This window comes from Peribacillus butanolivorans, from assembly GCF_001273755.1.
GTDB classification, from domain to species: domain Bacteria; phylum Bacillota; class Bacilli; order Bacillales; family DSM-1321; genus Peribacillus; species Peribacillus butanolivorans.
On sequence record NZ_LGYA01000001.1, the window covers coordinates 3236848 to 3294518 of the forward strand.

The 57671-nt window shown below is 37.4% G+C and carries 59 protein-coding genes and 1 riboswitch (2 of these 60 only partly in view); of the genes, 5 read left to right on the forward strand and 54 right to left on the reverse strand.

Annotated features, from left to right (window positions below; all coding sequences use genetic code 11):
- The 11 genes from folE to AKG34_RS14890 all read right to left on the reverse strand — a co-directional run.
- A protein-coding gene (folE, locus tag AKG34_RS14840; protein ID WP_053346783.1) for a GTP cyclohydrolase I FolE crosses the window boundary here: on the reverse strand, window positions 1–520 show its 5' portion. Its footprint begins 47 nt before the window's first position; the window shows 520 of its 567 coding nt (coding positions 1–520); the start codon lies at window positions 518–520; its stop codon lies beyond the left edge, outside the window.
- A 324-nt stretch (window positions 521–844) separates the two neighbouring features.
- A complete protein-coding gene (locus tag AKG34_RS14845) occupies window positions 845–1117 on the reverse strand; it encodes a non-specific DNA-binding protein Hbs (RefSeq protein WP_034308023.1) in 273 nt (90 codons plus the stop codon).
- 594 nt (window positions 1118–1711) lie between these two features.
- On the reverse strand, window positions 1712–3190 hold the full coding sequence (spoIVA, locus tag AKG34_RS14850) for a stage IV sporulation protein A (protein ID WP_053346784.1): 1479 nt from the start codon (window positions 3188–3190) through the stop codon (window positions 1712–1714).
- A gap of 230 nt (window positions 3191–3420) precedes the next feature.
- Window positions 3421–4143, reverse strand: coding sequence for a YphF family lipoprotein (locus AKG34_RS14855; protein ID WP_053348123.1), 723 nt, complete (start codon window positions 4141–4143; stop codon window positions 3421–3423).
- Between the two features lie 16 nt (window positions 4144–4159).
- On the reverse strand, window positions 4160–4357 hold the full coding sequence (locus AKG34_RS14860; RefSeq protein ID WP_053346785.1) for a DUF2768 domain-containing protein: 198 nt from the start codon (window positions 4355–4357) through the stop codon (window positions 4160–4162).
- Between the two features lie 274 nt (window positions 4358–4631).
- Complete coding sequence (locus AKG34_RS14865; protein ID WP_053346786.1) at window positions 4632–6005, reverse strand: putrescine aminotransferase; 1374 nt, start codon at window positions 6003–6005, stop codon at window positions 4632–4634.
- A 293-nt stretch (window positions 6006–6298) separates the two neighbouring features.
- Entirely contained in the window at window positions 6299–8407 is a 2109-nt protein-coding gene (locus tag AKG34_RS14870) for a sigma 54-interacting transcriptional regulator (RefSeq protein ID WP_053346787.1), read from the reverse strand.
- 399 nt (window positions 8408–8806) lie between these two features.
- On the reverse strand, window positions 8807–10150 hold the full coding sequence (locus AKG34_RS14875; RefSeq protein WP_053346788.1) for an APC family permease: 1344 nt from the start codon (window positions 10148–10150) through the stop codon (window positions 8807–8809).
- Between the two features lie 468 nt (window positions 10151–10618).
- Complete coding sequence (locus AKG34_RS14880; protein WP_053346789.1) at window positions 10619–11671, reverse strand: NAD(P)H-dependent glycerol-3-phosphate dehydrogenase; 1053 nt, start codon at window positions 11669–11671, stop codon at window positions 10619–10621.
- 17 nt (window positions 11672–11688) lie between these two features.
- Window positions 11689–12999 (reverse strand): ribosome biogenesis GTPase Der, encoded by a 1311-nt coding sequence (gene der / locus AKG34_RS14885; protein WP_053346790.1) that lies wholly within the window; start codon window positions 12997–12999, stop codon window positions 11689–11691.
- A 538-nt stretch (window positions 13000–13537) separates the two neighbouring features.
- The gene (locus tag AKG34_RS14890) at window positions 13538–14158 is read right to left on the reverse strand and encodes a YphA family membrane protein (RefSeq protein WP_053346791.1); all 621 of its coding nucleotides are present in this window, start codon (window positions 14156–14158) and stop codon (window positions 13538–13540) included.
- Window positions 14159–14293: 135 nt separating this feature from the next.
- On the opposite strand from AKG34_RS14890, the gene AKG34_RS27075 reads away from it, so the two are divergent.
- Window positions 14294–14425, forward strand: a complete 132-nt coding sequence (locus AKG34_RS27075) for a YpzI family protein (protein ID WP_083450807.1) — start codon at window positions 14294–14296, stop codon at window positions 14423–14425.
- Between the two features lie 52 nt (window positions 14426–14477).
- Here the strand turns inward: AKG34_RS27075 and fni are convergent, their stop codons facing one another.
- The 20 genes from fni to AKG34_RS14990 form a co-directional block, all read right to left on the reverse strand.
- Window positions 14478–15524, reverse strand: a complete 1047-nt coding sequence (gene fni / locus AKG34_RS14895) for a type 2 isopentenyl-diphosphate Delta-isomerase (RefSeq protein WP_053348124.1) — start codon at window positions 15522–15524, stop codon at window positions 14478–14480.
- Between the two features lie 19 nt (window positions 15525–15543).
- Window positions 15544–16680 carry a 30S ribosomal protein S1 gene (rpsA, locus tag AKG34_RS14900; RefSeq protein ID WP_053346792.1) on the reverse strand — a complete coding sequence of 379 codons (1137 nt, stop codon included), beginning with the start codon at window positions 16678–16680 and terminating at the stop codon, window positions 15544–15546.
- A 216-nt stretch (window positions 16681–16896) separates the two neighbouring features.
- Complete coding sequence (locus tag AKG34_RS14905; RefSeq protein WP_053348125.1) at window positions 16897–17478, reverse strand: lysophospholipid acyltransferase family protein; 582 nt, start codon at window positions 17476–17478, stop codon at window positions 16897–16899.
- A gap of 2 nt (window positions 17479–17480) precedes the next feature.
- Window positions 17481–18155, reverse strand: a complete 675-nt coding sequence (cmk, locus tag AKG34_RS14910; protein WP_053346793.1) for a (d)CMP kinase — start codon at window positions 18153–18155, stop codon at window positions 17481–17483.
- 192 nt (window positions 18156–18347) lie between these two features.
- On the reverse strand, window positions 18348–18533 hold the full coding sequence (locus AKG34_RS14915; protein WP_053346794.1) for a YpfB family protein: 186 nt from the start codon (window positions 18531–18533) through the stop codon (window positions 18348–18350).
- Window positions 18534–18591: 58 nt separating this feature from the next.
- Complete coding sequence (locus AKG34_RS14920; protein ID WP_053346795.1) at window positions 18592–19305, reverse strand: flagellar brake protein; 714 nt, start codon at window positions 19303–19305, stop codon at window positions 18592–18594.
- Between the two features lie 130 nt (window positions 19306–19435).
- Window positions 19436–20791 (reverse strand): germination protein YpeB, encoded by a 1356-nt coding sequence (gene ypeB, locus AKG34_RS14925; protein ID WP_053346796.1) that lies wholly within the window; start codon window positions 20789–20791, stop codon window positions 19436–19438.
- Between the two features lie 14 nt (window positions 20792–20805).
- Complete coding sequence (gene sleB / locus AKG34_RS14930) at window positions 20806–21657, reverse strand: spore cortex-lytic enzyme (RefSeq protein WP_053346797.1); 852 nt, start codon at window positions 21655–21657, stop codon at window positions 20806–20808.
- A gap of 125 nt (window positions 21658–21782) precedes the next feature.
- Window positions 21783–22469: a glutamic-type intramembrane protease PrsW gene (gene prsW / locus AKG34_RS14935; protein ID WP_053346798.1), complete on the reverse strand. Its 687-nt coding sequence runs from the start codon at window positions 22467–22469 to the stop codon at window positions 21783–21785.
- A 97-nt stretch (window positions 22470–22566) separates the two neighbouring features.
- Window positions 22567–23532: an asparaginase gene (locus tag AKG34_RS14940; RefSeq protein WP_053346799.1), complete on the reverse strand. Its 966-nt coding sequence runs from the start codon at window positions 23530–23532 to the stop codon at window positions 22567–22569.
- Window positions 23533–23555: 23 nt separating this feature from the next.
- On the reverse strand, window positions 23556–24524 hold the full coding sequence (locus AKG34_RS14945) for a YpdA family putative bacillithiol disulfide reductase (RefSeq protein ID WP_053346800.1): 969 nt from the start codon (window positions 24522–24524) through the stop codon (window positions 23556–23558).
- Between the two features lie 150 nt (window positions 24525–24674).
- The gene (locus tag AKG34_RS14950) at window positions 24675–25952 is read right to left on the reverse strand and encodes a Glu/Leu/Phe/Val family dehydrogenase (RefSeq protein WP_053346801.1); all 1278 of its coding nucleotides are present in this window, start codon (window positions 25950–25952) and stop codon (window positions 24675–24677) included.
- Window positions 25953–26225: 273 nt separating this feature from the next.
- A complete protein-coding gene (locus tag AKG34_RS14955; protein ID WP_053346802.1) occupies window positions 26226–26801 on the reverse strand; it encodes a genetic competence negative regulator in 576 nt (191 codons plus the stop codon).
- A gap of 88 nt (window positions 26802–26889) precedes the next feature.
- Window positions 26890–27780 (reverse strand): MerR family transcriptional regulator, encoded by an 891-nt coding sequence (locus AKG34_RS14960; protein WP_053346803.1) that lies wholly within the window; start codon window positions 27778–27780, stop codon window positions 26890–26892.
- Between the two features lie 100 nt (window positions 27781–27880).
- Window positions 27881–28696 (reverse strand): metallophosphoesterase, encoded by an 816-nt coding sequence (locus tag AKG34_RS14965; RefSeq protein ID WP_152952294.1) that lies wholly within the window; start codon window positions 28694–28696, stop codon window positions 27881–27883.
- A 97-nt stretch (window positions 28697–28793) separates the two neighbouring features.
- The gene (locus AKG34_RS14970) at window positions 28794–29252 is read right to left on the reverse strand and encodes a YpbF family protein (RefSeq protein WP_053346804.1); all 459 of its coding nucleotides are present in this window, start codon (window positions 29250–29252) and stop codon (window positions 28794–28796) included.
- Window positions 29253–29411: 159 nt separating this feature from the next.
- Window positions 29412–30191, reverse strand: a complete 780-nt coding sequence (locus AKG34_RS14975) for a LysM peptidoglycan-binding domain-containing protein (RefSeq protein WP_053346805.1) — start codon at window positions 30189–30191, stop codon at window positions 29412–29414.
- Between the two features lie 5 nt (window positions 30192–30196).
- Entirely contained in the window at window positions 30197–30796 is a 600-nt protein-coding gene (locus AKG34_RS14980) for a CPBP family intramembrane glutamic endopeptidase (protein WP_053346806.1), read from the reverse strand.
- Window positions 30786–32297, reverse strand: a complete 1512-nt coding sequence (locus tag AKG34_RS14985; protein WP_053346807.1) for a RecQ family ATP-dependent DNA helicase — start codon at window positions 32295–32297, stop codon at window positions 30786–30788. The genes AKG34_RS14980 and AKG34_RS14985 overlap by 11 nt, the downstream gene beginning before the upstream one ends.
- Window positions 32297–33361, reverse strand: a complete 1065-nt coding sequence (locus AKG34_RS14990; protein WP_053346808.1) for a YpbB family protein — start codon at window positions 33359–33361, stop codon at window positions 32297–32299. The genes AKG34_RS14985 and AKG34_RS14990 overlap by 1 nt, the downstream gene beginning before the upstream one ends.
- A gap of 290 nt (window positions 33362–33651) precedes the next feature.
- Here AKG34_RS14990 and AKG34_RS14995 point away from each other — a divergent pair, with 290 nt between their 5' ends.
- Window positions 33652–33900 carry a ferredoxin gene (locus AKG34_RS14995; RefSeq protein WP_034308087.1) on the forward strand — a complete coding sequence of 83 codons (249 nt, stop codon included), beginning with the start codon at window positions 33652–33654 and terminating at the stop codon, window positions 33898–33900.
- A 129-nt stretch (window positions 33901–34029) separates the two neighbouring features.
- Here AKG34_RS14995 and AKG34_RS15000 read toward each other — a convergent pair whose 3' ends face one another.
- The 9 genes from AKG34_RS15000 to AKG34_RS15035 all read right to left on the reverse strand — a co-directional run bounded on the left by AKG34_RS15000 (window position 34030) and on the right by AKG34_RS15035 (window position 38897).
- Entirely contained in the window at window positions 34030–34611 is a 582-nt protein-coding gene (locus AKG34_RS15000) for an ECF transporter S component (RefSeq protein ID WP_053348127.1), read from the reverse strand.
- Window positions 34612–34778: 167 nt separating this feature from the next.
- A riboswitch (FMN riboswitch) is annotated at window positions 34779–34914 on the reverse strand.
- Window positions 34915–35132: 218 nt separating this feature from the next.
- Window positions 35133–35330 carry a helix-turn-helix domain-containing protein gene (locus AKG34_RS15005; protein WP_236694958.1) on the reverse strand — a complete coding sequence of 66 codons (198 nt, stop codon included), beginning with the start codon at window positions 35328–35330 and terminating at the stop codon, window positions 35133–35135.
- Between the two features lie 2 nt (window positions 35331–35332).
- Window positions 35333–35785 (reverse strand): ArpU family phage packaging/lysis transcriptional regulator, encoded by a 453-nt coding sequence (locus AKG34_RS15010; RefSeq protein WP_053346810.1) that lies wholly within the window; start codon window positions 35783–35785, stop codon window positions 35333–35335.
- Between the two features lie 56 nt (window positions 35786–35841).
- On the reverse strand, window positions 35842–36465 hold the full coding sequence (locus AKG34_RS15015) for an N-acetylmuramoyl-L-alanine amidase (protein ID WP_053346811.1): 624 nt from the start codon (window positions 36463–36465) through the stop codon (window positions 35842–35844).
- Window positions 36466–36515: 50 nt separating this feature from the next.
- A complete protein-coding gene (locus AKG34_RS15020) occupies window positions 36516–36734 on the reverse strand; it encodes a phage holin (protein ID WP_053346812.1) in 219 nt (72 codons plus the stop codon).
- A gap of 139 nt (window positions 36735–36873) precedes the next feature.
- Complete coding sequence (locus AKG34_RS15025) at window positions 36874–37203, reverse strand: HNH endonuclease (RefSeq protein ID WP_053346813.1); 330 nt, start codon at window positions 37201–37203, stop codon at window positions 36874–36876.
- A gap of 188 nt (window positions 37204–37391) precedes the next feature.
- Complete coding sequence (locus AKG34_RS28030) at window positions 37392–37562, reverse strand: hypothetical protein (RefSeq protein WP_161804942.1); 171 nt, start codon at window positions 37560–37562, stop codon at window positions 37392–37394.
- Window positions 37563–37641: 79 nt separating this feature from the next.
- The gene (locus AKG34_RS15030) at window positions 37642–38487 is read right to left on the reverse strand and encodes a hypothetical protein (protein WP_053346814.1); all 846 of its coding nucleotides are present in this window, start codon (window positions 38485–38487) and stop codon (window positions 37642–37644) included.
- 182 nt (window positions 38488–38669) lie between these two features.
- Window positions 38670–38897 (reverse strand): hypothetical protein, encoded by a 228-nt coding sequence (locus tag AKG34_RS15035; protein ID WP_053346815.1) that lies wholly within the window; start codon window positions 38895–38897, stop codon window positions 38670–38672.
- A gap of 15 nt (window positions 38898–38912) precedes the next feature.
- On the opposite strand from AKG34_RS15035, the gene AKG34_RS29325 reads away from it, so the two are divergent.
- The 3 genes from AKG34_RS29325 to serA all read left to right on the forward strand — a co-directional run bounded on the left by AKG34_RS29325 (window position 38913) and on the right by serA (window position 42252).
- A complete protein-coding gene (locus AKG34_RS29325; RefSeq protein ID WP_269083766.1) occupies window positions 38913–39032 on the forward strand; it encodes a helix-turn-helix domain-containing protein in 120 nt (39 codons plus the stop codon).
- A 5-nt stretch (window positions 39033–39037) separates the two neighbouring features.
- Window positions 39038–40144, forward strand: coding sequence for a site-specific integrase (locus AKG34_RS15040; protein WP_053346816.1), 1107 nt, complete (start codon window positions 39038–39040; stop codon window positions 40142–40144).
- Between the two features lie 533 nt (window positions 40145–40677).
- Entirely contained in the window at window positions 40678–42252 is a 1575-nt protein-coding gene (gene serA, locus AKG34_RS15045) for a phosphoglycerate dehydrogenase (protein ID WP_053346817.1), read from the forward strand.
- 123 nt (window positions 42253–42375) lie between these two features.
- Here serA and AKG34_RS15050 read toward each other — a convergent pair whose 3' ends face one another.
- The 14 genes from AKG34_RS15050 to AKG34_RS15115 form a co-directional block, all read right to left on the reverse strand.
- Window positions 42376–43602, reverse strand: coding sequence for an RsiX family anti-sigma factor (locus tag AKG34_RS15050; protein WP_053346818.1), 1227 nt, complete (start codon window positions 43600–43602; stop codon window positions 42376–42378).
- Window positions 43568–44128, reverse strand: a complete 561-nt coding sequence (gene sigX / locus AKG34_RS15055; RefSeq protein WP_053346819.1) for an RNA polymerase sigma factor SigX — start codon at window positions 44126–44128, stop codon at window positions 43568–43570. Before sigX ends, AKG34_RS15050 begins: the two co-directional genes overlap by 35 nt.
- 237 nt (window positions 44129–44365) lie before the next feature.
- A complete protein-coding gene (locus AKG34_RS15060; RefSeq protein ID WP_053346820.1) occupies window positions 44366–46156 on the reverse strand; it encodes an ATP-binding protein in 1791 nt (596 codons plus the stop codon).
- Window positions 46153–46869, reverse strand: coding sequence for a response regulator (locus tag AKG34_RS15065; protein ID WP_053346821.1), 717 nt, complete (start codon window positions 46867–46869; stop codon window positions 46153–46155). Before AKG34_RS15065 ends, AKG34_RS15060 begins: the two co-directional genes overlap by 4 nt.
- A 296-nt stretch (window positions 46870–47165) precedes the next feature.
- The gene (ccsB, locus tag AKG34_RS15070; RefSeq protein WP_053346822.1) at window positions 47166–48344 is read right to left on the reverse strand and encodes a c-type cytochrome biogenesis protein CcsB; all 1179 of its coding nucleotides are present in this window, start codon (window positions 48342–48344) and stop codon (window positions 47166–47168) included.
- Complete coding sequence (resB, locus tag AKG34_RS15075; protein WP_053346823.1) at window positions 48337–49986, reverse strand: cytochrome c biogenesis protein ResB; 1650 nt, start codon at window positions 49984–49986, stop codon at window positions 48337–48339. The genes ccsB and resB overlap by 8 nt, the downstream gene beginning before the upstream one ends.
- Window positions 49987–50004: 18 nt before the next feature.
- Entirely contained in the window at window positions 50005–50535 is a 531-nt protein-coding gene (gene resA, locus AKG34_RS15080; protein WP_053346824.1) for a thiol-disulfide oxidoreductase ResA, read from the reverse strand.
- 210 nt (window positions 50536–50745) lie between these two features.
- Window positions 50746–51486 (reverse strand): 23S rRNA pseudouridine(2605) synthase RluB, encoded by a 741-nt coding sequence (gene rluB / locus AKG34_RS15085; RefSeq protein ID WP_053346825.1) that lies wholly within the window; start codon window positions 51484–51486, stop codon window positions 50746–50748.
- Window positions 51487–51805: 319 nt separating this feature from the next.
- Entirely contained in the window at window positions 51806–52333 is a 528-nt protein-coding gene (locus AKG34_RS15090) for a spore maturation protein (RefSeq protein WP_376108406.1), read from the reverse strand.
- Between the two features lie 13 nt (window positions 52334–52346).
- The gene (locus AKG34_RS15095; RefSeq protein ID WP_053346827.1) at window positions 52347–52940 is read right to left on the reverse strand and encodes a nucleoside recognition domain-containing protein; all 594 of its coding nucleotides are present in this window, start codon (window positions 52938–52940) and stop codon (window positions 52347–52349) included.
- Window positions 52933–54093 (reverse strand): D-alanyl-D-alanine carboxypeptidase family protein, encoded by a 1161-nt coding sequence (locus AKG34_RS15100; RefSeq protein WP_053346828.1) that lies wholly within the window; start codon window positions 54091–54093, stop codon window positions 52933–52935. Before AKG34_RS15100 ends, AKG34_RS15095 begins: the two co-directional genes overlap by 8 nt.
- A 302-nt stretch (window positions 54094–54395) precedes the next feature.
- Window positions 54396–56042 carry an FAD-dependent oxidoreductase gene (locus AKG34_RS15105; RefSeq protein WP_053346829.1) on the reverse strand — a complete coding sequence of 549 codons (1647 nt, stop codon included), beginning with the start codon at window positions 56040–56042 and terminating at the stop codon, window positions 54396–54398.
- Between the two features lie 173 nt (window positions 56043–56215).
- Window positions 56216–56779, reverse strand: a complete 564-nt coding sequence (ahpC, locus tag AKG34_RS15110; protein WP_053346830.1) for an alkyl hydroperoxide reductase subunit C — start codon at window positions 56777–56779, stop codon at window positions 56216–56218.
- A gap of 463 nt (window positions 56780–57242) precedes the next feature.
- Window positions 57243–57671 carry the 3' portion of a superoxide dismutase gene (locus AKG34_RS15115; RefSeq protein ID WP_053346831.1) on the reverse strand. The gene runs 459 nt beyond the window's last position, so only the last 429 of its 888 coding nucleotides appear in the window; its start codon lies off the right edge, out of view; the stop codon is at window positions 57243–57245.

Here is a 57671-nt window from a genome sequence, read left to right on the forward strand (position 1 = left end):
TAGCAAAAGTTCCTCTCACAGCTGAAGTCACTGTTTTAGACCCGGGTTTTTTGACACCTCTCATTGTCATACACATATGTTCAGCCTCTACTACCACCATGACACCATGAGGTTCAAGCTTTTCCATTATGGAGTCCGCTACTGTTGAGGTGATGCGCTCTTGAAGTTGTGGACGCTTTGAAACCGCCTCTACAGCTCGGGCTAACTTACTTAAGCCGGTAACTTTCCCGTTTTTCGGGATATATGCTACATGAGCTTTTCCATAAAAAGGCACTAAATGATGTTCACAGACTGAGTAAAATGGGATATCTTTTACAAGGACAAGTTCCTCATGGTCTTCTCCAAAAACAGTATCAAAATATTCTTTTGGATCCTGAGTAAGTCCTGAAAAAATTTCTTCATACATTCTTGCTACACGGCCAGGGGTATCAAGCAGTCCTTCTCTAGTAGGGTCTTCCCCAACAGCCTCAAGAAGCATTTTCACCGCTTCTTCAATTTTGGCATGGTCAACATTAGCCATTTAAACTTACCTCCTAAAAATAAATAAAATAGTATGTATTCAGAAAAAAATGCATGGCGTTTCACCCTGACATTCATATTTCCTATTTTTAAAGCAACCTAAGCTTAACTGAAATGTATTAGCTTAAAGCGACCTCTAAACTTAGTTTTGTCGTGATTGATTTTTTCATAATGGTATATCCTTTTGAATAAATTTATCAAAATCAACTTTTCTAAAATATTCACTGTCTTTTATATTATCACAGATAGAAATTAAGAAGCAAAAAAAGGGCCGCGTTTGCACGCGGCCCTTTTTCCGGTTAAGCACCCGTATGTAATGGTAGAGTTACTTCACTGCATCTTTAAGTGCTTTACCAGGTTTGAAAGCTGGCACTTTGCTAGCTGCAATTTCAATTTCGTCACCAGTTTGTGGGTTACGACCTTTACGAGCCGCACGTTCACGAACTTCAAAGTTACCGAAACCAATTAATTGGACTTTATCACCGTTTTTTAGAGCTTCTAAGATTGTATCAAAAACAGCATCAACAGCTTTTGTAGCGTCTTTCTTAGAAATTTCAGTTGCTGTAACAACTTCATTAATCAATTCTGTTTTGTTCATGCCATTCACCTCCTCCCAAAAGGATCTTTATAAAAAATCATTATTACAACACAATAATAGTGATTTGATATTAGTTTCGGTCAAAAATTTTCATTCCCTGATAATCAGGGTTTACCCAGCTGAAATAATTTCCCAAAAAATGCACCTAGAAATTTTAAAATAGGTTGAAATCGCTGATATAACGCGTTTTCTGTATGTAGATTATCACAAATCCTATTAGCTTAGCAAGGGAATTCAAAAAATAATGGGAATCTTTTCATAAATAATTGTATATATTATAAATTTTGTCTTTCGCTATTCATCATTTCCCTTTTTTATAGAAATTAAACTTGTTATATTACTGAAAATCGCATAACCATAGGCTTTTAGCAATTATACTGAAAAAACAACCAGGTTTTCAATAAAGAAACTCCCTTCAAGAGATATTTTTCTTAGAATATAATTGTTTCCCCTCTTACTTTGGCAACAAAGAAGCCGGTATGCCCTAATGTAAAGCCAAAAACGTATCATCCATTTTTTTATTTTTAGTAAATTCTAGACTCACATGTAAAAAGACCAATCCGATGAAGGAGTTGGTCCAGCTTTTAACCTTTTTTATAATATGATAGCAATCAATCCCCCACTGCCCTCATTAATAATCCTTTCCAGAGTCTCCTTCAATTTGTAACGTGCATTATCCGGCATCATCGCTAATTTCACCTGAATGCCTTCTCTTACGTAAGAACTTAGGCTTCGGCCAAAAATATCAGAATTCCAAATGGATAGTGGATTGTCTTCGAAATCTTGCATTAAATATCGAACCAATTCTTCACTTTGCTTTTCCGTTCCAATGATTGGTGAAAACTCCGATTCAACATCGACCTTAATCATATGGATTGAAGGAGCCACAGCTTTGAGCCTGACCCCGAACCTGGCTCCTTGACGGATAATTTCCGGCTCATCTAGACTCATATCATTAAGAGAAGGGGCTGCAACGCCATAACCCGTTTGTTTAACCATTTTTAATGCATCCGCAACCTGGTCATATTCTGCCTTGGCATATGCAAAGTCTTGCATCAGAGATAAAAGATGATCCTTCCCCCGTATCTCCACACCGACAATTTCTTTTAAAATATCATCATAGAGTTCATCCGGTGCGTAAAGGTCGATTTCAGCCACGCCCTGACCCATCTCAATACCTGCAAGAGCGGCACGGTCGATAAACTCGAATTCATTGAAATGACCGACTACACGGTCTACATCTCTTAGGCGTTTAATGTCCTTTACGGTCTCTTTTACAGCTTCCTGATAGCTTTCTCTTAACCAATGATCCTCCCTCAGAACCATTACCCAGCTCGGAAGATTCACATTGACTTCAAGTACTGGAAATTCATATAGGGCCTCACGCAGGACGCTGTATACATCTGATTCCCGCATTCCTTCAACGCTCATGGCCAATACAGGTATATCATACTTTTCCTGTAAAGATTCCTTTAGTGCGACTGTATTTGGGTGATGGGGCTGAACGGAATTGACAATCATTATAAATGGCTTGCCAACCTCCTTCAATTCTTCAACAACCCTCTCCTCCGCTTCTAAATAATCACTGCGTGGAATTTCTCCGATTGATCCATCCGTAGTAACAACTACGCCTAAAGTGGAATGATCCTGGATTACTTTTCGTGTGCCGATTTCAGCTGCTTCATTGAACGGAATCGGCTCCTCGTACCATGGAGTATGAATCATACGTGGACCATTCTCGTCTTCATACCCTTTAGCCCCAGGTATTGTATAACCCACACAATCGACTAAACGAATGTTCACTTCAAGCCCTTCCGCAACCTGAATCGACGCTGCCTGATTCGGTACGAATTTAGGTTCTGTCGTCATGATCGTTTTTCCAGCAGCACTCTGAGGTAATTCATCCTGTGCCCTGGCACGGTCAGCTTCTGACGGTATATTCGGAATAACAACAAGCTCCATGAATTTCTTAATAAATGTGGATTTCCCTGTTCTGACGGCACCGACTACACCTAAATAAATGTCGCCACCGGTACGCTCAGCTATATCTTTGAAAATATCTACCTTTTCCAAGGTATCCCCTCCCGAATTAGAGTTTTGGGATTTCGTTTTTCCATTTACTTTATTTAGGACACTATATATCTATGATGTTGTCCTAAAAATTTATTCCAATTATTCCCCTGGTTTAATCCCTTCCTCCACCAGAAATTTTATATAAGGGTTGTTATTTTAAAAGTAAGATGAAATAAAAATAAAGAAATAACCCTTCCCCTACAATATATTTTGTAGAAGAAGGGTTATGACTATTTTGAAAGAAATTTTGGATTATTTGTTTTTTTATCAATTGTATATGGTAGTGAATAGGCCGGAACAAACTCTGAATTTTGTACAAGGAGTTCACGAATATCATCACCAGGATTAATATCTCCGTCATGCCCCTGCAATACGTCATATAAATCAGGAGTATAGTCAACAAAAATATTGCCGCCACCGTCAACCACGAAATATAAGTCTTTTTGTGAAAATGGACTCGTGACCGTAGGGGCTTCCTTTAGACCCATCTTTTCATAATCAAGAGTAAAGACATTATCCGCTAACCTTTCCTTAAATGGGGGGTATCCGTTGCTTTGCTGATAAGCTTTCAATCTCAAGGAAATATCCTGAATTTTCTGAGCCATCCGGACATCCAACAGTTTTACAGTCGGATCATCTTCAACATTAACAAGGACATATTGAAAAACTCCACCTGATTCATAGGCATTGTCAGGCGGTTCTGCCATATACTTGGGTGAAATCTTAGAAAACTTAATCACGTATTTTTGGTAAATTGGTGTTTCAGCCTCTTTTGTAACAATTGGCAAAATGCCGCCTTCATCTTTCTGAAATTGATCAACTGCGCTTTGGACAGATTGTATTTGCTCTTTATAAGGCAGTTGATTTTGCATTTTTTGCTTCTGAGGATACAAACACCCAGTCAGTAATCCCGAGATGCATAATAAACATAATATTTTGAAAAAATTTTTCATCATTTCTCCTCACCTATCAAGTGGTTGGCCCGCTAAGAACAACGATAAGGATGATCAAGCCGGCTAGAATCATAAGTATGTATGCAATAATTGCTGTTAAGCCTTTAAAAAAACCTTTTAATTTATAGCGGCTTAAGTAAATAAGAAATATAGAGATAACCATAAAGCCCATAGCTATAAAGGATATCCACATTTTTTGCAGAGCAGGTGTCATATCATTATCACTCCTTTTTCCAGAAATTATTATAACATACCAAATTACGTTAAAGGAATTAAATCATTGTCCAAACTGTGTAAAAAATTGCTTATCACAATCATTTGATAAATAATAATTTTCAATTTCACTACCCCCTAGCCTTACATATAGTCCGATAAAAGACTTCCACTTCTTGCAAATTACCCGATAAATAAATGTATAACGCTCCCATTCTCTTCCTTTTATTCAACCAAAAAAGCAGCCCCTCGGCTGCTTTTTTGGTGAATTATAATTAAGATTTAAGTGTTGGCAACACATCTTTAAACGCTTTGATTACTGTATCAACTTCATCCAAATGAATTGTCAATGACGGCTCAATCCGGATTGTTTTAGAGTTTATAAGCGTACCCGCTACCAAAATACCTTTATCGAAGAGAGCTTTTGAGAATTCATAACCTACTTCGTCTTTATGGAACTCAATGCCAATCATTAAACCTTGTCCACGAATCTCCAAAACCTTATCTTTATGCTCGTTAGCTACTTCTCTTAATCCATTTAGGAAGTATTCACCTACTTCTGCGGCACGCTCCGGTAATTTTTCTTCCAAAAGCACATCGATTGTAGCAATGGCTGCAGCACAGGCAAGTGGGTTTCCTCCAAACGTGGTTGTGTGCATGAACGGATTTTCGAACCAGCTTTTAAACACTTTCTCATTGGCTACAACTGCCCCAGCTGGCATCACTCCACCACCAAATGCTTTAGCTAAACAAATAATGTCTGGAACAACATCATAAAGCTCAGAAGCAAACATTTTGCCTGTGCGCCCCATTCCCGTTTGCACTTCATCTAAGATTAATAACGCATCATACTCATCACATAATTCTCGAACTTGCTTCAAATAACCTTGTGGAGGCAGAATGACTCCTCCCTCTCCTTGGATAGGTTCCAACAATACAGCAGCAACTTCTTCACCGACTAGGGCACTACTTTCGAACGTTTTCCTCATCATATCGATATCACCGAAAGGTACATGACGTACGCCTGGAATCAGTGGTAGGAACGGTTTACGGAACATGCCCTTTGCAGTAGCCGAAAGGGAACCAAGACTTTTTCCGTGAAATGATTTTGTCGTCGAAATAATCGTGTATCGGTCGCTGTACATTTTAGCCAACTTCAACGCAGCTTCTACACTTTCAGTACCGCTGTTCGTAAAGAAGGAGTATTTTAAATCTCCCGGTGTAATATCAGCAAGAATCTTAGCAAGCATTGCCCGTAATGGATCTAGTAAGTCCTGGCTGTGAAGTGCTTGTCTTTGCAATTGATCAGTAACGGCTTTTACAACTTTGGGGTTACGGTGGCCAACATTATAGATACCAAAGCCGCCTAAACAATCAATATATTTTTTTCCATTAACATCCGTAAAACAGGAATCCTGGTCAGACCATTCTACTGCTGCGAATTGTGTATCTTTCGTTACCGTTTTCCGATATTCTAAAAAACCTGGGTTTACATGATTACGGAAATTTTCAACAGTTTCTTTCGTTACCCATTGGGCATCTTCTTTTGAAATTTCTTTTTGTTCGATTAATTGAAGCACTTTTTTAATATAATCCTGTGTTGCTGTTTGGCTCACTTGATTTGTTTTATTTTCTACATTAATTGACATATAAAAAACTCCTTTTTTAGTAATCTGTAGTGGATGGTTAATTATGATAGCTCTGATAAAACTTTACTGTTTACCTCCCTTTTAGCTTATACATATATACAAGCAAGAACCATGCCAACATGTTTCATTGAGGATATAGCTATTTTTCTTTTAAAAATCTATAAAAACTATGCAAATATGCATAGCTTATTTTCTGATGCATACCTCCCTTTTAGAAGTCCTTCGAGACGCTTTCCAATTACTACATAAAAAAAAGCCGTTGTACAAGTTAAACACTTGTCAACAGCTTTCATTCAAAAAAATACATTTTTTTCGCTTCTCTTATTTTGTTCTGCTAAGATTTTTTGATACTTTCTGCTCACTGACGATTGGCTGATCCCCAGCGCTTTAGCTGCTTTCGTCGTAGTTTTATATTGTTTCATTGCAAGCATGATCAATTGCTCTTCCACATAATCCTGTGCCTCTTGAAGAGGAAGAATTCTCGTTATAATTGGTTTTGCCTGTTTAAAATCGCTGCCAACTGTAAGGAACTTCTGGATAAAGTCGGCATCAATCATTTCTTCATCCGCGGAGACAACCAATCTTTCAATCATATTTTGCAATTCGCGAATGTTACCTGGCCATGAATAGACCTCCAGAATATTTAGAGCATCTGGCGAAAAATGGTAATTTCGATGATACCGCTCATTTAGCTTTTGTAGAAAATGAAAAGCTAGCGGCGGTATATCCTCCGGTCTTTCCCTTAAAGGCGGAACATGAATGGGAATGACGTTTAACCGATAGAACAAATCTTCTCTAAATGTCCCCATCTCGACCATTTTTTCCAGTCTCTTATTCGTAGCAGCAACAATTTGAACATCAATCGGTATAGGTGTAGTACTACCAATCGGAATCACTTCCTGTTCCTGTAAAACACGAAGCAATTTCACTTGCAGGTGTATAGGCATATCTCCAACTTCATCAAGGAATAAAACGCCATTATTCGCTTGTTGAAAGTATCCTACCTTTCCATTTTTATCTGCGCCGGTAAATGATCCCTTCGTATAACCAAACAATTCACTTTCGAGTAAATTTTCCGGTATCGCTCCGCAATTTATTTTCAAGAAAGGCTGTTTGGACCTTCTACCCATTTTATGGATTGACTCGGCAATCACTTCTTTACCTACACCAGACTCTCCATTGATTAACACGGTAGATGAAAAATGGGCAATTTTTTTCACTTGGCTAATAATCTGCTCCATTTTAGGACTGGCGAAAATCAACTCTTTGTAAAATTGATCTTGTTTTTTGAAGGAGTCAAGTTCTTTTCTCATTTCATTTAACTCTGATTTTAACTGAGTAGTTTCTGTAATATCCCTTGATGCAATGACAATTCGCTCAATGTCTCCTTTTTCATTGAACACAGGGGTTCCTACAGAAAGGACTTTCTTATTCATTTTCGTATCTTGAACAATCGATACTTTCTTCTTCTGCTCAAGAACTAACCGGGTGACCGAAGGGTTAAAAATCCCTTCATCTTCTATTTGCAAGAGGTTCTTCCCTATATAATCCTTTAAATCCATTCCCCAGAATCCAGAAATGATGCTGTCACTGTAGCGCAACAGTTCCCCTTTTTGATTAACGACCAGAATTTCATCATAGATATTCGCTAAAATGGCATTTAAATCCTTATTCGAACTCTTTATCAACTCTATTTCCATTGCCATTTCCTCAACCATTGGTAAGTCCTGAACGATGATAATAAGACCTTCCACTTCTTTTGTATGGTTTAGAATTGGGCTATAATCGACAAGCACACTCATTATATCGGTAATTTCCAGCTGATTGAGGATACTGCCTCCACTGGTAAACACACTATGTATATGCTGCTTATTGAAGATGGTCGCAGCAGGTTGATTAAGTACTTGTTCTGAAGGCTTTTTTATCATTTTCAAGCCTGATTCATTAAAGTTAACAATATTTCTTTCTTTATCAGCTACAAAGATCCCCATAGGAATGGATGTCAAAATAACCTTTAACAGATCTAAATTTTGTTTGCTGTCCTGCTTGAATAATTCAGCTAACACATCTTCCCTTTTAACATAGCCAGTAAGCATGCCTTCATCCGTTTTTATCAATACGATAGGTTCACCGATAATTTGATAAAGAAGCGGCAGAGAGATGTTCGGAGGCAACTTACAGACATTATCAATTGAAAAGGCATACTGCACAAGCTGTTCGGCTGTTAATGTTCTATCGTTTAACGGGAGGTCCTCCATGCGGATATAGGCAAACACTTGCTGTTCCTTCATCAGAAAAAAGAAAGGTTCCTGTATCTCATAAACTTTTTGAGCTGAAAATGTAGGTTGATCAATTGTGATAGTTATGAATGGTCTAATTTTATCATCCGGTATGGATAGCACAGTTTCACTCTCCTTTTGTCACTAGCCTTTATTTTAACATAATTCTAAATTGCGAGATAAAAAATAAACATTTACTCCTGAACTCATCTTCAATATAACTGAATCTGTAAACATAAAAAAGGGCCCTCTATTGGACCCTTGTTACATGTACCGCTAATGCATCCCCAAATTGTTTTAAACTGACTTGTGTAAAAGAACATTTTTCCTTTCTAATTTTCATTCTCTTTTTACATTTTTTCATTTGTATTGTTATGATCCGATTCACTATTGATAGGATTAATCCAGAGCATATGCGCTAACGCCTTAAATTAAAAACCAAATAGAACAACAGGTATGAGCGTTTACGACCTATTCATCCATCTATCAGACATATGACACCCTCCCTTGTTTCTGATTTTTTTAGATATTTTGAGCTTCTTCAAATTGGAATTGCGGAGGAGAATTGGTAAACAATTTCGTCCGATAAAGAAGATAACCAATACCGATTACCGCCCAAATAACACCTAGAATCAGTGAACTCATTTCAAGATTAAGCCAAAGGATGAACACTGATGCTGCTCCTATTACCGGGGACAAGATATTACTTAGAAATCCTTTAACTGAACGAAAGCTTTTATTCCTAATTGCATGGATGATTACACAAATATTTACGAAAGTGAAAGCAATTAAAGCTCCAAAATTAATGAGTGAAGCAGCTGTTACTAAATCAAGGAATAATGCCACCAGTGATATAGCCCCAACAAAGATGACATTGTAAAATGGCGTTTTATATGTAGGATGGATAAACCCAAAAAGTTTTTTCGGGATCATCTGGTCTCGACCCATAACATATAGAAGCCTTGAAACACTAGCATGTGATGCAAGACCTGAAGCAAGGGTACCAGATAATGTACCTGCAAGAAAGAACGCCTGAAAAAGTTTTCCTCCTACATATAGGGCAATTTCAGGTGATGCCGCTTCTGGGTCAGCAAAACGGGAAACATCAGGGAAAAATAGCTGTGTAAAAAAAGCAGCTGTCACAAATAAAACTCCGCCAATAAAAGCTGTTAAAAAAATGGCACGCGGAATTGTTTTGGTTGGATTTGGTGTTTCTTCTGATAACGTAGTGACCGCATCAAATCCCAAGAAAGAAAAACATAGAATCGTTGCTCCTGTTATGAGAGTGGACATTTCCATATGTGACCCAATGAATGGCTGAATCGAGAAGACCTCTCCTGTACCTTCACCACCCATAACCCCTTTAACAACCAGTGCCACAAATATGATAATGACTAGCATTTGAAAAAAAACAAGAAAGCTATTAAAATTGGCAGCAAAGTTCACATTGAATAAGTTAATGACCGTCATTAAAAGAACAAATGCAACCACCCATATCCATGGAGACACTTCAGGAAAAAGAGCAGTTAAATATATTTTTGTTAATACGGCATTCACCATTGGTAAAAATAAATAATCAAGCATCGATGACCAGCCGACAAGAAAGCCTAAATGCGGATTAATCGTTTTTTGGGTGTAAGTATAGGCCGAGCCTGCCTGCGGGTATACTTTTACCATTTTCCCGTAACTGGCTGCCGTAAACAACATCGCTATTAGAGCAATAACATAAGCGGTCGGTACATGCCCCCCTGTTTTTTCAGAAACAATCCCAAATGTATCAAAAACAACCATCGGGGTCATATATCCAACACCGAGTAATACAATATGCCATAAATTTAAAGACCTTTTCAGTTGACCTGTTTGCATGTATCATTCCCCTTCCTAATTATCTGTGTTCATTGATTAAAATTTTACCAACGTTTTCTAGTGCCTCCTTATTGCGAAATTTCTGAATATATTACACTTCGCAATTTTCATACCAAAAAAAACAGTCGATATTAAGCGAATAACAGGGAAATTAGTAGAAATTTCATGCAAACTTGAATAACCTATTCATTTATTCATAATTCGAGATGATCAAATTAAAAACAATAAATAAGTATTTAAGATGAATATAAATTTTGTCATAAACGAAAATGTAAGGTAATTGGGTGATTTTTATTCATAAAAAAAAGCAGAAGATATCAAGATATCTTCTGCCCATTTGACTAAATCCCCCGTGCCGAGGTCAAATTACTAGTTTACTTTCGTTGCATTGTATGCTGATACATTGCAACGCGCATCCTCGAATGCCCATTTTAATGAAATTCTTTTATTGAAACTACAGATTTGAGGTTAATCCTGCTGTCTGCTATCCAAAATGTTAAAGAGTTCTTCCATTTCATTCGTTTTCGATCGATTCATCAAGAGGTCAACTGCCTGTTTCACTTCTTCACCATTAAACAAGACATCGTACAAGGCTTCAGTAATCGGCATATTCACTTCGTACTTTTGAGCAAGTTGATAGGCAGCTTTAGTGGTTCTTACACCTTCAACAACCATACCCATGCTTTCTAAAACTTCCTCAAGCTTTTGTCCTTTTCCAAGCATATTTCCTGCTCTCCAGTTACGGGAGTGAACGCTTGTACAAGTTACAATTAAGTCACCAATACCAGCTAATCCTGAAAAGGTGAGTGGGTTAGCGCCCATGGCTACTCCTAAACGAGAGATTTCAGCCAATCCTCGTGTAATTAAGGCTGCCTTTGCATTATCCCCATAGCCTAATCCGTCCGTAATACCGGCTGCTAAAGCAATTATATTCTTTAAAGCTCCCCCGATTTCGACACCAATCAAATCAGGGTTTGTATACACACGGAAATTATGATTGATAAAGATGTCCTGAACCTTTTCGGCCGCTTTCATATTTTTTGAAGAAACGGCAACTGTTGTTGGATGACGTAAACTTACTTCTTCAGCATGACTTGGCCCAGAAAGGACCACAATATCTTTAAGCCAATCTGTTGAAGATACTTCTTCAATCATTTCTGAAATACGTAGTAGCGAATCAGGTTCAATGCCTTTACTCACATGAACAATTGTTAATGGCTTATCATGGGCTGCTTCAAGCTGACCAAGCACTTCACGATAGGCTTTCGTCGGCACAGCTAATATAATTATTTCAATCCCAACTAAAGCCTGCTCGATTGAAGAATACCCTTTAATTCCTATTGGAAGTTCAATTCCCGGCAAATATTTTTTATTAGTATGAGCTTGATTTATTTCATCAATTTGTTTCGAATTATGTCCCCATAACCTCACTTCATGCTGATTATCAGCTAATACCATCGCTAAAGCAGTTCCCCAGCTCCCTGCACCAATAACTGCGATACTTTCTTTTGCGTTCACCATTGTACATACCGCCCTTTCTATTTTCTTTGACGTCCAAAAATGCGTATCGGTGTTCCTTCAAACCCAAAGGCGTCCCGAATTCGATTTTCTAAAAATCTCTCATATGAGAAATGCATTAACTCTGGATCGTTAACAAATACAACAAAAGTTGGCGGCTTAATCGCTACCTGGGTCGTATAATAAATTTTCAAACGGTTCCCATTATGAGTTGGTGTCGGATTCATAGCCACTGCATCCATAACCACTTCATTCAATACATTTGTCTGAACACGGATAGCATGATTCTCACTAGCTTGATCAATGACTGGTATCAACGTATGTGTACGTTTTTTAGTTAGGGCAGAAAGATAAATGATCGGTGCATAATCTAAGAATAGGAAATGAGCACGAATTTTTTCTTCAAAGTCCTTCATGGTTTTTTCATCTTTCTCGATAGCATCCCATTTATTGACGACTATTATGACCGCTCTACCCGCTTCGTGGGCATATCCGGCAATTTTTTTATCCTGCTCACGGATACCTTCTTCCGCATTCAAAACGACAAGAACAACGTCTGAACGTTCAATTGCTCTCAATGCACGAAGTACACTATATTTTTCCGTACTTTCATACACTTTCCCTTTTTTTCTCATCCCTGCGGTATCAATAATGACATACTCTTTACCATTATATTTATACGGTGAGTCAATCGCGTCACGAGTCGTGCCTTCAATATCACTGACGATAACCCGATCTTCTCCAAGCAAGGCATTGACTAGTGATGATTTACCAACATTCGGTCTTCCAATTAAACTGAATTTAATAACATCATCAGCATAATCCTGACCACTGAATTTAGGGAAATGTTTTGCCGCTTCATCTAAAAGGTCTCCAAGACCAAGCCCGTGAGATCCAGAGATTGGGAATGGATCCCCAAAACCTAACGCGTAGAAATCATAGATTTGATCTCTCATTTCCGGATTATCGACTTTATTGACCGCTAGAACGACAGGTTTTCTCGATTTAAAGAGAATTTTCGCTACCTCTTCATCTGCAGATGTTACTCCTTCACGACCATTCGTCATAAAGATAATTACATCGGCTTCGTCTATAGCAATTTCAGCCTGCTGGCGAATTTGTTCGAGGAATGGCTCGTCACCGATATCGATCCCGCCTGTATCAATTATGTTAAAATCATGTGTCAACCATTCACCTGAACTATAAATTCTGTCTCTTGTTACTCCTGGAACGTCTTCAACTATTGAAACACGTTCTCCCACTATTCTATTAAAGATTGTCGATTTACCTACGTTCGGCCGACCGACTATCGCAATTACCGGTTTTGGCATTGCTATTCACCCTTTCTGCTACTATATCTCTGTCAAAGTCACGAAATTCATGAATGCATTTTTTTAATATTGCATCTGCATTGTTGATTTTCATTATTTCCTTTTCAAGGAAAAGGCTGCATCCACCATCATATAAAGGAAACTTCCATCAGTAAGAGAGTTCCCCACTGATAGTTAGTTAAACGTATCAAGTATTTACAGGCAGATTGTCCAATTCACATCCCCTGTTCCTCAGGTGACATGAAGCTGAACTCTCAGCATGGTAAAACGTGATTAAAAACAGCCCAAAAAAACGAAGATAGCCGAAAAAAGCTTTCGGCATTCAGCTTCCTTTTTATTTGATTAGAGCATATTACGATTTATCTACAGACCTCTAACTATCCTATAGTAACAAATTTCTCGCCAATCAACAATGTTTGTATGCATAAAAGCCTTCCGATTCCAATTAAATCCAAATAGAGCTTTGCTTATTGGATAAAACCAGCATTTATCCTCATACCGTATATTCTGGCTTCATTAATAGTTAGGTCAGAAACTTTCATTGATTAAAGTTCCCTTTTCTCTGCTTCGATAAAAACCTCGATTGAGATGATGAAAAAATGTATCTACTCATAAGTTCCAATAGTCTCCAGACTATGTTCGCACACAATATCAGTACTGCATTATCATGCCATGCGTATGTAAGTGCCTCATAGAACAATGAATGATAGACAAGCAATCCCGAATATACGAGGTCACCCATAATCAATCCAACTAATAGGACGAACAAGCGATGTTTCCAATTTTTAAAAAGTAATAGGATAAGATAATTCAGAAAAATACACAACAGGTAAGAAGGTTTCATAATGAGCCAAATGGGATCAAGCATAGAAAATAGTTGAAAACTAGCATAAGCTAAGGTGATTATAAGGCAACCGCTGATCAGCTCTATAATCTTGATGATAGATTGCTTCCTTATGTACACACAAAGTATAAAGATAAGATATATACCGCTCATATGTATAGAAAGCAAGAAAACCTCCAGATTATATCCTGCTAAAACCATGACAGCTAACAAATGAAAAAGAAAATCAAAACGAAAGGGAACCGTCTTTGGAATAAAATACATGACAATGACCCAAACTATCCATGACATCCAATAAAACAAAATTCCATCCATGTAGCGTCCCCCTTTTAGGAAACATTATGGCTTGTTTATTTAAAGAATAAACGTAAAGCTTAATTTTTAATGAGTACTTGTAATATCTATACCTAAAACTTTTCATTTAGTTATTTACAAAAAGGAGGTGTACTCATGGGTAAAGATCGTCAAGAAAAGAAATTGAAAGAAAGTAAACGGGTGGAATCTGATAGAGACCAATCACTGAATGATAAAGGGGCCACTATAATGGAAAGCCCGGAAGAGGCAAGAAAAAGAAACAGCTAAATAAAAAAAGAAGCATCCGATTGTCTTTGAACAATTAGAGATGCTTCTTTTTTTATTTAGCATATGTCGAGCAATCAATACCTCTTTGAGTTAACCAATGATAGGTATTACCAGCAATAACTATTTTTGTTTTCCTTAATTCAGAAATATTAGCAGCTCCAAGCGCCGTCATGATGATTTTTAAATCTTCATGTATGTAGTTTATTTCTTTAATTAACTGTGCCAATCCCAATTCTTTATACAGTTTTAGGAAATGGCCGGCTAAACCTACACCTTTTGCTCCTAAGGCCAGGCTTTTGGTAATTTCTAAAGGGCATTGAATTCCACCTGATCCTATAACTGAAAGCGCAGGTGAAACATTTACCGCTTCTACTATTGAGGCAGCTGTTGGAATACCCCATTCATTAAAATAGCTAAGTATTTTCGCTCGTCTTTCATTTTCTATCTTCGCAAAATTCGTTCCGCCGAACCCGCCCACATCAATGATCGAAACTCCTACGGAAAGTAATTGTTCAACCGTTTCCTTACTCATTCCAAACCCGACTTCTTTTACAATCATAGGAACTCCAAGACACCTGTTGATTTCTTCAATTCGTGATAATGTACCTGCAAAATTCCGATCTCCTTCAGGCATTGTAAGCTCTTGAATGACATTGAGATGAATCTGCAGAGCGTCAGCCTCAATCATATCGCTCGCTCGCTTTGCTTGCTCTACAGTTGCTTCACCTCCCAGATTACCAATCAGGACTCCTTTAGGGTTCTCCTGTCTCGCTACTTTAAAGGATGCCTGCTGACCGGAATCCTTTATGGCTGCCATTTGTGATCCAACTGCCATAGCAATTCCTGTTTCCCTTGCAGCAATCGCCAAATCCCTATTCAGCTTTTCCGTTTCAAGACCACCGCCTCCGGTCATTGCATTTATAAAAATTGGCGAACTTAAATTAAGTCCGCCAATTTCTACTGTGAGGTCCACATTATTCAAAGAAATTCCTGGTACGCTCTGGTGAATAAACGAAATATCTTCTAGTCCGGATTTACGCTGCTGACCTGTTTTTAATGCAAAGTCTATATGCTCTAACTTTCGTTTTGCTCTCTCCAAGGCTATCACCATTATTTTCTTATTTTAGTTTTTTCAATTGATCACCAATCATTTCACCCAGCTGAAAGCCCTTTGTTTCTTCAGGGAGTTCATAATCTGATGTGTAATTGGACTGAGGATCTTCAAGTTCTTTGATGCTCAATGATAAGCGGTGTTCTTTTTCATTGACATCAAGAACTTTCACTTCGACAGACTGACCTTCTTTTAACACTTCCTGCGGTGTTGCTATATGTTTGTGTGAAATCTGCGAAATATGAACAAGTCCTTCTACTCCCGGGAAAATCTCCACGAATGCTCCGAAAGAAACAAGGCGTTTCACGATGCCCTTTTGTGTAGATCCTTTCGCGGCTTTATCAGAAATATCTGTCCAAGGCCCCGGAAGAGTATCTTTTATGGATAGTGAAATCCTTTCATTATCGCGATCAATAGAAAGAACTTTCACCTGCACTTCATCGCCTTCGGTAACGACATCTGATGCCTTATCTACATGCTCATGAGAAAGCTGAGAAATATGGACAAGTCCGTCTACCCCTCCAATATCGACAAATGCACCAAAGTCGGTAATCCTTTGTACTGTTCCATGGAGTACTTGCCCGCTTTCAATTGTATCAAGAACATTTGCTTTTTGTTTTTCTTTTAGATCTTGTATGACTGCCCGATGGGAGAGAATTAAACGATTCTTATCCTTCTCAAGCTCAACAATCTTGAATGTTAAAGTTTTGTTTTTGTAATCAGAAAAGTCTTCAACGAAGTAGTCTTCTACTAAAGAAGCTGGAACAAAACCACGTACGCCTAGATCTACAACAAGACCGCCTTTGACAACATCTTTTACTTCTGCCTCAAATACGTCTCCGTTTTCAAATTTTTGTTCCAGGTCATCCCATGCTTTTAACGCATCAATTTTACGTTTTGATAGAATAAGAGCTTCTTCTTCTACTTTAATAACTTCAAGCTCCAATATATCACCCTCCGAAACGGCATCTGACGCCTTTTCGACATGAAGGCTCGACAGCTCACTGATAGGAATAATTCCATCTGACTTGCTGTTTTCTACATCTACAATAACCTGTTTTTCTTCTACCTTTGAAACGGTTGCTTTTACTTGATCCCCAACTTTGTAATTGTTCACTTCTACCTGATTCATATCTTCTGTCATTACTAACTCCTCCTTAACCCATGACTGATCAGCAAATTTCCTCTTCATCGGCCACATATTTTATTTAAAGTGGTTCAATAAAAACACTTTCCTAATAAAGATAAAAACAGCTTTTTTTTAGAGTAACAAGGTTTTTTTCCTTTTCATCCCTAAAACGGAACTATACCCCTATTTTATAAATTCTAACAAAATCATAAAATTGTCAAGTATGAAGGATTATTTATGCTCAGAAATCAATTTTCCGATTTGGTCCATAATAATCTTGGTTGCTTCATCGGCTGAAATCTTTTTTTCCCTATATTCAGTGAAATTTATTGGTGGACCATAAACCACTTTTAATGGTCGCAAAAACTTATAGGGACCAATAATTGCACAAGGTATAATTACCGCATCAGAACGCAATGCGAAAAACCCAGCTCCAGCCATACCTTCTCCCAATTCACCTGTCTTACTTCTAGTCCCTTCCGGAAACAGTCCAAGCACCTTACCTTCTTTTAAAAGCTTTAAACCTTTTCTAAGAGATTCCCGATCACTATTTCCCCGCTTTACGGGAAAGGCATTTACTCTTGGTAAAATACCCTTTAAAACTGGTGCTTGAAACAACTCTTCCTTCGCCATGAAGTGAATATCCCTTGGAGACGTTATGCCAACTATAGGAGGATCCAAATTATCAATGTGATTGGCACAAATCAATACCCCTCCATCTTTAGGGAAATGTTCCTTCCCAAGCGTTTTAACCCTATACGAAGGCATTAAAACGCTTTTAACGACGTTTTTGGCAAATGTGTAAAAATCCAATTTCATCTTTTCCTCTCTTCTATCAAAGACATGATACTTTCTGCCACTTCTTGAATTGATAATGAAGTCGTATCAATTTCTATAGCATCTGTTGCCTTTTTCAGGGGAGCTACTTCGCGTTCCGAGTCCAGCTTGTCCCTTGTTGCAATTTCTTCTCTTAACTTTTCAATATCGGATGGGAAACCTTTTAAAATATTTTCTTGATGTCTCCGCTGAGCTCGTTCATCTACAGAGGCAATTAGAAATACTTTTACTTCGGCATTAGGTAACACATGTGTCCCGATATCTCTACCATCCATGACAACTCCACCATTTTCACCAAAATTCTGCTGCCTACGCACCATTTCTTCTCGGATGCTCCGGTGCTTCGCCACTTCTGATACAGATCCAGTCACTTCATTGTTTCTTATTTGGGCTGTAACGTTTTCATTATCTAAGAACACCAACTGCCCATTTTCACTCGGTCTTAATTCAATTTCTGTATTAATAAGAATCTCAAATAGAGCTTGTTCATCATTCAGAGGAATCTGATGATTCAGAGCTTTATAGGTTAAGGCCCTGTACATTGCACCTGTATCCACATATATGTAATTGAACTTTTCTGCAACAATTTTAGCAACCGTACTTTTTCCAGCAGCAGCTGGTCCATCGATTGCAACTGATAATTTTTTTTCCATAAATCCTCCCAAGAATCCTACAATCATGCTGATTATTTTATACCCTTTCATTTTATCACAATTAACGGGAAAATCATTAATAAAAGGGCGTGTACATCCAAATTCGCTTTTGTATACTTTCGATTTCAAAGGCCATTAATAGTTTTCCTTCCAGAAAAAAACTTCATACAAAAAAAAGCGGATTGGCCGCTTTTATTTTGATATTCCATTGAAGGTTTCAATGATTTTCGTATAATTATTGCTATTGACACCTTCATACCTTGAGAGCTTAGTTAATTCGAAGATATGATCCTCCCTGCTCAAAAGGAACTGAAAAAAGAACAAACAGACCAGTTGGATAATAATCACTTTAATTAACAGCCTTTCAAATGTTTTCATAAGCTGCTCCTTCCACACTGATTATCTTATCAGTATGGAAAGAATCGCTGTTTTTCATTCAAACATACAACCTTTTTTTCTTTAAATCCACTTGCTTTTCAAAAATAAATTTCATTAATGTTTGTACATCATTTTTCGTTGGTTCAATGAATTGTATGTGCAGTAGCATATTACACTGGTCTTTCTCAGTTACTCGAATGACTCGACTTTTTAACCGCAAGTAGTTGATTTGCCCTGATTTTAGAGTAAGAGCCATCCACAGATATAATTGTGAATCCGATTTTATATTTGCACCTTTTATAAGCCTGATAGAAGCTCCGCCGGCACTTATGTCCTCAGTAAGTGCACGAAATGGAGTAAACTCAGAATGTTCGGGATGGATGGCTGTATCAAGCGTTACATCAAGACGAACGTAATGCCTTCTTTGAATCTTCACAAATGTTTCTACATCCGGCAATAGTAGTTGCATCATCGGTATCTGACCTTTCACTTTTCCTAAAACCTCCGACTCAAAAACATATACAGCCTGTTCCTTATTAGAAAATGTAACGTTCACTTGAGTTCCGTCTACAAGAAATGCATTTTTTCCAGTCGCTAAATTGATGGGAAAGTCTATATAAACACACCCAGCTTCCATTTCTACAACCATACATTTGAACTTTTCATTTTGAGAAGAATATATCTGTTCCAGTATTAATATATCGCCAATATTAATCATTGTGATTTCCACGTCCTCGCATTCTATGATAGCCACTAAAGAAGGAGATTGCATAAGAATTTCCCAATAATTTTTCCCACATAATCCATAAAATAGTTTATATTATTATGTCATGAAATAAGAAAAAGGGAAAGTGACTAGGCACATTTCCCTATGATAGTAAGTAAAGTAAATTTTTAGAGAATTACATTAAATTTTCGTATATTGGCTCGGAATTTTTTAGTTTTTCCACTTTTTCTTCTTGGCCGTTATCAGCATTAATGAAAATACGGTATGTATCTTCTTTAATCGTACCAAGAAATTCATAACAGAGTACTTCATCGCCAATATCATTAATGATTAACGCTTTCCCTTGATCCATTATTTTAACATTTAAGTTAATTTTTTTCTTTGCTTCTTCCTCAGAAATTTTTGGGTTTCCAATTTCCCTAACCTTATGTGATTTTAAAAACTCGTCTGCTGAAAATCCTATAACAGATCCATCATCCAATGCTATTTTAACCTTGACTGAATCCGGATAGATCTTGACTCCATCTATTGATGTCACGAAATTTAACAGAGCGATATTATCGTATTGTGCACTTTCAAACAATTCAAGTGAACTGAAATCATGTTCTTTTAAAAAATCTGCGGCTTTAGTATATGCCTGATTCAAATCAATATTTGTTTTGTTAACGTCCCTATTATTGATATACCAAATTGGATAACCGCCTTTTTTGGTCAAATCCATATTCACTTCGTTATTGGTATCCTTATCAAGAATGCTTACACTGTAAAATCCGTAATCGGAACCTTTGCCGTTTTCTTCAACATTCACCTTCAAATTTCCGTTTTTAATATGGGCATAGCCTTTTGCAACATCAACAGCTTCTTCTTTTGTATAGACTTTACCTTCTAAATTTTTGTAATTTTCCTCCTTCTGTTGTACAGAAGTAAAAGTCGGATTCATCTCATTTGTTTCCCCATACCCAGATACTTTTTTCTCTACCGTTTTTAATCCGTCGATGATCGTGTTATCCGAATTTTCTTTTCCTGATGCAAGAGCCATTTCGACATCCATCCAGCGTAAATTGTTTTTAAGGACTAGATATTGCACTTTTCTTAACTCGTCCTGGATGTCACCTGCCTGGGTGTACAAGGATTGTAAAGTCGAATATTCCTTATCATTCAATGGTTCTTTTTCAAGGTCACGTACAGCTGTTTTATAACTGAAGTCCGCAATTTTCGATAAAAATTCTTCCGTTTTATTGAATGGGAGCAGGGTCAACGGCAGCTGTCCAACATCACTTTGGGCTTCGGAAGTGATACGCCATACATCGGTTAAGGCCGGACTTAATGAATATCGAGAATTCATAGCCAATGTGCTGCCGACTTTATCATGCAATAAGTCTACTTGATAGCTTAAATCATGAAAGGCCCGCTGATACGTGTTTTCCGCATTGATTAATACAGCATTTTTTTCCTTATGTTCTTGATAGCCCCAGAATGCGGTTCCTGCAACGACTACAACAAGCAGGACAATCACTATATTCCTGATCATTTTCCTTCACCTCTTTACTTACAAAAGATATGTTTTCCGATTCTTTTAATTTGTTCTCTTGACCAGATCCACTTACTTGTTGCCGTATCGGGATTAAAGTAATATTCTGCATTACCGCTTGGATCCCAACCATTGATAGCATCCACGACGGCTTCTTTTGCCCTTTCGTTTGGTGTCAGCCAAATCTGTCCATCCGCAACAGCCGTAAAGGCCCCAGGTTCAAAAATCACTCCCGAAATGGTATTCGGGAAAGATACACTCTCTACCCTATTTAAAATTACGGCTGCAACAGCAACTTGACCGGTATATGGCTCCCCCCGCGCCTCGCCATATACGGCATTGGCCATCAGTTGTATATCATTCTGAGAGTATCCGCCCGGAAGATTCGCTGCTGTAGCAGTTTTGGAGGGTGTTTTTTCGGATGGAGCTTTGCCTCCACTTGGCTTAGATCCTGATGCATTCCCCTTCACTTTTACCTGCTTTTCAATATCGACTCCTCCATAATACGTAAACTCGTTACCTTTATTAATCTGTTCGTGAACAAATTTACTATTAAAATTAGAGGCATTTGCCAACTTCTGTTTTGTAGAGGACCCGGCAAAGCCATCGATTGGAAGTCCGAAATCTTGTTGAAAGTTTCGAAGTGCCCAATAAGTACCCCAGCCATAGACTCCATCAATCTTTCCATGATAGTATCCAATGTTTTGTAACCGTGCTTGAAGTTCAATTACATCATCACCAACCGCGCCTTTTTGAATAACTTGGCTCGAAAAGGCATTTGTTCTTGTTTCCGGGAAAATTCCGAAACAAATCGTTATACACGAAAACAGCAAAAGCCATTTCCATTTTGACGAAATTCCTTTCATCAAAAACACTCCTCTTTTTCTTGAATTAATGTAATTCTATTTTCTTCTTAACTGGCTTTTTTATTCCAAACCAATAAAAAACGGAGCGGGCAAAATATGCCAGCACTCCGTCATAGAAATATATATTACTTACTAAGAAAATGATTTTGAGAAAGTTTTTCTGCATGAAACTCAGACAATAAACGAGCTTTTTTTACTTTTTTCATACCTAACCACCATAAGTAAATCATAAATGGCAAGATAAAATACACCCAAAATTTTTGTGATATTAAAATATAGTCATAAACCCCATGTAGCAAGATTGGTATGACAAGTGCCAAGAATAAATAGGACCTATTATTCGAAGTAGAAAATTTCGCCTTGCCCAAATAGTACCCCATGATTACACCGAATAAAGCGTGACTTGATACAGGGAGAATAGCTCTGATAAAAGCATGTTCTACTCCATTGGCCAGCAAATACATTATATTTTCCATTGTGGCAAATCCAAGGGAGACTGCTGCACCATAGACGATTCCATCATATGGCTCATCAAAGGCTATATGTTGATATATTACATATATGAGTATGAACCACTTGAAAAATTCTTCAAGCAATGCAGCCCATAAAAAAGCATTAGCAAAATCGGTATTTAAAATATGTTCCGTTTCAAGCACATATTGGATAAACATAATCGGCAGAACAAGGAAGACACCGAAGAAAAAAGTTTTGATGACAACCGAAATGGGTTCGGTTTCATATTGATCTTTCAAATAGAAATAGCTGAGCAGCGCCAACCCTGGCGCAATAGCTGCTGACAACATGACCAGCATAAGCTGACCCTCTTTTCTTTTTCTTTTTCTTAATCGTACCACGGAATGCAGAAAAACTAAATCTAAGAATCAAAGTCTTTCTACATTTTTTAATTCCTCAGTACTTAAAGAATTTTTCATCTACGGTGTGTTCACTGGATAGAACGACAGCTAACTTAATTCTTGCTTTCTTGCTGTCATAGTCAGCACCTAATATTACTCCACGTTGTTTTAGATCAAATGCGCTACCTTCATAATCATAAGCTGGATATACTTTTCCTTCTTCCGCACTTGTAGTCATGACGATAGTAACACCATTATCGATTGCCTCTTGGATGGCAGGAACCATTTCCGGTGTAACCTGTCCCCTGCCAACACCTTCGAGCACGATACCCTTAGCGCCTTTTTTGACCGAAGCTTCTATAAAAAGGCCATCAGCGCCAGTATGGCACTTGATGATATCCACCCTAGGGATACGATGATGGATATCAAAGCACTCCCGATGTAGTGGTTTTTGATATATGCTAACGATATCGTTATCAATAATACCTAAATACCCATAGCCAAAAGATTCAAATCCTTGCAAATTGGAAGCATGTACTTTTTTTACATATTTTGCTGAATAGATTCTTTCATTAAAAACAACAACCACACCAACGTCATAAAGCAATTCACTCGCCGCGCATAATATTGAATTTCTTAAATTCGAATACACATCAGTTCCAACATCTTTAGGAGATCGCTGAGAACCAGTTAAAACAATTGGGCGTTGATCCTTAATCGTAACATCCAAGAAATAAGCCGTTTCTTCTAATGTATCCGTACCGTGAGTTACGACAATTCCAGTAACATCTGGATCCTCCAATTCTTTTTGAATTGCACATTTAAGTTTTTCCATTTTCCCAAAACCCATGGACATACTAGAAATCCGGAAAAGGTCTACAACTTTCATTTCAATATGGTTTGGTAGTTTGCAAAGTGATGCTAACTCTATCCCGCTTAACGCACCAGAAGCCAACATACCATTCGTGGTTTCTTTACTGGCGATTGTTCCACCTGTTGTTATTAATGATATTTTCTCCATACTTTCAGCTCCTGTAATAAAAATTACTTTTCCTTAACAGCCAAATGGTATGCAATCAAGCCTCCATGAAACCGACCATTTTCAATGAAGATTTCATTCGCATTATTTCCAGCTGCTAGAACTCCAGCAATATAGATACCTTCAATGTTCGTCTCCATCGTTTCCTCATTATAAGTAGGCCTTCCTGTCTCCTCGTCAATTTTGATGCCCATTGATGCTAAAAATGAATGATCAGGATGATATCCAGTCATTGCAAACACAAAATCATTTTTAATAACCTTTTCCTCGTTACCTACGTGATAAATGACACTCTCCTCTGTGATCTCATCAATAACCGCATTAAATTCCATCATAATTGTCCCATTACGGACTAATGATTCAAATTCAGGGAGAATCCATGGTTTAATTTTTGAAGAGAATTCTGAGCCTCTATACAGGACTGTAACTCTTGCCCCTGACTTGACCAACTCCAGCGCTGCATCTACACTTGAGTTTTTACCACCGATGACTGTAACATCACAGTTAAAGTACGGATGACCCTCCTTGAAATAATGAAACACTTTAGGAAGCTGCTCACCGGGAATACACATATAATTAGGATGATCATAATAACCGGTCGATACGATGACTCGCAAAGCTGTATAGTCGCCTTTTGATGTCCGGACTAAAAATTTACCATTATCCTGTTTTTCCACTTTTTCCACTTTTTCGAACTTATTCACACGCAGTTCTTTCCTTCTAGCTACCTCCCTATAATAGGCAAGTGCCTGATTACGGACAGGCTTACGGTTTTCCGTGATAAAAGCCGTGTCACCAATCTCCAATTTTTCACTTGAACTAAAAAAGGTTTGATGTGTTGGATACCGGTATATGGAATCCACCACATTGCCTTTTTCAATGATTAGAGACTGTATCCCCACTTCCTTCAGGGCAATTGCAGCAGCCAATCCACATGGACCTCCACCTATGATAATTACTTCTTCATAATTCATTTATACTCCACTGCCTTCCTACTCACTATGTAATTCTTTCTCTAAAAAAAATAAAAACTCCTATCAATACATGATAGGAGTTTTTACAAATCTTTTCAATGATAATGCAATGAACGCATTTATTCGTTTACAATCCAGGCTTTGAACCTATTAGATCCAGCCACGGAAACGTGAAGCTTCAGCCATTTTTCTTACACCAATCATATAAGCGGCAAGACGCATATCAACTCGTCTAGATTGTGCAAGTTCGTAAATATTATTAAAAGATTTCACAAGGATTTTTTCAAGCTTTTCGTCCACTTCTTCTTCAGACCAGTAATATCCTTGATTATTTTGCACCCATTCGAAGTAAGAAACGGTAACTCCGCCAGCAGAAGCCAGGACATCAGGTACAAGTAATATGCCACGATCCGTTAAGATTTGTGTCGCTTCAATTGTTGTTGGACCATTTGCTGCCTCGACAACGATAGAAGCTTTAATATCTGCAGCATTTTCTTCCGTAATTTGATTTTCAATAGCAGCCGGAACTAAAATATCGCAATCCAATTCAAGCAGCTCTTTATTTGAGATTGTGCTTTTAAACAATTTAGTCACGGTTCCGAAACTGTCTCTACGATCTAGAAGATAGTCGATATCCAAGCCTTCAGGATCATGCAGAGCACCATAGGCGTCTGAAATCCCAATCACCTTAGCACCTGCATCGTGCATGAATTTAGCTAAGAAACTACCAGCGTTACCAAATCCTTGAATAACAACTCGTGCCCCTTTAATATCAATTCCGCGCTTTTTCGCAGCTTCATTAATACAGATAGTTACACCTTTTGCAGTTGCAGACTCACGGCCATGAGAACCACCAAGTACAAGCGGTTTACCCGTAATGAATCCTGGTGAGTTGAATTCATCCATACGGCTATATTCATCCATCATCCACGCCATGATCTGGGAATTAGTAAATACATCAGGTGCCGGGATATCTTTTGTCGGACCTACGATTTGACTGATAGCACGGACATAGCCCCGGCTTAGTCTTTCCAGCTCACGGAAGGACATATTACGAGGATCACAAACGATTCCACCTTTACCTCCGCCATAAGGCAAATCAACGATGCCACATTTCAAACTCATCCAAATGGACAATGCCTTTACTTCTCGTTCTGTCACATTAGGGTGAAAACGGATGCCACCTTTTGTTGGTCCAACAGCATCATTATGCTGTGCCCTGTAACCCGTGAAAATTTTAACTGAACCATCATCCATACGTATTGGCATCTTCACGGTTAATAAACGTAAAGGTTCCTTTAAGAGCTCGTATACCTCTTCAGGATAACCCAGCTTGTCTAACGCTTTATGTATAACAGTCTGGGTAGACCTCAATACGTCGTGTTTTTCTTCCTCATTTACAGGGCCATTACCTTTTGCCGATTCCATCAATAGTACCTCCTAGAAAATCTCATCCATATATTTAGATTATAATTTACAAATAGTCCTCTTCAAGTGCTAGTATACACCTTCGTTATATTTATGCAAGAGTAAAAATGGGAATTTAAAAGTTGGAAATATTCAAAAAATGAAAACGTTATCATACCAAGGGTTTTCTTGCTTCTTTTCCTATACTTTTTCTTAAACAGGGAATTTGAGACGAATAAGGCAAACCGCATTGGAATGTTCAATATGTGTCTGCCCTGTCTCCCTCTTTTTCAACTAATTAAAATGTGAGATTAATACATGTATGGCTTCTTTCTCAATGATGCATGTTCCATATTCGTTGATGCGGTATAGCGTAAGTGTTGAAGCATGGCCATACTCAGCCGCTAAGGAGATGACCGTGTCATAAGTCGTATCTTTGACATTCTCAATCAGTAAATAGTATCTTCCCTCATAATGATAAAGAGTGCTATTAAGCAAGCCATGATATGACAATCTATGAGATAATTGAACAATATCTTCAAACTCATTGAAAACATACAGAATATGGGGGAAGTCATCAATTTTCACTTGCAAATCCAGGAACTCTTCTTCATCTGTTAATAACTCTTCTTCTTCCTTCGTTACAATGATAATCAACCCCTGAGCAGGCAGGGAAAAAATCTCGATTGCAATGGAACCACTCATTTTAAAGCTGAGTTCTTCACACGCTTCCTCCACCATATCCTGAAATAACTTGTGGACTTTTAAAGAATTCCCTAAAATATCTTCTTTAGTTATTCCTCTATCAATTAAATCATCAAGGGTCAAAAAAATCTTGATTTTATTATTAGTTAATCGCTCCAGCTTCATAAAAAAATGCCCCCTGGTTACCATCTTCATACATCATATGAAGCCTTGGTCTCAGGGTGCATATCCATTATTTATCAAACACTAACCTCTAAATTTTCAACCATTCCTCCCAATCTGATTGAGATCCACCGATTAAAACTCTGCTGAAGGAGGTTCGGATTTCATCCGATACATGGTTCAGTGCCGCTCCTCCAAGCCCAACCTTCAAATCAGGAAAATCCCGGCTTAATTCTTCGACAAGTCTTAAGGTTCCTACGAGGTTTTCATTAAGTGAACAAGACATAAATAAGTAGGATGGTCTTATGATTTTTAAAACGGTAAAAAGATCTTTGTCGGCGATGGATTCTCCCAAATAGACCGTTTCATATCCTTTTCGCTTTAAAAAGATTGTAAAAATCAACAGGCCGAATTCATGTTTTTCACCGGGGGCACAAACAGTAAGAGCTTTAGGAAGAAATTCACTTGTTGGAATCATATGCATTACGGAACTAATTCTGGACTTTAGAATGTTAGATGCAAAATGTTCATGAGCAGAAGTAATTTCTCCTCTTTCCCACATATCGCCAATCTGAACAAGTATGGCACCAAGCACATCAACTACAGTATGTTCAATCGTATACATACTGAAAGCTTGGCTGATCAGCATTTGAGCTTTATTTTCATTGAAACTTATGAGAGCTTCAAGTAGCTCGTCCGCTAACTTTATAGATTGCTCATTATATCGTTTTGTTTCAGGAACATCAGTCGCTACAGTGCTAGTTTCGAGTAGTGAAACAGCCTGACTGATTGTGAAGCCCTGATTTGTTTTATTGATTAGCCATTTGAGGGTTTGGAGATGTTTCTCTGTATACAGCCGGTGACCTGAATCATTTCTGACAGGTTCAATAAATTGATAGCGCCTTTCCCATGCCCTCAAAGTACCCGACTGAATACCTAGCAGTTTTGAAACTGCCTTAATATTATATTTACCTTCTTGCATGGTTTTACAAAGCCTCCAATAACAGAACATTCATTTGTTGAAATTATAGTGGATTCTTTCAACTCTGTAAAATTTCGATATGCTTGTTTAAGAAGGCAGCTTAATAGGTCTTTTCCACGGCTTCGCCAATTTGCGTATGTTTTCCTCTTTTTAGCGTAAAAAGGTGAGTTTCTGGCTTCGCTTCAAGTCTTAATGGCACTGCGCTTGTCCCATAACCATTACTCGTCACGTACAAGCAGTCACCCTCTTTTTTTATACTACCGATCTGATATGGCCCAAGCCCGAATATCCGAATCTGTCCTCCATGGGTGTGACCTGATAGGACAAGTCTTATATGATGTTCTGGTGTTAATTGTTTTTTTACTAGCGGGTTATGGCTGACCAAAATCCGGAATGGCTCATTTCTGCAATCTGATAGAGCAAGGTCAAGCCTATCTCTTTCTACTGATATATCATCAATACCTAAGAGAGCAAACTTCTCCCCTTTTTGGGACTCAAAAGAAACGGCTGTATTATCCAGAATTTTCACACCATGCTTTAGAAGTGATGCATCTAGCTCATGAAAGTCTCCTTCGTAATCATTATTTCCCCAAACAAAATAAAGGGGACCAAGTCCTTTTAATTTCAAAATATTTTTTTCAACTCTCTCCAGAGGAACCCCACTTTCTCTGATGTCACCACCGATAATAACCATATCTGCTTTACCGCGGGCTTCCTCAATCAATTTATCCGACACGATCCGTCGATGAAGATCAGATATAAAAAAAATCCGGACATCGCCAAATCCTTCAGGAAAGTCGTTGAAATATAAGTCTTGAAAAATTATCCTATCCTGATTTGCCGTACGCCACATATGTATAACAGTAGCAAATAACAGCAGAATTAAGCCTAAAAATAATCCATATACCAATAACATCTTCCGTTAAACCTTCTTTCTCTACAAATGGCAATAGTTACCTTCATATAAACATAAAACCATATTACCCGCAATTAAATATTCTTAAAGCGAATAATCATTTATTTTCATGATATAAGTTTATATCATAGTTCTTCTTCATCATTTCAAAAACCTTATGGCGACTTTTCCATTCATCCTCTTTTTCCCACAGCTGCTTACTTTTATTAATGATTTCGCAACGAAGCAACTGAAACTCCTTCTCAGCTTTATCAAGCTTCTTTTTAATTAATATCATATATCCATATAACCCAAATGCTGCTGCTAAAAATAGAAAATGGCTGAAATGGTCAACAAAAACACTAAACATCTTAAAAAAAGAATAGGAATAAGGAACTACAATATAAAAATAAAGATAAACCAAAAAAAGAGCAGCAATAATCATTGTTGCCCATAAACTATGAAGATGTTTCTTTTTTAGAGCCTCGAACTTTTTTTTTCGATCTACAACGTTCTGCAGCATTTGCTTTGTTGCTTGATCCGTTTTTTCATCCAATAAAATAATTGTAGGTTCCATTTTCTTTCCCCCTCATAACTACCCTTTAAGTGATAATATGAGATTGTCCAGAAAAAAATGATAAATAACTAGGCATGATTAGCCTCTTTGCGGAACAAAGAAAAGCTGTATGAAAGTAAAAACACCCTGCCTCAAAAGACAGAGTGTTCATTATTATTTCTATTTCTTTATTGGAATTTTTAAAACCTGGCCCTTGGAAATTTCATTGCCATTCAGGCCGTTCCACTCCTTAATTAGAGCAATTCCTTCCTGTGAATTGTAGTAATTCATGGAAATTCGGAATAATGTTTCTTCCGCTTTAACAGTATGTAAGACAACCTTATATTCATCCTTATTTGGCTTGACTGCTGGTGCTCTTTCCGTTGTTTTTTTGTCTTCTGCTGCTTCTTTCTTGGCTTTTTCTTCAGCTATTTGCTTTGCCTTGGCTTTTTCTTCAGCTATTTGCTTTGCCTTAGCCTTTTCTTCAGCTTCTTGCTGCGCTTTTTCTTTTTCTTCAGCCTTTTTCTTTGCTTGTTCCTTTTCTTCAGCCTTCTGCTTTTCTTTTTCTTTCTTCTTCTCTGCTTCAGACTTGGCTGAATTTTTTGCTTCTTTCTCCAAATCATTATCTTTTAAATCATCTGCAGTTGCTGTAGTTGGTATCGTTTCTTTATCAGCGTCTTCATTTTCATTATAGTTCACTACTTGATCACTTCTTGTATGACGTTCAGGTTTTTCTTGAAGATATGTATTAAGACTGTAAAATCCTATCGGAAGCAAGATAAAAAACAACGATAATAACTTAATCATCGGAAACTTAATCTTCACTTTACTTTTTTTCTTTTTATTCTGATGGACTTGGCTACGCTTTGGCAGAGATGACTTCGCCTTCTGACGTTCGACTCGCGTCCGAAGTTCACCAGCCTGATCTTTGTCTTTCCCATTCTTTTTTACATCATTCATATAGGTCACCCCCTTTCTTGCTCAACCCGCTTTGCTTTTTTCCTCCTGATTAATACTCCAAGGATAAAGTCAATCAAAAAATGGGCCGTGATCGTCACCAGTAAATTATTTGTCAATTCAAACAGAAACCCGATAAAGAAGCTCAAAACCAAAACATTTAAAAATAAAAACCAATTAAATAAATAACGATAATGAACCGCAGCAAAAATAATACTCGTCCAAAGTAAACCAAGGTGAGTTTGTAACACTCCACGAAATAATAATTCCTCACTTATCGCTACCACTAAAGCAACAACAAAAATCATCGAGTAAGACAGACTACTGAAAATGCGTTCGTTAATCCCACCATCATCTTGATAGGATGATGGCGTCACTCTCATCATAAATAAATCAAATAGAACGACTATAATTCCTGCCGGGATACCAAATAACAAAATATTAAGGTCATTGAAGATAAATAATTCGAAAAAAGTAGAACGTTCATTAAATAAAATAATACCTAAAAAAAAGGCTAACGTTAAGAGAATAATTTGTGTAAGAAACAAATTATATAGCAACTGCTTATCTGTTAGCTGTTTTATTAATTCAGCTTGCTTATTTTTCATCCCAATTTTCCTTCTTTAATAAGATAAAAGCCAATTCCTGTTTCCAAGTGGTATAAGAATTAACTTGTTCTACCTTCACTGCGGGCAATAAATCGATCATCTTATTCGCATCCATTCCACAGAAGTCGCAGCAGAAAGGATTCAACTTTTGCTGCTTTTCATCAAAGTAATTCAGAATTCCCAAACGGCGACATTCCTGAGCATATATCCAATTGAGAAATTTATGCAATTTTTCCTGATTCCGGGACTTTCTCTTTTGACAATACTCTTTCATCTCTTCCACATGCTGTAAAGGATCCTGATTTCCTGTAAGAAACTGTGTAAAAAAACGAAGCTGAATATCATTTAAGGAAAAAGATTGAGACAGCTGTTCTTTTTCAGAAAGAGTCAAATTTGCTCCTATCTTTTGTGCTTCGCTCAGGAAGGAACACACACCCTCTATTTGCAAATCGGACGGCAATTGTTGTTCCATCAAATGAAGGGGAAGCCCTTCATCTCCTTCACTATATAATAAGACTGCTACACTTTGTTTCCGATCACGCCCCGCCCTACCTATTTCCTGCAAATAAGATTCCATTGTAGAGGGCATATGAAAATGGATAACATATCTGACATCCGATTTATTTACACCCATGCCAAAAGCACTCGTTGCGCATATTATTTTTAATTGGCCAGAAATGAATTGCTGCTGAATAAGCATTCTTTGGTCCTGATCCATGCCGCCATGATAAAAATTGACGCTATCTACCCCGTTTTCCTGTAAAAATCCAGTGACGGCTTCTGCCACCTTTTTAGATGAAAAATAAATAATGCCACTCCCCGTGAATTTTCTGACAAGCTCCAGAACACGGAATAACTTTTCTTCGTAGCTGAAAAGTCTCTCAGAAAGTATGGCAATATTATCCCTATCTACAGATGATACGGTTTCTTTAGCTTGATTGATATTGAGTTTTCCAATGATATCTTTCCGCACTTCTTTTGTTGCAGTTGCCGTTAAGGCGAGCGTTAATGGATTGTTCAACTCACGTCTAACTTCTCCTAAATTCAAATAATCAGGTCGAAAATCATACCCCCATTGTGAGATACAGTGTGCTTCATCAATGACAAACAAACCTATTTCTAAGGTCTTTAAAGACTTTATCACACCCTCAAGGCTAAGCATTTCAGGAGATAAAAAAATAAACCGATACATATGTAAGCGATCGAAAGCCTCCCTTTTTTGATTTAACGTCAAAAAAGAATTAAGGGTTAATACACTTTTTTCACCTCTCATTTTGAGCTGATCTGCCTGATCCTGCATTAAAGATAATAACGGGGAAACTATTAAGGTCGTCTTATTCAAAAGGTAAGCAGGCAACTGATAACACAATGACTTACCTGACCCCGTTGGCAACATCGCTAAAGTATGACAGCCAGACATCAATGATTCAATCACTTCTTTTTGTCCTGGACGGAATTTATCAAATCCAAATTTTTCTTTTAAGACATGCTCTAAATTCATCATCCATCACCCAATTTCGCAAGTACAAGCCTTATTTGGAAAAAACTAATCTGTTTATTATCAACTTCCTGTTTGATTGCCTTTAGCTGCTTGGTATTGAGTTCCTTAATTGCAGCGATGATTTCCCCTTCATCCTCATGGGATACATATTCAGCAATTGGAAAGCTTTTATCCGATAAGACAATTTCAACAAGATGATCTTCAATGGTATTGACTTTTAAACGGCGGATTTCTGCTATTTCAAACAAAGTTTTCCCTGCTTGAATATATCGCAATGTCGTTTGTGTAGAATGAGTCAAATGAGGATTGCCACTCCTTTGCCAATCACTGAATAAGGATGCCAAAATAGGGTAATCTGTTACCTGTTCTATTTCCGCAAGCATTTGATGTAACGAGTCAAGAAATGTAAAGCGCACATACTCTTCTTCTACATCTTTCCTTTTCGCAATCTGTTCAAACGTAAGTCCAATCCTGTTTACCCCTGTTAATTTCAAAATAAAAATATCTCGTTTTAAATTACTTTGCAGCTCTAATAACGATATCAGTTCTTCATAAAGATGCTGCGCAATCAACCCTCGGTCCTGGCGATTGTTTTGTAAGAATTCCTTTACAAAACATTGGATTTTGGGGTTTCGTTGTATAGGATAAAAACGTCTTTCATTGTGGACAATATGGGATATAGTTTGTATGAGTAAGTTTAATCTCCCCCAGAATATCGGGGTGATATTTTGATATTTCCAGCCATTTAAGGATGTTGGAAAAGGATTCTTCTTCAAATAATCGGTTAACTTTCTACCGCCTTGGCCACTGATTATATAAGCATCGGTTTTATCGGTTATCTCAATGAAATTATGCTCATGAAATAGTTGAATGTTTTGATTTAATTGTTGTCGGGTAAAACGAGGTATTGTCCCAAAAATATTCGTTAACCCGAATAAGTGGGCATCCTGGATTGTCTGTGACGACTTTTTGCCCTGTAGCATATGATAAATAGCATAAATAGAACGTTCGCCTTGAAATTTTTTTATTGCATATAGAATGATTACTTGTAGATAATTATTCATGGGACTCACATCCTTGTTTCAATTAACCAATTAACCCTATTGTATCAAAAAACTGCAAAAATCGCCGTTTTTAATGATAAATACCATAAGAAATTGTGACTAAATGACGAATGAAAGCAAAGATCAAAATACTATTTTCTATATTTATCATTGACATTCCACATCATAATAGTTAGTATCAATACAATTTCTATTGAAAAGTTTGGCATTCGGTCTTACAATAGGAAAGAGATAATAATCTGAAATAAAAAGATTATCAGTTGTTAATCAACTTAGGAGGGGTTATATTCATGGCTAAATTTACAATTGTTGATAAAGAAACATGTATCGCTTGTGGAGCTTGCGGAGCAGCAGCACCGGATATATATGATTATGATGACGAAGGGATTGCATTTGTTACCCTTGACGATAACGAAGGTATCGTTGAAATTCCAGATGTACTTATAGATGACATGATGGACGCATTTGAAGGATGTCCAACAGATTCTATTAAAGTTGCTGACGAGGCATTTGACGGGGATGCACTAAAATTCGAATAAAGGTACAAGCCATTTTCAATCGAAAATGGCTTTTTTTTGCTACTTATATCCCTTCCCCTACTAACCAAATTAAACAGACAAAAAACCGGACATAAATATCCGGTTTTTTGTGTTCTATAGTTAATGCCATTAAGCATTTTTATATAATACTTGCTTATTGATCCATGTCTGTAATTTAATAAACAACAACATGAATACAGAAGTGATAAGCACGCCTTTAATCACATTGAAAGGTAAGATTGCCGTCGTTACGAACTTCCTTGACTCGGGTGCTGACATTGCATCCCATCCCATAAAGAAGGTATATGCCGGTAAAAAGACATAATAGTTTAAAACACTCATAACTACCGCCATGGTAACTGTACCAGCAAGTAAAGCGAAAGTCATCCCTTTTTTTGAATTGATTTTTTTAAATACATAGTAAGTTGGCAAGACGAACAGTATTCCTGCTATAAAGTTAGCGATATGCCCCACAGGTACAGCAGTCATTGTCCCTGTCATGACTAAATCCAATAGGTTTTTAAGAAATTCAACTAGAATTCCAGCCATCGGACCGAAAATCAATGCTGCCATCAGTGCTGGAATGTCACTAAAATCAACATTCAGAAAAGGTGGAAATCCTGGAAACGGAAAATTCAAAAGCATCAATAGATATGAAATGCTTCCCAACATTGCCAGTGTGACCATTTTATTCACTTTGTTCTTTTTCATAGTTCTCTCTCCTTCTTTTTCTGATCTACCCGAAAAAGAGGTTAGTGCTCCTTCATCATGTTGATGTTCAATAAAAAACCCTTTAATTCCGACCGAATTAAAGGGATAAATTAAAGGTTTCATCAAACAAACGTTCAGTAAATGACTGTTTGAACGCAATCAGGAACCTCCATCTTCTCCCATCCAGACTATACTGTCGGCTTTGGAATCACACCAAATCCTGCCCCGTAAGGCTCGCGGGCTTAGAAGAATTATTTCTTCATCACCGCCGGTGGGGAATTACACCCCGCCCCGAAGATAGACCTATAAAATTTTTAGTTTCCTTTCGTTTCCGAAAGGTGCGTTAAGTAGCTTTGTATCAGCATTTCATTAGTAAAGGCGATTTATTATGTTTCCCCTAATCACCTCAAAAACTCGCTTATCCTACCAAGTTTCCTACCAAAAACCTACCGTTTCTCAACCACTTAACTGCTTAGATTTTATCACGTATTTTAAAAAAAGCAAGAAATAAATCTACGGCTTTAATTCTTTATTCCACTCCCTTCAAACCAATTAAAAAAGACATGCTTTGGTATTTTATAATTCCTCCCGACCTTTAGTACTCGGAATGGAGCATCAGCCAGTAACTCATAAGTTTGTCTTCTTCCTAGCTTAAGTATTTCTTGAATGTCTTTAGGCTCAAGTGCTTCGGGATATTCGTCTCTGTTGATTAGCCCCATCATCAAACCTCCTTATTTATTAACACAGCTATATTTAAATTTAATGCAACTTTATAAAAAGCCTTCCAACGAATTTTCGAGTATGTTTTTTCGGATATAGCCGGTTGAAACTTAAAACAATACACATTGTAATCTGTCAGATAGTCCGACTCCTCTTGCATGTATCTTTCTTCAATCAGAAATCTTTCCAACTTAGGTAAGCGACTGACAGCACATTCTAAACGTTTACAGAAATTTTTTCTATATGTCTGTTGGTCAGTGTTATAAATGGCAATACTTCCTGTCTGATCACCAGTCTGGTTAGTAGGACCATGATATCTTACTTCTGGGCTTGATGTGACTGAAGCTTCTCTTTCTTCATATAATAAGTATTTATATAATCTATATTTCTTCAGCGTTTCTTCCAATGCTTTCTGGGTTTCTTTTCTGTCTAATTCAGGTAGTTCAAAGCTCATTGTCTTCCCCCAATTCCCTAAGAGGTTCCCCAGGCCGAAGCCTAGGGCCAAACAAATTATTCTAATGAATCATCATCACTTAGGTCAGTAGCGAACGGATCGTCATCTTCCTTTTGGGTGTCAGGTTCAGCCTCGAATCGGCCATTTTCTTCTTCAGTTACGTCTTCCAGAGTCATCTGATTCGGAGAAACATTAGCCGTTCCATCATTTCCGATTTGTTTTAATTTAGCTGCATCCCCAGCATTATCAATAAATCCACATTCAGTTAAAATTGCAGGCATAGAGCTAGTACGAAGCACCTGATAGTTAGCTGATTTTTTACCGCGATCTTTCATATCAATTTGCTTCATTATTTCTACATGGTTGGTGGATTGATATTCTTTTGCCATAGCACTTGCTGAAGTGTAAATATAATCTTCGTATCCTGTTCCACCACCAGCGTTAATGTGGATTGATAGGAAAAAGTCAGCATCCCATTCATTAGCAACTTTAGTACGTGCAGATAAGGATGGATAGGTGTCACCAGCACGGCTCATTTTAACGGATACATCTTTATAATCTTCTAGCATAATTTTTACCTTTGTTGCTATTTTTAATGTTAAATCTTTTTCTTTTAAACCGTTCCCAACCGCACCTGGATCTGTCCCGCCGTGTCCTGCATCAATAAAAATTTTAGTCATTTCCCATCGTCTCCTTTTAATTTAAAATAAAAAGCCACCCAATGGGCAGCTTATTTTAATCCTTGTTTTTTCAATGCTTCTTCTTGTTTCTGAGCTTTCTTGGTTACTAAATATTGATTCTTATAAACTCCATATAAAGCAAAACCAAGGGGCACAATCGCTGTTAGGAAGTTAGTGAATGAATTTATCGTATCTTCATTGAACCATTCAACCTGATAACCGAGTGATTGAAAAAATAAAAGCAGTGCACCCAATGCACCGCCAATCATTGCTACATATTGTTACACCCCCCTCTATTTTTTTAACCCCCTAATATAGCAATGGTTTTTTAAATTTTTTTTGGACGACAGAGCCCCCTCCCCGGTCCCCGGGATTTTTTAATTCCACAAAAACTTTTGGTGGGGGGTGTTACCACATCTCGTCGTCCCATTTTTTCTTTTTCTGGTCTCCAAATACTCTATTGTGTATTTTGTTATGACAGTTCAGGCATAATGTTGTAAGGTTATCCAATACCAAAGCTAGCTGCGGATAATCTTCAATCTCGTACTTATGATGGACATTGAGCTCTATACTCTTCCTTTCACCTTCAACTTTCTTAGAGTCCACATGCACCTTGCCTTCACGCTTACACTGTTGGCATTCATAGTTGTCCCTCTGTAATGCTTTAAGCCTTAGCTTGTTCCATTCACTGGTACGATAGAACTTCTTCTTCTGTGCTTCTGTCTTGTACTCAGCCAATTACCACCTACCTCCCTAACTAAATATCTAATCGCGTTACCAACTAGAAGTCTAAACGTTTGATTTGTTCAAATATTGGGGGAATAATACAATATAAAAACGCCTATCATTTGATAGACGTTTTGAAAAAACTCAATTAGAGATTCTTAGTTATCTTTAGAACTCCCTAGGGTAGCTATTTTTTCTCATTAAATGTTTTTGATTTTACTAAGAATATAAATTTGTAGTCCTAAAACAAGACCAATTAAAACAGTTATAATGAAAAATGGTCCAACATCTTCGCTAAAAGCAGTTAATAATAGAAAAAATATTGCCACACTTATAACTACACCTAGCACTAAATTCAAGAAAAGTTTCATTGTTACACTCCTTACCACGTGATTCCACTTAATTATAACTAATATCTATAATAATCAAATAGATTAATAGTCATAGCTTTTAATACTTAAATGTTATCATAGGAACATTTGCGTTGCTTTTCTTTATGTTTCCTCCGACAGAAATCTGTCCTGTTGAAATTGTAATCGTCCCTGTTAGGCCAATTGTAACATGTGTATAATGTCCATAAGCGTTGGCATTGATATCGTTTTTATTACCTTTTTTCACTTGGTAAGATAGGTAGCCATTATGGTTCGTAGGTGATGCATTTGTTCCTATTGCCTTTAAATCAAATTTCTTTGCCCAACCTGCTTGACTTGGAGTTGATGAGATAGCTCCTTTAGTGTGTGTACCAGTTCCATCTGTATACTTATAAACAAACTTATCCGTACCAGATACTTTTACAGCTGATGTTGAATGAGTTATAGCTAGGACATCTTTTAATCCCACATTAGGATTCTTTAGCCATTTAAATGAATTTTTCAATAATGTATTTCCATTTGACAATTTAGAAGATGTTAAAGTTAAACTCATCCAACTTGTTTTTTCTGTCTTAGTAGCCCTCATAACTTTATCATGGAAAAGCCCTTGGGTAGCTTGTTCCTCTGTAACAGGAATGATATCTACTTGTCCATCTTCTTGTTCTGTAACTTGAAAGAATTCAGTAGATTCTCCTGTTAATTCGCCATCAATATTTGCAAATGCCTCATACTCTTCTTCAGTCATACTATCAATTTCTTCTTCACTAAAACCTAAGTTTTTTAATGAATCTTTCTGTTCATCTGACAAATAAATTGGTGTTGAACCTTCATCATTTGATTCTGCTTTTGAATTAGTTGGCAAGACTAAAAATAGTAAAAAACCCAGTGCAAACACACCTAAAACTTTACTTACTTTGAATAACATTAAAAATCCCCCTCTTATTACTTCTATTGGAAAAAAAACACAGGTTCAACAATACCATTCATCTTATGTTTTCGCAACTAATTACCTATTAGAAATGTAATATTTAATACATTTTAACGGTTAAATGGGACATTTTCCTCTCTCTCCAAAATAAAAAGCACCCTCGAAAGGATGCTTAGACTTTACCCGTATACAATTGGGTCACTTTCATCATATTCAACTATAGTTTCCTCTAGTATTTCCACTGAAGATATATGAACTAGGTTAATAATTATCTTCTCTTCTTTATCAAGAGTTATATATTTTATCCGATCAAGTCCAACAACACATCTCTGCATAAACTCTTGTAGGCTATTATCTTTTTCACATAAATATTCTTTGCCACTATCCATAATTACTTTTAATTTCAAATTCCATACCTCCTAATATCTCCAGCTACTCTTGCAAAAATGGGGAAAGACGAATATATCTCGATGGAAATTCTTGATAAGGTCTGTACGTATTTTGAAGTTCAACCTAATCAAGTCATTGAGTGGAAGGAGTAATCAGTGTGCCAATTTATGAATATGAGAAGAATGGAAAAACAGCCTACTATTATACATTTGAAGTGAAAGACGATAAAGGTAAGCGTAAAACGATTAAGAAACGCGGTTTTAAAGGCAAGAAGGAAGCTAGGTATGCTGAGGCCTTAACGAGGACTGAATGGCTTAGGGGAAGCTATATAGACCCAACAAAGATTATTTACAAGGACTATATAACAGAATGGCTAGAGAATAAACAAGATATTAATAAAAAGACTCGTCACGTAAATGAAGGACATCTTAGAAATCATATTATTCCTGAATTAGGTCATCTACCTCTTCAAAAAATAAATATTGTCCATCTCGAAAAGTTCATAAAAACACTTCAAGATAAGGGACTCGCCGATGGAACAATAAAAAAAATATACAACCTTGTTCAAACATCTTTTAACTCTTCCATCAAAAAAGAATTAATAATAAAGAACCCTTTTTCTTTATTGGATAAAAGCTCAAAACCACGCTCTGGTAAGCCGAAAGTGGATTACTGGACCAAAGATGAGACAAAAGCCTTTCTAAGCGGATTTGAGCACCGCAACAAGATTATATTCATATTGGCTATCTATACAGGGATGCGCCAAGGTGAAATCATGGCTTTGCGTTGGAGAGACGTAGATTTTGAAAACAAAATGCTTCGGATCAGACAAATCTTAGACTTTGATGGAAAGATAGAAGAACGAGTCAAAGCTGATGCCGGCTATAGGTCTGTTACGGTTTCAGACAAAGTGTTGTCAGAATTGAAGAAACATCGTTCAATGATTATTCAGGAAAAATTAATTGCTGAAGAGTATTTCGATCATGACTTAGTTGTATGCCAACCCAATGGGAAACCTTCTATTAAAACAAACTTTCATAAGTTTTGGATTAGACAATTAAATAAAACAGGTGTGAGGAAAATTAGGTTTCATGATTTAAGGCATACATGTGCCTCACTTTTATTTAGTGTCAATGTGCATCCAAAAGTTGTTCAGGAACTACTAGGACACAAATCCATAAAGGTAACCTTGGATACCTACTCTCATATGATGCCTAATATGCAAAGCGATGCCGTTAAAGCATTGGATGAAATGCTTAAATAAGTATCCTTAAAATCCCTACCATTTACTTTAATATTCTCTAATTTCCTACCAAAAAACCTACCAAACAAAAAACAAAAACGCTAGAGCCCTTGGTACATATGGGTTCTAGCGTCTTTTATATGATTCGGAACTCTTCCCGCCCCGAAGATAGACCTATAAAATTTTATTTTACAAATTCCATTATATATGACTTTCCTTTTTTTGAATAGTTTTTTTTAATTTGAAAATTTATATGAAGATATTCATTTTTCAAGGCCACCATAATTTCTTACATCTCACCATTTACATATCAATGAATTAAAACAAAAATTATATTGACGATTATATCAATTTTAAGATTATTTAAAATAATTGTTCTTTTTCATACAATAGATGATAAATCCATTATTATTGCGGACTTATACAATTATTTCACTTAATAATAATTATTTTAAGCGCTTACATGAATAAATGCCAAATTGACATATTCGGCATTTCAATTGTAAAATTAACTGAAATTTAAGATAATTTTTTCCTTAGGAAGGTGTATACACGTGTATCGGATTTTAGTAGCAGATGCCATCAAACCAGAAGGACTCGGACCGCTATCAGAGGCATCCAATATCCTTCTTATTCAAAAGACAGTAGAAGAAGCAGCAAACGAACTTGATCAGATTGATGCAATACTTGTTAGAAGCGCAACAAAAGTTACGGAAGATTTAATGAACCGTATGCCACAGTTGAAAATTATTGCACGCGCTGGTGTCGGCGTTGATAATATTGACATCCCTGCTGCGACTAAACGTGGGATTGTGGTAGTTAATGCACCTGATGGCAATACCATTTCAACAGCTGAACATACATTTGCAATGATGGCTTCACTAATGCGCCACATTCCGCAAGCATATGCATCTCTGAAGAATGGGGAGTGGAAACGTTCTTCTTATACTGGAACAGAACTACGCGGTAAAACATTAGGTATAGTGGGTTTTGGACGTATCGGAGGAGAAATCGCTAAACGCGCAAAAGTTTTTGGTATGGAAGTCATTGTATTTGACCCATTCTTAACTGCTGATCGTGCAAAAAAAATGTCTGTCACTTCCCTGCCGTTAGATGAATTACTTCCTAAAGCAGACATTATTACTGTTCATACACCTCTAACGAATGAAACTAGAGGATTAATAAATAAAGAAAAACTGCTTACCTGTAAAAAGGGTGTTTATGTATTAAATTGTGCCCGTGGCGGAATTCTTGACGAAGATGATTTATATGAAATGATTGTTAAAGGGCATGTAGCAGGCGCAGCGTTAGACGTTTTCGTTGAAGAACCTCCGCTTGGCCATAAGCTACTTGAACTTGATAATGTCATTGCTACACCTCATTTAGGTGCTTCTACAAAAGAAGCTCAATTAAATGTTGCAGTACAGGTTGCACAAGAAGTGCTGACTTATTTTGAGGGAAATCCAGTTTCAAGTTCTATCAACCTTCCAGCCATTTCTAAAGAAGTGTTTGAAAAGGTTCAGCCATTTTATCAACTCGTACAGCAAATGGGATCAATTGCTTCTCAATGTATGAAAGAAGGCATCCAAGAGATTTCCGTTACATATGCGGGAGAATCATTGGACTTTGATACAACGATTTTGACAAAAAGTTTAATATCAGGCTTCTTTAAATCAAGAGTTGACGCTTCGGTCAATGAAGTGAATGCCTTGCTGATTGCAAAAGAGCGTGGTATTACCGTTGGCGAAAAAATCTCTGCAGACTCTTTAGGATATTCTAACCTGATCAGCCTTAAAGTAAAAGGTGATAACCGTGAACTAACAATCAGTGGCACTTACATTGAAAATTATGGTTCTCGTATTGTGAATTTGAATGGCTTCAAAATCGACTTCCATCCGGAAGCAAATTTACTATATATCCAACACACCGATAAACCTGGTGTAATTGGTAACGTAGGTAAGATCCTTGGTGATCATGAAGTGAATATTGCAACCATGCAGGTAGGTCGAAAAGAAGCTGGCGGAGAAGCTATCATGGTTTTAAGCTTTGATAAACCATTAAGTGATAACATGAAGCAATTTTTAAAGGAAACAGAAGAAATTACATTCATGGCTCTCATTTCATTATAAGAAAAAAAGAATGTGCCCTTAATGCGGGCACATTCTTTTTCTACGAGATTTTAGATACTCAGCAACCATTATCAGGATGTTTTATATAGCCCAGCTCCCACTTCTTTTGACAACTTCCTCCCCTCAATTCACTTGGTTAGGGGCTTTAGGTACTACTATGTCTTCTGTTAGATTTAGATTGCCAACTTTTTCAATTGGAGCATTTTCAAACTTTACTCTATTAAAGCCAAATTCCTTTGCAATAAAAAGAATCGCTTCTAAAGCTTGAAGAGAATCCTCACTATTTTCAATTACCACTTGTTCTGCTAATTGAATAGTCACAAGATCTCCATCTGAACTTATTTTTTCCCAAATTAAATCATCGGGGATAGCAGAAGATATTCCCTCTATGTCTGGCTCCTCTTTTCCTGCCTGAAGTGCCTCCTCAAAGTCCTGATAATCTATATTACTTGGTACAAGAAACTTTGGTGAGGATTCATCATTTTGATAAAGTAGAAATGTGCGATTTTTTTGTTGAGGTATATCTGCTTCCTTTAAAAATCCTGCATGGGCAAACCTTGCACCTTGCTTTCCATCTGTAGCAAAGGTCATCTTCTCTATATTAAGATAGGACAGCGTCTCTTCCATCGTATGGAGAAAGAGGATATCCTCATCCAATAACTGGCTGTCTTCATGTAGCTCAATATGAGCAGTATTCATTTCGGTTCCTTGGGTAATCTCTATATCAAGTGGGAAATAGTCAGAGAGACCATATTGTTCCTCATTGATATCCGACATTTGATTAACTAACTGATTTAGAGTATCCGATTCATCATAACGATTGACAACAATTGAAATCGGGATGACAAAATTCTGTTGATTATCTGGCACACCCATGGTAATCGGCGATTTATTTTTCAGATCGTCTGGGTAAATTGCAGGAGCAAGGGCTACTACCTTGTCCTTTTTTACAGATTCACTATCGAAAACTTCTTCTTTCGTTTCTATATCTTCTTCACGCATACTCTGAAGCTTACTATTTTCCTCTTTGTCTTCGGCAGACTTATCTTTTACTTTTGTATCCTGTTGTTCATGATCTGGCAGTCTTTTAAGTTCAGAGACAGCTAATTTCCCATTATCGCTGCTCTCCTCTTTGCTTGTAGTCCCTTCTTTCCCAATAATCAGTGAAGAGGCCAAAACAACCATTAAGAATAAGGAGGCAACACCCACAATAAGAGGAAACCATTGTTTTTTCCGCTTTTTATTATGAATCCCTGCAAACACCTCATCCTTTGTTCGTTTGTCTTTTACTTTCGGAAGCTGGTGAAGCATGTCTTCAATTTCGTTTTCTTTCCAACGGGGTTTTCTCAATGGGGTCATCCTCCTTTCCAGACAAATCTTCCATCATCTTTTTAATTGCTTTTAACGCACGATGCTGGGTTGTTTTAACCTTACTTTCACTCCAATTTAATACCTCAGCGGTTTCTGATATGGACATTGCTTGAATATATCGTAATATGATGACGGACCTTTGATCAATCGTGCATCGGTTCAAACATTGATATATATCATGGATATCATCATTCATAATAGCCACTTCTTCCGGAATAGGCTGAGTATCTTTAATCATTTGCCTCTCCCAGTCGAAGTTAGAAAAGATTTTGTCTCTCCACCGTTTTTGTTTCCGAAAATAATCAATCGTCACATTTCTCGCAATAGAATATATCCACGTTTTTTCACTGCTTTTTCCCTCGAATCGGTCATAGGCCTTCATAACCCTGATATAGACCTCTTGAACAAGGTCCTCTGCCGATTCCCGATTTTTAGTCATATAATAAATGAATTGATAAATTTCGTGATGATACTTTTCATAAAGATCGTGGAAAACGGAATCCATCATTTCCCCACATCCGTTCATAAATATAGTCGTCATTCATATATAAAAGTTACACTTTACATATGATCTTATTACAAAATTCAGTGAATTTCTATATATAAGAGTCCTATTCACTAGAATATTACTAACCTGTTCCCTTTCTAAGAAAAAAGACAAAGACAAGTTGGAAATAAATCCAATTGCCTTTGTCTCCACTGTTTCTTATGAAACAAGATTTTCTGGCAAACAACCAGTTATTCATTCAGTATTTTCCATTATTCGAGGTAGAATAATGCTGAATGTCGTCCCTTTTTTAGGTAAACTGTTTACCGAAATGTAGCCATCATGGGCATTAATGATATTTTTAACAATAGCCAATCCCAAGCCAGTACCCGATCGACCGCGTGTACGTGCTTTATCCGCTTTATAGAATCTCTCGAATACAAAGGGTAAATCCTCTTCAGGGATACCCGAACCAGAGTCCTTCACATCAATAATCAACCCTCTTCGATCACTTGTCCTTTGAATGACATCAATGTTCCCGCCTGGAGGGGTATGTCGAATCGCATTATCAATTAAATTCGTCAATACCTGTTCAATTCGGTCGGGATCGAAACACCACTCGATTCCGTTGTCTTGAAGATTAGTGGATATCGTTATCCCTTTTTCTTTAGCTAACCCGGAAAATTTGCTTGTAATCCTCTTTAAATAAGATGAAATAGGTATGCATTCATAGTTGAGACTCATTTTTCCTGATTCCAATTTAGCTAGATCGAGTAAATCATTGACTAAACGGCCCATTCTTAGAGATTCATCATAAATAATCCTGGCCATTTCCATTTTTTCCTCTTCACTTCCAGCTATGTCATCAACAATTGCTTCACTATATCCTTGCAGCATTGAAATCGGCGTTCTTAACTCATGAGAGACGTTTGCTATGAAATCAGTCCTAAGTTTGTCCATACGTCTTTCATCACTCATATCACGAATGATAGCTACTGCTCCGCGAATATTGTCGGCATTTGTATATAAAGGACTGACAATCAATCCCCAGTCCCTTCCCTGCAATGTAATTTCCCCGACTTGCTCCTTATCGAAAGACTCTGATTCATCAAATAGATTCATCAGTACCAAAGGGACATTTACATTATCTTCCCGGTTGTAGCCTTTTTCAAAGTACCAAGATTGCAGAAATCTTTCCGCTGGCGGATTCGTTTCCAGGATAGTTCCATCTTTATTGAAGGTAATGACTCCATCCGCCATACTACTAAGGATGCTCGAAAGATGTTCTTTTTCCTGGCTAAGAGCATTCATATTGAATTTCAATTGCTTTCTCATCTGATTAAATGCTATTGCCAACTCACCAATTTCATCCTGAGTCAAGATAGGCACCTTTGTATCAAATTTCCCCCTAGCAATGGCTAGGGCGGCTTCCCTCATCTTCACCAGCGGAGCATTGATCCTTGTAGATAAAAAGAAAGCAAAAATCGTTGTTAAAATAATGGCAATCCCTGCTGCCAACAGAATGAATTGCGTTGTGGACTTAGTGGTTTCTTCCATGGACTCCAAGGATTGAAATAAGAAGACCTCGTCCTGCTCTCCATTTAGTTCAAGTGGCACTCCGACAACGATTGCAGATAATTCCTTATTTCCATTGTCCTCAGATAGCGCCATTTCTTTTTTTACAGTCTTTCTTTCCGTAAAAACTTTCTGCAAATCGGGATCATTTTTAATTGACTCTGGCGTAATTTTAATCTCCTTATCACCGATTGATGAGAATATCATTTTTTCATCATTAAGGATAATCATTTTCGTTTCGTCGCCTATCAATTCCGAAGCTATTTGTAAAACATAATTGCTAGAGCCCTGATGATCATTTGTAACCTCTATGATCTGCTCTGCCGTTTTGGTTAAATCATTTTCAATATTTTCAATTTGAAAATTCTGAAAGAATTCTACTAATAGAACGGTTAAAACGATTAATACAAATGACACGAGCAATAGAATGGTTGCCCAAAGCTTCCCTACAACACTGCCCCATAACATCAGTCATTAATAACTTCGAACTTGTAACCGACACCCCAAACAGTGACAATCATCTTGGCAGCATTTTCGGATATACGGTTTAATTTTTCACGTAGGCGTTTAACATGCGTGTCAACAGTTCGAAGGTCTCCAAAGAATTCATAATGCCACACTTCTTTTAACAATTGCTCGCGATCAAATACTTTATCAGGTGATTTCGCTAAGAAATACAATAATTCATATTCTTTTGGTGTCAAAGATACCTCTTTATCATCAGCAAGTACACGATGTGCATCATTATCAATTGTTAAATGGGAAAAGACAATCACATCTTTTGTCGTCGTTTCGGTCTGCACGTAACTCGTGCTTGAAGAACGGCGTAATAACGCTTTCACCCTTAACACAACTTCACGAGGACTGAATGGTTTGACAATATAATCATCAGTCCCTACTTCAAATCCTTGGACCCGATTGACTTCTTCTCCTTTTGCAGTAAGCATGATTATAGGTGTTGTTTTTTTCTCTCTTAACTCACGGCAAACTTCGATTCCATCTTTACCTGGCATCATAATATCCAATAAAATTAAATCATAATCATTTTCAAGAGCTTTTGATAAAGCAACATCTCCATTTTCAGCTTCATCAATTATGTATTCTTCTCTTTCCAAATACATTTTTAACAAACGGCGGATTCTTTCCTCATCATCCACCACGAGAACTTTAATAGCATTATACATTATGTAATCAGCCTCCCTACATATATTTTACAAAATGAAAACTTCTATGACTAATATTTTTTCCTTCCAAAGTACGATAAATAGCCAATTCTGTTTAGCTTCTATGAACTATTCACCATTTTGTCACAATAAACACACTCCTTCTGTTCCCACACTAAGGCCTGGTTGTTATTTCCCCGGGAATAACATGGAAATAATAGTATAGAAAAAGGGATCATTCTTAGAAACATCGATAAGTATTCTCCTCGATGTTTCTACCAAAAGACCCCCTTAATCTAATTTATTAAATTACCGAATCAAGCATACGAATGCAAACCAGCAATAACAAGATTAACAAATATTAAGTTAAATATCATAATAGCAAAACCGATAACGGCTAGCCACGCTGATTTTTCTCCCTGCCAACCCTTTGACATACGCAAATGTAAGAAAGCTGCATAAAACAACCAAGTAACCAGTGCCCAAACTTCTTTCGGATCCCAGCCCCAGAATCGTGTCCAGGCAACTTGAGCCCAGATCATGGCAAAAATGAGGGCTCCAAGTGTAAAGATTGGAAAACCGATAAGAACCGAACGATAACTGATTTCATCCAATAAATTCAAATTTACATTTTTGACAATCGGTTTGATCAATGCGGCAACTCTTTTACGAGAAATCAGTCTAATCAGACCATAAAGAACGAGTCCGATTCCCATCGACCAAATGACTGTATTCAGTTTCTTAGCATTAATTATCGCAGGCATGTTCACCAGTGGTTCAAATCGTTCTGTATCAGTTAGTTCCCCTTCATGGGGACCTACAAGTGCAGGAAGATTAAATTCCTGTTTTGCCAGCTCATCATGTTTATCGACCCAATCAAAATTCGCTTTATAGTCCATGGCTGCGAAAGTTGAAGTGATAATGACAAAACCTATGGTACTTACTAACGTGTACATGATGATTTCGAGCCAGAACGTTCGTTTGCTCGATTGAGATTGATCTACGGATTTGACTAAATAAATTATAGCAGCAATAAAACTAATCGCAAGGATAGACTGTCCTGCCGCTGCAGTTGTTACATGAATATGAAGCCAATCACTCTGTAGTGCAGGAATGAGTGGTGAAATTTCTGTTGGGAACATACTTGCATATGCGATAATTAATAAGGCAATAGGTAAGGCAAATAGCCCAAGAGCAGGCAATTTATAAAGGAAATAAATTAATATGAAAGCACCAACCAGCATCATTCCGAAAAAGGTTGTAAATTCAAATAGATTACTTACCGGCGCATGACCGGCAGCAATCCACCTAGTGTTAAAATATCCAATTTGTGAAGCAAAACCGAGAATGGTAATCATAATCCCCAATTTAGCCCATTTGTTTTGTTTCTTTTCCTCTGCTCCTCGTTTATCCTTAATCGATCCTCCGAATAAAAAGGTAGCAATCAGATATAAAATAAAAGCTGCATATAAAAAGTTACTGCTTAATTCAGCCATTTAAAACTTCCCCCTTAGTAGAAGATTTCTCCTCCTCAAGTTGATCCGATGGTTCGCAAAGAGAAGTGGATTCTATCGCATGTTTTATATCTCTTTTAATACCGTGCCAGTTTTTGTTTGTATGGCCGGAAATTAATATCTCCTCATTTTTCCTTTTAATCCAAATACGTCGGTGATTCCAATATGAACCTTGGACGACACCTACCATAAAAATGATTCCACCTGTGAACAGAATCCACAGTGTAAGATCTTTTCTAACCGTCAAAGCAGTGACATCTTTAGTTTCTACACCATTAAAAGCCATTTTATATGTATTTTCACCTAATGGTTCCACAGTCTCTTTTATTGCAACAAAACTGACTTCACCATCTGGTTTATCCGGTGTGTACATTTTAAAGATAAATGCCGGATTATTCGGAATCTTCGATATCGTTCTTGGTTGTCCTTTTTCATCGAACTCGAAATCTGGGAAGTAACTGATTAAATCTACTGAATATCCCTTATTTAATTCGTATTTCTTTTGAGGGTTATTTAAATCAACCTTCAAGCTTCCATAATTCTCTTCGGTTTTTTTATTAATTAAATTAAAAGCCATCGTACTAAGTTCATCTAGTTTATAGTCCACTTGGTAGAGAGCATAATGATCATGTTTCAAAGGTTCATTGACTTTAATTTTAAAATCTTTGAGCTTATTAAGGTCCACTTTTTCCCCAGGTATCGTTTCTCTCTGAGCTTCGTATAGTGTGACATCGGATTGATAGGTTTTAGCTATTGTACCGGTTTTGTCTATTGCAGCACTATATTGCTCATCCTCTTTATTTTCCTTGTCATACACCTCTAAGGTAAACCCATTATTCTGGAGATAATATTCTCCATTTGTACCCGGAATTTCTTTCGTCTCACCTTCTCGGAGCCAGAGAACTTTGTCTATATACATCCCGGGGACAGAGCGCAATAACGCCCCAATTAAAAAAATGATAAGTCCGATATGGTTTACGTAGGGTCCCCAACGTGAAAAACGGCCTTTTTCAGCAAGAATATTACCGCTTTCCTCTCGTATATGATAACGCTGCTTTTTCAATCTCTTTTTCACATCTTCAAGGTCGATATCTTGTTCATCCAGCTTTGTCACTCCATAAATTCTCTGACGTTTCATAAAACCGTCATGACGTGTGACTCCTTGTTTTTTCAATGAACGATATAAAGGAAAAAAGCGATCAATACTGGCAATCAAAAGTGATATGCCTAACATGCCAATAATAATCAAATACCACCATGAACTATACAAATTATGAAATCCAAGTTCATAATACACCTTTCCGAACCAGCCGTATTCTAATTCATAATGCTCTGCTGGCGTCGCAGTCGAAGGGATGTACATTTCCTGTGGCAATATTGTACCAATCGCTGAAGCAACTAAGGCAATGACAATGAGCGTCACTCCTACCTTAACGGAAGAAAAAAAGTTCCATATCTTATCAATGATTGTTTTTTTATAGGTTTGTGAGCGTCTGGCACTACCTTCATATCGCATATCAATAAGCTTGTTTTCTTTTTCGTTTCCAAGTACCATCCCGCATTTGCTACAAATTTTTGTACCAAACGGATTTACATGACCACAATCGCATTTTACTTCATTCATGTCAAAAACTCCCCAATATTATGGTTTAATTCTCTCCATATGCTTTTGGATGCTCTCTTCTGTCAAAGCTCCGGTAATGATATCTACCACTTCTCCCTTTTTATCAATCAAAAAGGTGACCGGCAAAATATCCACGCGATAGGCATTCTCTACTTTACTACCATTATCGATCATGACAGGAAAGGTAAGATTATGTTTTGCAATAAAATTGTTGACAGCATAGTCAGATTCCCCAACATTCACCGCTAATATCTCAACGCCCTGGTCTTTGTAGTTTTTATATTGACTTTCCATATAAGGCATTTCATATTCACACGGCTTACAATATGTACCCCAAAAGTTCAAAAAGACACCTTTTCCTTTATAGTCGGACAACATATGCTCTTTGCCTTCCATATCCGTCAAAACGAAATTAGGTGCATCTGATCCTTTTCGAAGACTTTCATTCTTTTCTTTAGTGAAGTTTGTATAAAGGGCAAACACTAAAGCTGCACCTAACAGCAGAAGAATGATGGTTCTGCTAACTAGGCGTCGCTTTTTTTTATCCATAGAAATCCTCCTAAGGCAACACTAAAATTTAACCATACCATCATACCATTTAACACTATGTCCATATTTTTTACATTTCCGAAGGTTTTGTGACACTCTTTTCCGTTTTAGGAAAGAAAGGGTATTTACAGGTTGTTTTCCACCACCTATCCCTCTAGTTAGAAGAATGGGGTAGTGGTTTCAACCTATTAATACGGGATAACTTCTTCCTTACATTCTCCGTTGTTTAGGCTCGGTTGTTGCTAAAGTTCGCATTAATTTGACTTCATGTGGAGTCAATTCACGGGAGTCACCAGCAGTTAAGCCTGCTAAAGTTAAAAAGCCATATTGTTCCCGCTTCAATTTAATTACAGGATGACCAATTGCTTCAAACATCCGGCGGACTTGTCGATTTCTTCCTTCGTGTATAGTGATTTCCACAATAGCCGTTTGCTTTTTTTTGTCAGTTGACAGAACCCTAGTCTTAGCTGGAGCTGTCTTACCGTCCTCCAACTTAATTCCTTTTTCTAACTTTTTCAAGCTTTCACGTAATGGCATTCCTTTCACTTTTGCCACATACACTTTATCTACTTCATGTTTCGGATGCATTAACGTGTTTGCAAACTCACCATCATTCGTTAAAAGCAATAAACCAGAAGTATCATAATCCAGGCGGCCAACTGGATAAATCCGTTCACTAATGTAAGGGAAATAGTCCGTTACAACTTTTCTATTCTTATCATCCGAAACTGCAGATATAACACCACGCGGTTTATAGAATAAGAAATAAACCGGAGCTTCTTTTTCAAGTGGGACTTCATTAACCTGAACCTTGTCATTAGGACCGACCTTCACACCTAATTCCTTCACTACTTTGCCGTTCACTTTTACCTTACCTTCTAAAATCAACTCTTCTGCCTTACGACGGGAAGCCAGTCCAGCATGAGCTATCACCTTTTGTAATCGTTCCATCTATCTTCACCCCATAGTATAATCATTCGTTTGTTATTGTCTATACATACACAATCATACAATTATTACATATAGAGAGGCAAAAACAAAAGGTTTTTCGTGATTAAGAGCTTTTCTTTTATTATTACACCAATTATACAGACGGTTAAATGGGTTGGTTTCCATAATGAGTGTAACATAGCTTATTTTTCCATACAAAAAAATGTATCTTTTAGATGATGGTTTGATTTTAATAAAAAAAACTTGTCGGTCTTTTGCAAAAAAACAATTTACGTATAAGGACAAAAAAAAGAAATGGAATGATCCATTTCCGTGACTTTTATTTCATTCCGAATACGAGAGTTACAACGACAACAGCAGCTACAATTCCGATTAGATCCGCTAAAAGTCCAACCTTGAGCGCATCACCCATTTTCTTGATTCCCACAGCTCCAAAATAAACGGTCAAAACATAGAATGTGGTATCTGTGCTACCCTGAATGGTGGCAGCTAAGCGCCCAACGAAGGAATCCGGCCCATAAACTGAAATTAAGTCACTGGTCATTCCTAAAGCTGCCGTACCTGATATCGGGCGGATTATCGCAAGTGGTAAAACCTCTGCTGGAAAATGAAGCAGGGCAAGCAACGGATTTAATAACTGTACAATAAAATCCAGTGCCCCCGATGCCCTAAATACGGAAATGGCCACAAGCATTCCTACTAAGAAAGGTATAAGGGAAAAGGACATGCTAATTCCTTCCTTTCCCCCCTCGACGAAGGTCTCATAGGTAGGAACTTTTTTCAATGTCCCGTACAGTAATATTGTTAGAATCAAAAGCGGTATCATCCAAATTGAAATGGTGGTCATCCAGTGCAACATCCTATTCCCTCCCGTTCCTTTTTCTCCTGTAATAAAAATATCGATCAATCGCAATCCCTCCAACCGCTGAAATGGCCGTGGCGATAATAGTAGGAAATACGATATCTGTCGGGGAGTGAGCATCATAATTCATTCGAATCGCAATGACAGTCGTTGGAATCAGTGTAACGCTTGATGTGTTTATCGCTAAAAAGGTGACCATCGAGCGGCTGACCGTTGCTTTTCCTCCATTAAGTTTCTTTAACTGCTCCATGGCTTTAATACCAAGAGGCGTGGCTGCATTCCCCAGTCCAAATGTGTTTGCCATCATATTCGATAATATATATCCCATTGCTGGATGATTGGGTGGGACCTCTGGGAATAGCCACCTCATGAATGGTCTGAACAAGTTGGATAACTTATCGAGCAGTCCGGATTCTTCCGCTATTTTCATTAACCCCAGCCAAAAAACCAAAATACTCATCAACCCTAGACAAAGGGTGACTGCTTCCTTAGCACTGACAAAAAGAGCTTCATTCACCTGATCCATCGTTCCATTTATCATTCCAAATACGATGCCGATCACGGTCATTCCAACCCAAATATAATTAACCATTGCTTTTGATTCCTAATACTGCTTCAAATAGCTCAGCCCAGCTAGATTGAAAGGATTGATGCTTGAAGCTTTCTTTTGTTTCACCATAAAAAATTGAACGTGAACCGATTTTTTTTCCATCGAGATAGATAGAAGCTTTGCCAATTACTTCAGGAATTTTTCGTTTATCTTTCCAAGCCTTCTGTGGTTTCAACAATTTCATTTTCACATTGACCAGTTTTCTTTCTTCTTTCGTGAGTGGATACGAAAAATCGTTTTTAATATATACATGGCCTCTATACGTTTTATTTTTCATATCTTTTACCAAGCCCTCAGGTAAAATTTCAGTTGGCTTATATTCTTTAAAAGCGGATTCATACATTTGAATATGATCATTCCAATCATCGGGACCATTCAATGTTACAGCTATTAAATCATGTTGGTTTTTTGTAGCCGTCGTGACCAGGGTACGCTTTGCCAGTTTGGTAAACCCTGTTTTCCCCCCTGTACAATACTCATATAACTGTGTCAGAAGTCGATTTTTGTTCTTCCAGACATAATCCCATTGTTCTGTTGAATTAGGTGCTCGGTGCACCTTAGTACCGGCAATCTTTACATACGTTTTATTTTGCATAGCATAACGAGTCAACAAAGCCATATCATATGCTGTTGAATAATGGTTATTCGTATTATCCAAACCATGCGGATTTGAAAAATTAGTATTCTTCATACCGATTTCCTCTGCCTTTTGATTCATCATCCAGACGAAGCCATCAAGGCTCCCGCCCACCTTTTCGCTGATTGCGACTGCCGCATCATTCCCCGAACGTAACATCAATCCATAAACCAAATCTTCAAGCTTAATCTTTTCTCCTTCTTTTAAATAAAGGGAAGAACCCTCAGTCCCGAAGGCATTACTACTAATCTTTACTGTTTCCCCCATTTTTCCCGATTCAATAGCCAGTATAGCCGTCATGATTTTCGTGATGCTGGCAATACGGTTTTTTTCATGAGCATTCACCTCATAAATGACCCTTCCGCTTTCCTCATCCATTAATATCGCGCTGTGGGCACTAACGGCTACGTTAGCATTAGCGCTTTGTACCGGTGCTAGAAAAGACAAAAGGAGAATGATAATAAACAAACCTGATAACCCTTTATATAGAAAACGCATGAGTGCCCCCTCGTCTCTTAACTTGTTTTTGTACAAGTTTATGCAAAGGGACAAGGGTTATGAATAAAAAGAATGTGAATATCTATAAGATCCTAGGATTTAAAAGGGCTTTTTCACATAAAACTTTACATGACATTATACAAATTTACCGATGTACTAGAACATATCAGGATAAATCTAAATGCTCCTCCCACTATTGATGAATATAATTTTAGATAGAGTGAATTTCGGATCCATGTTTGAACCCATAAAAAAAATCGATAAGGGGACATGAGATGTCCCCCTATCGATTTAGCGTTCTATCATACTAACAATGCAGCGATTTCATCAATTTTCTTTGCACCGAATACTACTTCTTTATCATTGATGATCATAGCCGGCACGCTCATTACTTTATATTTTTTCTTGATTTCCTGGAAATTACTTATATCGACCATTTCAGCCTCAACGTTAGGGTTCTCAATAGCAATACGCTGTGCACCCACTACAACGTCTGGGCAGTAGTGACATGCCAATGATACCATAACTTTAATGTTCGCTTTTTTACTGATTGATTTAATCGAATTTAAAACAACTGAATCCAACGCTTGACCAGGTCCAGCTAGGTTATAAATAGCTAAAATGAAGGAATTCAACTCATGACCGCCTGGTACACCATGGTATTTGACACCACTGTATTCACCTCTCGAATTTATTAGAGAGACAACTGGGAACTTATCAGCATTGATTTTTTCTTCGATTTCCTTATTTTCACCTTTGTTATATAACTCAAGATGAAGCTTGTCACCTAATTCAGCAACATCCAACAAGAAATCACGCAATTCGACTGATTTTGGCAAACCTTCGTCTACAATAGATACCAACGTTACATCGCTTTCCATCTTGCCGAAGATTCCTTTTAATTGACCGCGTAGTGCGTCACTTAATAGAGCGCTCTTTCCTGCTGGAACAGCAGCCTGTTCTTTTTTCTCAGGTTTTTCAACAGCAGGCTCATCTTTAATACCTAAGCGATCTTTTTCTTCAGCAATGTATTTACCCGCATCCGTTGCTGCAATCGCTCCGTCAGAAACAGCGGTAATAATCTGACGCAAGGATTTTGGTCTTAAGTCGCCAGCTGCATATACACCTTTCACATTCGTTTTCATATCATCATCTGTGAGAATGTAACCCGCATGGTCCATTTCGATATGGCCGTTGAAAATCTCTGTTTTCGGTTCGTAACCAATGAATACGAATACTCCAAACGTACTGTCTTCTTTCTTCGCTTCATACTCAAACTCTTCCTTGGTAACGTTATTGATGAAGCGGGCACTTTGAATCATTTCATCCCCATATACCCCAAGGATTTCTGTATTGAATTTCACTTCAATCTTATCATTTGCCATTACTTTATCAACAATAGAAGGAGCACATGAGAAGCTTGATTCCCTGGCAATGATTGTGACTTTTGTAGCAAAACGAGTCAGGAAGATAGCTTCTTCAGCTGCTGCATATCCTGCCCCAATAACGAAAACTTCCAACCCTTCAAAAAATTCGCCATCACAGGTTGAGCAATAAGCTACTCCACGACCAGTAAATTCCTCTTCCCCTGGGAATCCAAGTGTTCTTGGAGAGGCGCCAGTTGCAATTATTACAGCGCGCGCATGGTAATCCCCACTAAGCGTTTTAACGACCTTTACCTCACCAGAGAAATCCACTCCTGTTACATCAGCTTTGGCAAACTCCACTCCAAAATCTTCATTTTGAAGTTTCATTTCTTCAACTAACCTTGGGCCTGAAATATGACGAATACCAGGATAGTTTGCAATTTCTGATGTTGTTGCAGCTTGTCCGCCACCTGTACCTTTTTCAAGAATTATTGTTTTAATTTTAGCTCTACCTGCATATACACCCGCAGAAAGACCTGCAGGACCACCACCAATAATTAATAAATCATGTATTTTTTCCATAGTTGTTCTCCTTGCTGAATAATAATACTTACTAAAAAAAGTTTATTTTGAATAACAAAAGGCACTTATTTTAGGTAAGTGCCTTTTGTCATTAGAATCTTGTCAAACAAATTGTCTTCGTAATCAATGTGTAGATAGTGTCCAGTAACGAATTGGATTATATCCTCAAAAGATTAAAGTTTACCTACTAGATCTAAGCTTGGTTCAAGAGTAGCTTCACCTGGAGTCCATTTAGCAGGGCAAACTTTATCACCATGTTCTGCTACAAATTGTGCAGCTTGAACTTTTCTCACAAGTTCTTCAGCATTACGACCGATTCCTAAATCATTCACTTCGTATGCTTTAATTTGTCCTTCTGGGTTTACGATGAAAGTTCCACGTAGAGCTAAACCATCTTCTTCGATTAATACACCGAATTGACGAGATAAAACATTTGCTGGGTCAGCTAACATTGGATATTGAATTTTACCGATTGTATCAGTAGCATCAGCCCATCCTTTGTGGCTGAAATGAGTATCTGTTGAAACAGAGTAAACTTCACAACCAATTTCTTTGAATGTTTCATAGTTGTCTTGAAGATCAGCTAATTCTGTTGGACATACAAATGAAAAGTCAGCTGGGTAGAAGAAGAATACTGCCCATTTTCCTTTAACATCATCTAATGTTACTTCCTTGAATTCTCCTGCATGGTAAGCTTGTACTTTAAAATCTTCAACTTGTTTATTAATCAATGACATAATAAATTCCTCCAATAGATATATTTTTTAATCTGCTCCTATTTATAATAATTATTAAATAGAAACTAGTCAATAAATATACCTTAATAATTTTTAAGTTCACAAATTAGCCACAGTTTTTATATTGATATACATTAAACAATTTATAAACCGCATTGTACTTTAAAATAGCGTATTTAACACATCTTCAATGTTATATCAAGATTAAAAATAACAACTACCCTAATTATTTCGAAAGATGATATTGTCTCCTTTTCAATAAAATAATAAATTCCAAATGAGAATCAATTGTCGATTTCACCCATACAATTTACTTCATCCTTCATATACTTCCCACATTATTCCTAATTAACCCCAAAAAACTAATCTGTACTGTCCTTTTAAACGAAAAAATGCCGAACCATAATGGCTCGGCCCTTCAACTCAAAACAATTCGTTTTTGGTAGAACATATATTTTATCCGTTATTGTTGTTTCCAAGTAAGCTTTTTCGCTTCGGTAAACCGTAAAGCTGTTTGGGGCCAGTTTACAACGTCCCACCATTTATCCACATAAGAAGCTCTATTATTTTTATATTGTAAGTAATATGCATGTTCCCACACATCTAATACAAGTACTGGAATCGTATCCCATTGCGTTAAAATCATATGCAACTCTGATTGAAGAATTTCTAGTTTACGCGCACGTGGCACCCAGACTAAAATCGCCCAGCCAACACCTTCAACCTGTTTAGCTGCTTCACTAAAGTGATTTTTAAATGCTGCGAAACTTCCAAAATCCTTCTCAATCTGTTTAAGTAAGTCTCCCTTTGGCTGTCCGCCGCCTCTTGGAATCATCCCTTCCCAAAATATTGTATGCAAATAATGCCCGGATCCATGAAAGGCTGCTTCCTT

Coding starts and splice junctions, on each gene's coding strand:
- AKG34_RS14845 (WP_034308023.1), bottom strand. CDS start 1,117: ATGAACAAAACAGAATTGATTAATGAAGTTGTTACAGCAACTGAAATT.
- AKG34_RS14855 (WP_053348123.1), bottom strand. CDS start 4,143: ATGAAAAATTTTTTCAAAATATTATGTTTATTATGCATCTCGGGATTA.
- AKG34_RS14860 (WP_053346785.1), bottom strand. CDS start 4,357: ATGACACCTGCTCTGCAAAAAATGTGGATATCCTTTATAGCTATGGGC.
- AKG34_RS14865 (WP_053346786.1), bottom strand. CDS start 6,005: ATGTCAATTAATGTAGAAAATAAAACAAATCAAGTGAGCCAAACAGCA.
- AKG34_RS14875 (WP_053346788.1), bottom strand. CDS start 10,150: ATGCAAACAGGTCAACTGAAAAGGTCTTTAAATTTATGGCATATTGTA.
- AKG34_RS14880 (WP_053346789.1), bottom strand. CDS start 11,671: ATGGTGAACGCAAAAGAAAGTATCGCAGTTATTGGTGCAGGGAGCTGG.
- der (WP_053346790.1), bottom strand. CDS start 12,999: ATGCCAAAACCGGTAATTGCGATAGTCGGTCGGCCGAACGTAGGTAAA.
- AKG34_RS14890 (WP_053346791.1), bottom strand. CDS start 14,158: ATGGATGGAATTTTGTTTTATTGGATGTCATGGATAGTTTGGGTCATT.
- AKG34_RS27075 (WP_083450807.1), top strand. CDS start 14,294: ATGGGTAAAGATCGTCAAGAAAAGAAATTGAAAGAAAGTAAACGGGTG.
- rpsA (WP_053346792.1), bottom strand. CDS start 16,680: ATGACAGAAGATATGAATCAGGTAGAAGTGAACAATTACAAAGTTGGG.
- cmk (WP_053346793.1), bottom strand. CDS start 18,155: ATGGAAAAAAAATTATCAGTTGCAATCGATGGACCAGCTGCTGCTGGA.
- AKG34_RS14915 (WP_053346794.1), bottom strand. CDS start 18,533: ATGAAAACATTTGAAAGGCTGTTAATTAAAGTGATTATTATCCAACTG.
- AKG34_RS14920 (WP_053346795.1), bottom strand. CDS start 19,305: ATGCAATCTCCTTCTTTAGTGGCTATCATAGAATGCGAGGACGTGGAA.
- ypeB (WP_053346796.1), bottom strand. CDS start 20,791: ATGATCAGGAATATAGTGATTGTCCTGCTTGTTGTAGTCGTTGCAGGA.
- sleB (WP_053346797.1), bottom strand. CDS start 21,657: ATGAAAGGAATTTCGTCAAAATGGAAATGGCTTTTGCTGTTTTCGTGT.
- prsW (WP_053346798.1), bottom strand. CDS start 22,469: ATGCTGGTCATGTTGTCAGCAGCTATTGCGCCAGGGTTGGCGCTGCTC.
- AKG34_RS14940 (WP_053346799.1), bottom strand. CDS start 23,532: ATGGAGAAAATATCATTAATAACAACAGGTGGAACAATCGCCAGTAAA.
- AKG34_RS14945 (WP_053346800.1), bottom strand. CDS start 24,524: ATGAATTATGAAGAAGTAATTATCATAGGTGGAGGTCCATGTGGATTG.
- AKG34_RS14950 (WP_053346801.1), bottom strand. CDS start 25,952: ATGGAATCGGCAAAAGGTAATGGCCCTGTAAATGAGGAAGAAAAACAC.
- AKG34_RS14955 (WP_053346802.1), bottom strand. CDS start 26,801: ATGAAGCTGGAGCGATTAACTAATAATAAAATCAAGATTTTTTTGACC.
- AKG34_RS14960 (WP_053346803.1), bottom strand. CDS start 27,780: ATGCAAGAAGGTAAATATAATATTAAGGCAGTTTCAAAACTGCTAGGT.
- AKG34_RS14965 (WP_152952294.1), bottom strand. CDS start 28,696: ATGTTATTGGTATATGGATTATTTTTAGGCTTAATTCTGCTGTTATTT.
- AKG34_RS14970 (WP_053346804.1), bottom strand. CDS start 29,252: ATGGAACCTACAATTATTTTATTGGATGAAAAAACGGATCAAGCAACA.
- AKG34_RS14975 (WP_053346805.1), bottom strand. CDS start 30,191: ATGAATGATGTAAAAAAGAATGGGAAAGACAAAGATCAGGCTGGTGAA.
- AKG34_RS14980 (WP_053346806.1), bottom strand. CDS start 30,796: ATGAAAAATAAGCAAGCTGAATTAATAAAACAGCTAACAGATAAGCAG.
- AKG34_RS14985 (WP_053346807.1), bottom strand. CDS start 32,297: ATGAATTTAGAGCATGTCTTAAAAGAAAAATTTGGATTTGATAAATTC.
- AKG34_RS14990 (WP_053346808.1), bottom strand. CDS start 33,361: ATGAATAATTATCTACAAGTAATCATTCTATATGCAATAAAAAAATTT.
- AKG34_RS14995 (WP_034308087.1), top strand. CDS start 33,652: ATGGCTAAATTTACAATTGTTGATAAAGAAACATGTATCGCTTGTGGA.
- AKG34_RS15000 (WP_053348127.1), bottom strand. CDS start 34,611: ATGAAAAAGAACAAAGTGAATAAAATGGTCACACTGGCAATGTTGGGA.
- AKG34_RS15005 (WP_236694958.1), bottom strand. CDS start 35,330: ATGGGGCTAATCAACAGAGACGAATATCCCGAAGCACTTGAGCCTAAA.
- AKG34_RS15010 (WP_053346810.1), bottom strand. CDS start 35,785: ATGAGCTTTGAACTACCTGAATTAGACAGAAAAGAAACCCAGAAAGCA.
- AKG34_RS15015 (WP_053346811.1), bottom strand. CDS start 36,465: ATGACTAAAATTTTTATTGATGCAGGACACGGCGGGACAGATCCAGGT.
- AKG34_RS15020 (WP_053346812.1), bottom strand. CDS start 36,734: ATGATTGGCGGTGCATTGGGTGCACTGCTTTTATTTTTTCAATCACTC.
- AKG34_RS28030 (WP_161804942.1), bottom strand. CDS start 37,562: ATGAAACTTTTCTTGAATTTAGTGCTAGGTGTAGTTATAAGTGTGGCA.
- AKG34_RS15030 (WP_053346814.1), bottom strand. CDS start 38,487: ATGTTATTCAAAGTAAGTAAAGTTTTAGGTGTGTTTGCACTGGGTTTT.
- sigX (WP_053346819.1), bottom strand. CDS start 44,128: ATGGATTCCGTTTTCCACGATCTTTATGAAAAGTATCATCACGAAATT.
- AKG34_RS15065 (WP_053346821.1), bottom strand. CDS start 46,869: ATGTATAATGCTATTAAAGTTCTCGTGGTGGATGATGAGGAAAGAATC.
- ccsB (WP_053346822.1), bottom strand. CDS start 48,344: ATGGCTGAATTAAGCAGTAACTTTTTATATGCAGCTTTTATTTTATAT.
- resB (WP_053346823.1), bottom strand. CDS start 49,986: ATGAATGAAGTAAAATGCGATTGTGGTCATGTAAATCCGTTTGGTACA.
- resA (WP_053346824.1), bottom strand. CDS start 50,535: ATGGATAAAAAAAAGCGACGCCTAGTTAGCAGAACCATCATTCTTCTG.
- rluB (WP_053346825.1), bottom strand. CDS start 51,486: ATGGAACGATTACAAAAGGTGATAGCTCATGCTGGACTGGCTTCCCGT.
- AKG34_RS15090 (WP_376108406.1), bottom strand. CDS start 52,333: ATGACCACCATTTCAATTTGGATGATACCGCTTTTGATTCTAACAATA.
- AKG34_RS15095 (WP_053346827.1), bottom strand. CDS start 52,940: ATGGTTAATTATATTTGGGTTGGAATGACCGTGATCGGCATCGTATTT.
- AKG34_RS15100 (WP_053346828.1), bottom strand. CDS start 54,093: ATGCGTTTTCTATATAAAGGGTTATCAGGTTTGTTTATTATCATTCTC.
- AKG34_RS15105 (WP_053346829.1), bottom strand. CDS start 56,042: ATGGAAAAAATACATGATTTATTAATTATTGGTGGTGGTCCTGCAGGT.
- ahpC (WP_053346830.1), bottom strand. CDS start 56,779: ATGTCATTGATTAATAAACAAGTTGAAGATTTTAAAGTACAAGCTTAC.